Origin of the sequence: Trinickia sp. EG282A, from assembly GCF_040965455.1 — a bacterium.
Classification (GTDB): domain Bacteria; phylum Pseudomonadota; class Gammaproteobacteria; order Burkholderiales; family Burkholderiaceae; genus Trinickia; species Trinickia symbiotica.
The window spans coordinates 1-57,671 of record NZ_JBFRCC010000002.1 but is presented as its reverse complement, the minus strand read 5'-3'; the positions used below and the strand labels follow the sequence as shown (position 1 = coordinate 57,671).

The following is a 57,671-nucleotide window of genomic DNA, read 5'->3' as shown; positions in this document are numbered from 1 at the left end:
CGAGCGCCAAGGGCAAGCGTGAGGCCGATATCGTCGTATTCGCGGGCGGGATCGCCAATCCGGAGTTGGCCGAACAGGTTGGACTGAAAGCGCCGCTCGTTCATAGCGTCGGCAGTGTCGTTCATCTGGCGCCGCTGCCCCCGCTCTTCGATAAAGTCGTGCTCGGCTCGCACGTGCACGCCATCCAGCGCTTCGACGGGCGTGTGGTCATCGCGCAGCATTTCTCGGGTTCACCCGTTGGCGACCCGAGTGCACCCAATCCGGAGCAACTCGTCGAAGTTGCCGCGGCGATTCTCCCGGGATTGAAAGGCGCGAAGGTCGAAAAAGTCACCGAAACGCGCCGCGTGATCCCAGCCGATGGTCTGCCCGTGTTCAGCGGCACCGGCGATGAGCCCGGAATCGCGGCCATCACGACGAATGCCGGCGTGAGTTTGGGAGCGATTCTTTCGCAGTTGATCGTGACTGAAATGATCGAAGGTGTGCGCGTGAAGCTGCTCGATCCGTACCGCGCGGAACGGTTCACCGCTTAAGGGCGGAACTCGTAAGATCCTGGCGCGCGGCTGACTGCGCGCCTTTCTCATTCATAATCCCACCGCAACGCTTGCTGGTATTCACTTTCCAGGTTTAACCAATAGTCAGCGGGCATGCCCAGCGTCCTCTCGAACTTGAGGGCGGTTTCAGGTGTAATCGACGACTTCGCTTGGACGACCGAGACAATGTAGTTCGGACTCAGACCCGTCCGCTTTGCGAGCTCTTGCTGAGTCATCCCGCGTACTTCCAGTTCCTCGCCAAGCACTTCGCCTGGCGCGACGGCGTAGTCAGGCCGAAATTCGTTCCCATGCGTCTTGACCATCGGCTTCTCTTCGTTGAGTTGCTCGCACAACAGCGCCTTGTTGGCGAAAGTGATGCCCATTCACGTTGAAGACTGAGACTTCATTGACCTGTGAGGTTAGCATTTCTTGCGGTGGTTTCCGAGCACGATGTCAGTTCCTGCATCGCGTCCCGAAAGCGCGCTGCCGTGCCCCGATTTTCCCGAGCGACCTTGAGTCCAATGCTGCCTTAATATGTATGCCGGCTTGCCGCGGTCCGGAGCCGATCTCTTCGAAACTACCCTCGGTCTCTGCGACGGGCCGTCGCTGACCGGATTCACAAGCACGTTAATGGAGTCCCGTTTGACCTCACAAACGCTTCCCGCCGGGCTGATGCTGGTGCATGGCAACCGGCCCGAGCGGCTGCGCGAGCTGATGATCGAATGGATCAAGCAGTACCCGCTGGCGCCGTTGGAGAATGAAGTGATCCTCGTGCAGAGCAACGGGATCGCTCAGTGGCTGAAGCTCGCGTTCGCGGCCGATGCCGAGGAGGGCGGCTGCGGGATCTCCGCCGCGCTCGATTTGTCGCTACCCGCGCGGTTTCTCTGGCAGGTCTACCGCGCGGTGCTCGGCGCCGACGCCGTGCCGGCTGTCTCGCCATTCGACAAGTCGCGGCTCGTATGGCGGCTGACGCGTATCCTGCCGGCGCTGCTCGAGCTGCCGGAATACGGCCCGCTCAAGCGCTTCATGGCGCACGACGACGATCAGCGCAAGCGGTTCCAACTCGCCCAACGTGTGGCTGAACTGTTCGACCAATACCAGCTGTATCGTGCGGACTGGCTCGCGAGCTGGGCCGCGCACGACGACGTGCTGATCGATGCCCGCGACGCGCGCACGCCGCTGCCCGACGAGCATCGCTGGCAGGCGGCGTTGTGGCGCGCGTTGCTCGACGATGTCCGCGCGCACGGCCCGGACGGCATCGACGCGGCGAAGGCCGGCCGCGCGGCGGTACACGACGCATTTCTGCGGCGCGTCGCCGCCATGGGCGACGGTGAGCGGCCGCGCGGGCTCCCGCCGCGCGTCATCGTATTCGGAATCTCGAGCCTGCCTCGGCAATCGCTCGAAGTGCTCGCCGCGCTGGCAAGCTTCACGCAGGTGCTGATGTGCGTGCACAACCCGTGCGCGCACTATTGGGCCGACATCGTCGCCGACCAGGATCTGTTGCGGGCGCAGCGCTCGCGCCAGCGCCGTCGTCAAGGCGCGCCCGCGATGATCGACGAGGCGGAGCTTCACCTCTACGCCCATCCGCTGCTCGCGGCCTGGGGCAAGCAGGGGCGCGATTTCATCGGCTTGCTCGACGAATTCGACAGCGACGCCGCCCGCAACACGTATGCGTCGCGCTTCGCGAGCATCGGCCAGCGTATCGATCTGTTCGAGAGCGACGGCACCGCCACGATGCTGCAACAGTTGCAGGACGACATTCGCGATCTGCGGCCGCTCGCGGAAACGCGCGAGCGCTGGCCGGCGGTGGACCCTCGCGCGGATCAATCGATTCGCTTTCATATCGCGCACAGCCCGCAGCGCGAGGTCGAGATCCTGCACGACCAACTGCTCGCCGCATTTGCAGCCGATGCGACGCTGCGCCCGCGCGACGTGATCGTCATGGTGCCCGACATCGAGGCCTATGCGCCGCATGTCCAGGCCGTGTTCGGTTCGCTCGATGCGGGCGATTCGCGCCACATCCCGTTCAGCGTCGCCGATCGGGGCCAACGCGACTTCGACCCGCTGCTCGGCGCGCTCGAGACGCTGCTTGCGCTGCCGCAATCGAGAACGACCGTCAGCGATGTGCTCGACCTGCTCGAAGTGCCTGCGCTGCGAGAGCGCTTCGGCATCGCGGCCGACGATGTGCCGACGCTGCACCATTGGATCGGCGGCGCGAACATTCGCTGGGGCCTGCACGGCGAGCAACGCGCGAGCCTCGGTTTGCCGAAGGCGGGCGACGACGATGCGCCCAATACGTGGGCCTTTGGCCTGCGCCGAATGCTGCTCGGCTACGCGGTGGGCGACAAATCGGACGCGTGGTCCGACATCGAGCCGTATGCCGAAATCGGCGGGCTCGACGCGGCGCTCCTCGGACCGTTGACGCGCCTCATCGACGCGCTCGACGAGACGTGGCGCACGTTGCGCGAGCCGGCCACCGTCGACGAGTGGTGCAGGCGCCTGCGCAAGATCAAGGGTGCATTCTTCGCGCCCTCCGATAGCGACGATGCCTACACCCTCGATCGTCTCGATGCCGCGCTCGAAGCATGGCGAGACGAGTGTGACGACGCCGCGCTGACCGAGGAGCTTCCGCTATCGATCGTGGCGGATTACTGGCTGTCGCAATTCGAAGGAGGCAGCCTGTCGCAGCGATTCTTCGCGGGCGCGGTCACGTTCGCGACGCTGATGCCGATGCGCGCGATTCCGTTTCGCCGCGTATGTCTGCTCGGCATGAACGACGGCGACTTCCCGCGCACGCGCACGCCGCTCGACTTCGATCTGATGCGGCAGAGCTACCGGCCTGGCGATCGGTCGCGCCGTGAGGACGATCGTTACCTGTTCCTCGAAGCGCTGCTCTCGGCACGTGAGCATCTGCATGTGTCATGGGTCGGGCGCAGCGTGACCGACAATACGCCGCGTCCGCCATCGGTGCTCGTGGGACAGCTGCGCGAGCATCTGTCGGCCGGCTGGCGCCTGGCGGGCGACGAGAGCGGCAAGCCCGACGCGCTCATCGACGAACTGACGATCGTTCACCGGCTGCAGCCCTTCAGCGCCGACTATTTTCCCGCCGATCCGCACGCCTCGAAGCTATTCACTTTCGCGAGCGAATGGGATCAAGTAGAGCGGGGGAGCGACGCAATTCGCCGCGCCGTGACGAAGTTGCCGCCCATCGAACGCGAGGAGCCGTTGTCGGTTCGCGAGCTGGCCGCCTTTTTGAAGGATCCGGTCAAGTGTTTCTTCCGCCAACGTCTGCGCGTGGCGTTTGAGGCCGATGCGACGGCCAGCGAGAACGACGAACCGTTCGCCCTCGATGGGCTCGAAACGTGGCAACTTCAAAACGAGTTGATCCGCGCGCAGACCGCGGCGCTCGAGCGCGGCGACGAAGATCTGATGCCGACCGCGCTTGGGCGCCTCGAGCGCATGTACCGCAGCGGCGATCTGGCAAAAGGGGGTTTCGGCGAGCTCGTCGGCGAGGAACTGCTCGCGCCGATGCCGGACCTCTTCGAGCGTTATCAGGCCGCGCTCGCACGTTGGCCCGAGGCGCTCGAAGAGCAATTCGAACTGCGTGTCGAGGCGATGCTCGATGACCGCGCGCGCTCGATCGAAGACTGGATCGGCGGTCTACGCGGCCGCCCGGACGGCGGACTGGGCCGCGTCATCCTCGATGCGAGCACGCTCGTCAAGGACAATAAGTATCGCCGCGATAGAGGCATCGCATTCTGGGTCCCGCACTTGGCCGCACAGCTCGCGGCGGGCCCGGTTACGACGGTGGTGATCAGTAAGGTAGGCGGCATCGAGCTCGCACCCGTGGCACCGGATGAAGCGCGCGCGCATCTGCTCGCATTGCTGCGCGCGTGGGACGAGGGTATGCGCAGGCCGTTGCCGCTCGCGGTCAACACGGCGTTCGCATGGCTCGGGAAGCGGCGCAACGGCGACGGCAACGGAGCGCGCGAGGGTTCGCCGGACGCCGAGGAAACGCAAGCGCGCGACGCTGCGCGCGCGGCCTATGAAGGCACGTCGTGGCAACCGGGCGAGCGCGACATGAATGCTTACTTATGCCGCGTCTACCCCGATTTCGACGCACTCGCCGCGAGCGGCGAGTTCGAGGCGCTGGCCGTTGAGTTACTGCAGCCGCTCCATGTTGCGATTCCCGCGACGGCAAGGGGGAAGAACGATGCCAAAAACGGTGGGGAGTCCTAATTGACGAATGATGCACCCGTAAGTGATCCGATTGCTTCGGCTGCCGTGGTGTTGGACCCGCTACGTTTTCCGTTGCGCGGCAGCAGTCTTATCGAAGCGAGCGCGGGCACCGGCAAGACGTTCACGATTGCGATGCTCTATGTGCGACTCGTCTTGGGTCATGGCGGTCCAGAGCAGCGCACGCAGGCATTGACGCCTCCCGAAATCCTCGTTGTGACGTTCACGGATGCGGCGACGAAGGAATTGCGCGAACGGATCCGCGCGCGTCTCGTCGAGGCCGCCGCGTACTTCCGCGCGGATCCTGCTGACGTTGCCGGTCCGGCGGGCGACGACCTGCTGCACGCGTTGCGCGCCGAGTATTCACCGGATGAGTGGCCCGCCTGTTCGCACCGCCTCGAACTAGCCGCCGAATGGATGGATGAAGCAGCCGTCTCGACGATCCACGGATGGTGCAATCGGATGTTGAGCGAGCATGCGTTCGATAGCGACAGCCTGTTCTCGCAGACGCTCGAAACGGATCAAAGCGCGTTGCGCGCGGAGGTCGTGCGCGATTATTGGCGCATCTTCCTCGCGCCGCTCGATGCGCAGTCGGCGGGCGAGGTGCGTCGATGGTTTGCGAGTCCGCACGCATTGCAGTCGATGATTGGCGGTCTCATTGCGCACGCGGAGCTTCTGCCCGAAGCGCCCGCGCCGGAACAAGCGCTGCGCGACGCGCGTGAAAGGCTTCGCGCGCATCTGGCACGCCTCAAGGAAAACTGGACGATATGGGCCGATGAACTGCAGGCGATCCTCGACGATGCACGCGAGAAAAAGCTATTCAACGCGCAGCGCCTGAATCGGACGAATTGCCAGAACTGGCTCGACAAGATGCGTGCATGGGCCGCCGATCCGGAGATGATCAAGCCGGCGTTCGCCGACGATGCGGCCGTCTGGATGCGCTTGACACGAGACGGGCTCGCCGAGATCTGGAAGACCGGCGATCCGCCGTGTCACCCGGCGCTCGACGCGATGCAGGGCCTCCCCGCCGCACTCGCGGCGCAGCCGACGGCCTATCGTGAACTGCTTTGCCACGCGGCTCGCTGGGTTGCCGAGCGCTTCGCCGCCGAGGAGAAGAAACGGTCGCAGATGGGCTTCGACGATCTGCTGACACGCCTTCGCGACGCGCTGCGCGCACCGAACGGCGCGCGCCTCGCCGAGATCATTCGCCGGCAATACCCGGTGGCGCTCATCGACGAGTTCCAGGACACGGACCCGGTCCAGTACGACATATTCGACTCGGTCTATCGAATTGCGGAGAACGACGCAGACACGGCGATCATCCTTATCGGCGATCCGAAGCAGGCGATCTACGCGTTTCGCGGCGCGGACATCTACACGTACCTGACGGCGCGCCGTGCCTGCGCGGGGCGTCTCTTCACGCTGAAGAAGAACTTCCGCTCGACGGCCGCGATGGTGGCGGCCGTCAACCGCTGCTTCGCGGCGGCGGAGGCGCGGGCGGAAGGGCAGGGTGCGTTTCTGTTCCGCAACGCCGCGGATGGAGACAACCCGTTGCCGTTCGTCCCCGCCGACGCTCAAGGCCGTCCCGACAAGCTTCGCGAGAACGGAGATGACTTGCCGGCGCTGACCGCATGGTGGCTGCCGCCCGCCGAGGATGGCAAGCCGCTCGGCAAAGAGGCTTATTTGCGCGCGATGGCGGCCAGTTGCGCGACCGAGATGGTTCGTCTGCTGAACCTGGGCCAGCGAGGCGAAGCGGGGTTCGTCGGCCCCGAGCGGATGGCGCCGCTCGAGCCCGCTCACATGGCTGTACTCGTCAACAACGGCGAGGAGGCGCGCACGATTCGCGCCGCGCTCGCCGAGCGCGGCGTGCGCAGCGTCTACCTGTCCGACAGGGACTCCGTCTTTCAGACCGAGCAGGCAGCCGAACTGCGTCATTGGCTCGCGGCCTGCGCCGAGCCCGATGACGGACGGCTCCTTCGCGCCGCGCTCGCGACGGCGACACTCGGGCTCGATTGGGCCGCGCTCGATGCCCTCACGCACGATGAAATCGAGTGGGAATCGCGCGTGCTGCAGTTTCGCGGTTACCGCGATTGCTGGCGCAGCAAGGGCGTGCTGCCGATGCTGCGCCGGCTGCTCAACGATTTTCAGGTGCCGCGAAGACTGATCGGGCAAGCGAGCGGCGCGTCGACGAACGGCGAGCGCGTGCTCACCAATCTGCTTCATCTGGCCGAGCTGCTGCAACAGGCAAGCACGCAACTCGACGGCGAGCACGCGCTGATTCGCTACCTCGACGAGGAGATTGCGGACGACGCGGGCGGCGCAGTCGGCGACGCGCGGCAGCTGAGGCTCGAAAGCGACGCGGGCCTCGTGCAGGTCGTGACGGTTCACAAGTCGAAGGGGCTCGAGTACCCGCTGGTGTTCCTACCATTCGCGTGCAATTTCCGGCGAACATTGCCGACCGATATGCCGCTGAAGTGGCACGACGAGACCGGTGGGCTGCAGGTGACGCTCGGTGACGCAACCGTCTTGCCGCAAGTCGATCGCGAGCGTCTCGGCGAAGATCTGCGCAAGCTCTACGTGGCGCTCACGCGCGCTCGCTACGCGACATGGATCGGCATGGCGCCGATCCAATGCGTCGAGTCGAGCGCGCTCGGCTATTTGCTCGACGGCGGCAAGCCGATTGCGCCGCATGCGTTCGGCGAGCTGCTCGAGCGGCTTGCCGAAGGATGCGAGCAGATCAGCGTCGGACAAGCCGTGACTCCGAGCGACGAGTCTTTCATGTTGCGCGAATCGCAAGTCAGGCGAGGCGCCGCGCGGACGTTGCGGCAGGCCGTGAGCGAACGCTGGTGGATCGCCAGCTATTCGAGCCTGCGCAAGGTCGACGGAGTGATCGGCGGCACGGGCGCTCATTCGCATGGGGGTGACGCGCATGCCGCGCCCGACACGCGTGGACAGGACGTTTTCCACGAGCTCTCCGAAGCCGAGGTGCCCGACGAGCCGGACGTGAACTGGCCGCCGACGGGCGCCGCGACCCGCACGTCGGAGCAGCCAGACGGGGCGCTCCACGATTTTCCGCGCGGAGCCGACGCCGGCAGCTTCCTTCACGAGTTGATGGAATGGGCGGCGACGGAAGGGTTCGAGGAAGTGGCCAAGCGCCCCGACGTGCTGCGCGATACGGTCGCGCGCCGCTGCAGTCTGCGCGGTTGGGCGCGCTGGATCGAGCCGCTGACCGCTTGGCTGCTGCGCCTTTTGCACGAGCCGTTGCACTTGCCGGCCCACGGCGGCGAGCCGATGCGGCCCGTTATGCTGCGCGCAATGAAGTCGTATCTGCCCGAGATGGAGTTTTGGGTAGGCGCGCATGCGGTCGATGCGCAAGTGCTCGACCGCATCGTCTGCGAGATGACGCTCGACGGCGCGGCGCGCCCCGCGCTCGAGCCGGCGCGGCTCAACGGCATGCTCAAAGGCTTCATCGACCTCGTGTTCGAGCATGAAGGCCGCTACTACGTCGCGGACTACAAATCGAACTGGCTTGGGCCCGACGATGCGGCGTACACGCCGGCGAGAATGCGCGCCCAGATCCTGCATTCGCGCTACGAGCTGCAGTACGTGCTGTACCTCTTCGCCCTTCATCGGCTGCTGAAGGCGCGTCTGCCGGATTATGACTACGATCGCCATGTCGGCGGCGCGGTGTATTTGTTCCTGCGCGGCAGCCACGCGCCGAGCCAGGGCCTTCACATCGATCATCCGCCGCGCGCGCTGATAGAGCGACTCGATGCGCTCTTCGCGCATCGCGTGAGCGAAGAAGAATGGGCGGGGGACATCGCATGACGACTCCAGTCACTCGTCCTATTGAAGCGGCCGCGGACACTACGACGCACCGAGCCGGCGACGACGCGCGCGCGGATGCGCGGCGGATGCTCGCCGTGCTCGACGATTGGGTCGAGCGAGGCTGGCTGCGTGCGCTCGATGCGGCATTCGCGCGCTTTCTGTCGCGCGAAGTGCGGGAGGCGCCGCCGCTGCTGATCCTTGCGGCGGCGCTTGCCAGCCACCAACTGGGCCGCGGCCATGCCTGCCTGGATCTGCGCGCGACGCTCGACGACCCGGCGTTCGCGTTGTCGCTGCCGCCGGACGGACCTCCCGAGTGGTTGGCCGACGCGCCAGCCTGCGCGCCCGCCGATCTGCTGGCCGGCGTCACGCTCGCCAGGTGGCTGGCGGCGCTCGACGAGCGGATACTCGTGAGCCCGGGTGCAGGCAATACGCCGCTCGTGCTGGTTGGCACGCGCCTGTACCTGCGTCGCTATTGGCAATACGAACAAGACGTGCGGGCCGGCATCGAACGACGATTGCATGCGTCGAGAGAGCAGGCGGTGCTGTTGAATACCGATGCGGTGCGGGCTGCACTCGACATGCTGTTTCCTGCGCGGAAAGCCACGACGCCCGGCGCGGACTGGCAGAAGCTCGCCTGTGCGCTGGCGGCGCGCAGCGCGTTCAGCATCGTCACGGGCGGCCCGGGCACGGGCAAGACGACGACGGTCGTTCGCCTGCTAGCGTTGTTGCAAGCGATCGCATTGACGAATGATGCAGCTGGCGCAAACACGGCTCGGCGTGCCCGACCGCTCAGAATCAAGCTCGCGGCGCCGACCGGCAAGGCGGCTGCGCGACTCAACGAATCGATCGCGGGTACGGTGGCGCGCCTGCCGCTAGACGGCTTCGCGGACGGCGTGGCGGTGCGGGAGTCGATCCCGACGGCTGTCAGCACGCTGCACCGCGTGCTCGGCACGCGTCCTGACAGCCGGCGTTTCCGTCATGACGTGGCCAATCGGCTGCCGGTCGACGTGCTCGTGATCGACGAAGCATCGATGGTCGATCTCGAAATGATGGCGGCCGTTCTCGACGCGTTGCCCGAATCGGCAAGACTGATTCTGCTCGGCGACAAGGATCAGCTCGCCTCGGTGGAAGCGGGCGCCGTGCTCGGCGAGCTTTGCGGCCGTGCGGCCAAAGGACATTACACGTCCGAGACGCTCGACTGGCTACAGGCGGCGACCGGTGAGCGAATCGACGACTCGATGCGCGACGAGCATGGCACGACGCTCGATCAGGCGATCGCCATGCTGCGCGAGAGCCATCGATTCTCGTCCGATAGCGGCATCGGCGAGTTGGCGCTGTGCATCAATGAAGGAGATGCCGCGGGTGTCATGCGCGTGTTGAGTGAGCGGCGCGCCGACGTGGCGTTGCTGAGCTGTTCGGCGACTGAAGATGCGTCGTTCAGATCGCTCGTGGTCGATGGGCGGGGTGCCGCCGATCCTGCTTCCTGCGATGCGGCGGGAGCGGCGGTAGCGGCGCGGCAAGGCTACCGCCACTATCTGGAGACGATGGCGCGCTGCAAGCCCGAAGCAGATGCCACGCCGGAAGCGTTTGCCGCATGGGCCGCGCAAGTGCTGAAAGCGCACGGCGCGTTTCAGTTGCTCTGCGCGGTGCGCCGCGGCCCGTGGGGCGTCGAGGGGCTGAACAAGCGAATCGCGCGCCTTCTGCACGAAGACGGTCTGATCGACGCGCGCAGCGAATGGTATCCGGGGCGGCCGGTGCTCGTGACGCGCAACGACTACGAGCTCGGGCTGATGAACGGTGACATCGGGATCGCACTCGCGGTGCCCGGCGGCAAGGACGGAGCGCGGGCATTGCGTGTCGCATTTCCGTCCGCCGATGGCGCGGGCAGCATCAAATGGGTCTTGCCAAGCCGGCTCCAGGCGGTGGAAACGGTGTTTGCGCTGACCGTGCATAAGTCTCAGGGCTCCGAATTCGAACATGCGGCACTGGTCTTGCCGGACACGTATAGCCCGATTCTGACGCGCGAGCTCGTCTATACGGGTGTGACGAGGGCGCGGGCGTTTCTCACTTTGGCCATGCCCGAAGGGAAGACCGTCCTCGAGCAGGCCGTGACCGCGAAAGTGCAGCGGGCGAGTGGGCTTCTGGCGGGGTTCGGCGAAGGCGGCCGGTCGCAAGACGAGTCGTCGGAAGCGCTTGGCTGGCCCAAATAGGATAGGCCGCTCGTGTGAGCGGCCATTCAACTACTGCCGAATCTCGGCCTCCACCAACAAGGCGAGCAACGCAAGCGACTCCTGCCACCCGAGATAGCACGCTTCGGCGGGAAGGACTTCCGGAATGCCTTCCTGCACGACATGGAGCTCCGTTCCGAAGATCACAGCCCTTAGCGACACGGTCGTCTGCATGGTCCCCGGCAAGTTCGGATCGTCGAACTGCGCTGTATACCGAAGTCGCTCATGCGGCACGAGCTCGAGATACTCGCCGCCGAAAGAATGGCTATCGCCCGTCGTGAAGTTCGTGAACGACATCCTGTAGCGCCCCCCCACCTTCGCATCGAGCTCATGAACCTTGCCGGTGAACCCATTCGGCGGAAGCCACTTGGACATTGCATTGGCGTCGAGGAATGCGCGATAGATGCGTTCGGGCGTGGCGCGAATGACTCGATGCAGACGGACGGTCTGTGTAGACATGATCGACTCCCGGAGTGAACGGAGGATGAGTCTCCGATCCTACGCGACGATCGAGGCTGGGAGAAATCGACAGCGCGCATGCGTGCTAGCATGCCCTCTCGTCGCGCCTACAGAACCTGCAGAATAGGACAACTCGAGTGAACGCATCATTGACCACCGACGCGCCGCTGATCGTACGGCCCATCGAGGAACGCGATTTCGACCGTTGGCTCCCCCTATGGGACGGCTATAACCGTTTCTATGGCCGTTTCGGTGATACGGCCTTGCCGCGGGAGATCACGGACCTGACGTGGTCGCGGTTCTTCGAGGGCTATGAGCCCATGCACGCGTTCGTCGCGCAGCGCGGCGAGGCCCTCGTCGGCCTCGTGCATTTTCTTTATCACCGCAGTACGACGCTCGCCGGCCCCATCTGCTATCTGCAGGATCTCTTCACGCTCGAGAGCGAGCGCGGCAAGGGCGTCGGCCGCGCGTTGATCGAAGCGGTCTACGCCGAAGCGCGTGCCGCGCGCGCCGAACGCGTCTACTGGCACACGCACGAAAGCAACCACACCGCAATGCGCCTCTACGATTCCGTAGCGGACAAACCGGGTTTCGTGATGTATCGACGATCGCTCTGAAAACCAGCGAGCGGCCCGGCCGACTTCGAAGTTCTTCTGAACCCGTTCACGCTTCAGTGCTTGAGGCCAAAGCACGCCTGCACCGCCTCTTCCGGCGTCAGACCGAACCGGAAGTACTGATGCATACGGGTCAGCACCTCAGCCTCGGGCTGATAGGGTTCCTCGACGTAGTTGGCCGAAAGCGCTTCTTCGTACCAAGCCTGCGTCCATTCGACGAGCTTGTTCATTTCGTCGAGCGCGAGATATTCCGATGTCGCGAACATGGCAACCTCCAATCGTTTCAAATGCCGCCGCCGGCCTCCGGGGCCGCTGCTGCCGTATCCGGAACGGCGCCGACTGTTGCTACATGAAACCAGTCTAAAAGGCGACATCTCACGAATAAATACGCGGCATCTGAAATCACTGCTATGCGCGCGTGAACAATCCGCGTCGCTCAGGCCGCGCCCAACCCCGGTACCGCCACACCGAGCGTCTGCAACACGAGCACGACGTTGAGCACGACGATCAACGCGGTCGCCCCCACGGCGGCAAGCCGCACCGTGCCTGTATTGGCGAAAGGCCCCATGATGTCGCGCCGATTCGTCAATACGAGGAGGGCGATCATCGGAACCGGCAGCGCGAGGCTGAGCACGATCTGGCTGTAGACGAGTGCTTCGGTAGCATTGGCGCCGAGCGCGACGACGATGATGGCCGGCACCATCGTGACGAGGCGGCGCAGGCCGACAGGAATCCGGAAGCCGACAAAGCCCTGCATGATCATCTGCCCGGCCATCGTCCCGACGACGGAGCTGGACACGCCCGACGCGATCAACGCAATAAGGAACACGGCAGCCGCGCCGGCGCCGAAGAGGGGCACGAGGCTGTGATAGGCGGTCTCGATCTGCGCCACGTCGGCGTGCCCGTCGTGAAACGCGCCCGACGCCATGACGATCATCGCCATATTGACGAGCCCGGCGACCGAAAGCGCGATGACCACTTCCCAATTCGAAAAGCGCAAAAGCTTGAGGCGACTGGTATTGTTGCGCGCCGGCGCGCGGTTCTGCGTGAGTCCGGAATGCAGGTAGATGGCATGCGGCATGACGGTCGCGCCGAGCATCGCCACGGCGACCGACAACGCCCCGGCGCCCTGCAATTGCGGCACGGTGGCGCCGTGCACGGCTTGTTGCCAGTCCACATCGACGATCGAAAGCTCGATCACGTACGAGAGCGCAACGGCGGCAATCAACCCGCCGATGATGAGTTCCATCGGCCGAAATCCGCGCTTTTCGGCCGCGAGGATGCCATACGTGACGATCCCCGTCACGATCATGCCGGCCCACAACGGCAAATGGAACAGCAGCGAGAGGCCGATCGCGCCGCCGAGAAATTCGGCGAGGTCGGTGGCCATTGCGGCAATTTCGCTGACGCCCCACATTGCGTAGACGACGGGCCGAGAAAAGTGCTCGCGGCTCATTTCGGCGAGATTGCGGCCCGTGACGATACCGAGCTTGGCCGAGAGCGCCTGAAACAGCATCGCGATGACGTTGGCCACGGCGACGACCCAGAGCAGCGAATAGCCGTACTGCGATCCGGCCTGGATGTTGGCGGCGAAGTTGCCCGGATCCATGTAGGCGATGGAGGCGACGACGGCGGGGCCGGCGAAGAGCAGCGCCGAGCGCAGGCTCGTGCCGCGCGGGGCGAGCGCGGCGCCGATTGCCTGCGTCGTTCTTTCCGTCATTCCCAGCTGTAATTGTGCTGTCGTCATCGCACACCTCGTCGTCGCGCTTTCGTTGCTTCAACCCTGTTACGACGAATGGTGCCGTGCGCCGCGCAAAAAGAACAATTGAACGTTCGCATCGCGGCGATAACGATGGGTGCCTATCGATGCGATAGCGCACCTAGATGCGGGGCAAGAACGAGGGAACGGTATTCAAGCGGCGTTCATCGCGCGCCGAAAGCCGAGCGGGGAGGCGCCCACGGCCGCGCGAAACCGGTGGCCGAGATGGCTGGTATTCGCATAGCCACATTCGGCCGCAACCCGATCGAGCGCAAGCGTCGTCGAGCGCAGCAGCGCCCGGGCGCGTTCGATGCGTTGCTCGGCGATCCACGCATGCGGCGGCATGCCGAACGATGAGCGAAACATGCGCGAGAAGTGAAATTCCGACAGGCAGGCCACGTCGGCGAGTTCCCCGAGCGTGACCGAGCGCGACAGGTGAGCGTCGATGTATTCGCGTACGCGGCGGCGCGTCGCCGGGGCGAGCCCGCCCGTGACGGGTGCGTCTTCGCGGCGCACGGCCTGGCCGCGCAGCAAGAGGCTCAGGATCTCGTGCGCGGCTTCGTTGGCGCGCAGCCGATCGTCGGGGTCGTCCCACGGCGCGACGGCGAGCGATTGACAGAGCGCCGCCAGCCGCGCGTCCTCGAAGTAAGTCCGATCGGCGAGCGTGAGCTCGCGCGGTTCGCGGTCCAGCTCGCGGATGGCCCGGCGCGTGAAATGCTCGGGCAGGAAGTAGAGATGCACGAAATGCATGTGCCCGCGTACCCACCAGCGCGATTCGTGATCGCTCGGCAGCGCGCAAAGCCGCTGCGGCGCGCCATACCGTCCCGGCAGCTTTTGTCGCTCGGTCCGATGACCGCCGTCGAGGTAACACGAGAGCGTATGGTGGCCTGGATTGTCGTAAGCCGTTTCCGCTTCGACGATGTCGCGCCGCCAGACAGCTGCCGCGAGCCGATCGCCGAGCCAGGCGAAACGCTCGAGCGTCGCGTTGGCCTCGGCGAGCGTGCGGCCGATCGAGTGCATCCCGAACGGCGGCTCGTCCACGCGCGCACCGGCCGCGACGGCGGCGTCGGGCGCGGCGCACGCCGAAGGTGCGCCGGCGCGATCGGCGGTAGTCAGGAACAGGCTCGCATCCACGGCAAAAATGCAATTAGTGACGATCAATCGAGGAGTTCCGAGTATAGCGAGCCACCGCGTTCGGCGCCTTTCTGTCCCGAAAAAACCGCAAGGCTGGACAACGCCGGGACCAGCCGGCGATGCATAGTCGGACTCGATTTCGCCGTCGGTCCGCCCGAACGCGCGTTTGCGTGCGGCTGGCGAGCTTCCGGCCAAAAGACAAATCGGACTCGAACATGAATCTCTTGCTTTATTTCGCCACCGTATTGATCTGGGGCACGACCTGGATCGCGATCAAATGGCAGACCGGCGTCGTCGCGCCCCCGGTCTCGATCGCCTTTCGCTTCTGGCTCGCGGCGCTCGTCATGCTGGCGCTCGTGCGTCTCATGCGCCGCCCGCTGTTGCCGCCGCGCAAGGCCTGGCCGCTGCTTTTCTCGCAGGGTCTCGCGCTCTTTTGCGTGAATTTTCTCTGCTTCTACTACGCCGAGCAGATCGTCCCGAGCGGGCTCGTGGCCGTCGTTTTCTCGACGGCCCCGCTCTTCAATGCGATCAACGGGCGCATCTTTATGGGCCGTACGCTGCAGCCAAGCGCGATCGTCGGCGCCGTGCTCGGTCTGATCGGCATCCTGTGTCTTTTTGCGCCCCAGGTGGTCGGGCATGCGAACGATCATGCGATGTGGGTGGGGCTCGTGATTACGCTCGTCGGCACGATGTCGTTTTCGGCCGGCAATCTCCTTTCGAGCCGCATGCAGGCGATGGGGCTGCACCCGACCGTGACGAACGGCTGGGCGATGCTGATCGGCGCCGCGATCCTGACGGCCGGCAGCTTCGCGGCGGGTCTCTCTTTCGAGCCCGAATCGACGGCCCGCTACCTCGGCGCGCTCGTCTATCTGGCCATACCGGGCTCGGTCATCGGCTTTACGACCTACCTGACGCTCGTCGGACGCATCGGTCCGGAGCGGGCCGCCTACTGCACGGTGCTGTTTCCGTTCGTCGCGCTCGCCGTCTCGACGGTGTTCGAAGGCTACCGCTGGTCTCCTTCAGCCGTCGTCGGTCTCCTGCTCGTCGTGACGGGTAACCTCATTGCCTTCAACGTGCTGCGGCGCTTGCCGTTCGTGCGCAAGCGCGAGCGCACCGCCCGTGTGTGAGCGCGCCGGGAAGCGCTGACGCGACAAAGACCGGCGCGGCGCCGATCAACGCTCGTTCGTCGCTCCTTCGTCGCTCGCCGCCCGCGCCGCACACTGAGCGATCGTCCTACCTTTGGGCATTCTCTGTTACATCGCTGCTCGACTTGGCTAGCGTAGCGGCCTCTCACTCGCTACGCTAGCGGCGCCCAGTTCGAGGCGCCATAAGGACTTCGCGCCGATGAACCGAAAACGCTCGTGGTCGCGCAGGCTGGCCGCATGGCGCAAGCGCCTGCGCCGGTCCGCCGAAAACGCATCGCTCCCCGGCCTCTACGATCGCACGCTGCTGTTCGGCGGCGGTGCCGTACTGACGCTTTCGATCCTCGCGGCCGCCATCGCCGGCATCGCGCATCGTTATACGCGCTGCATCGACGACTGGCGTGCCGGCTTCCTCGCGCAGCGCGACTTCGTCAACGCGTCGGTCGAGCGCAATCAGGCGCGCTTGCGGCATACGGTCGAAACCTACGAGGCGCTCAGCGCCGTGCACGAGCGCGATGTCGTGCCTGTCGACCGCTATTCGCGGCTGCTCGCGCAAAACGGCGGCATCGTCGTCACGGGGCAGGACCTCGGTGCGGCGCCGTTCACGATCGTTTCGACGCTGACGGCGCCCGATGATCGCGAGCGTCTCGCCGGCCTGCTGCGGCTCGTGCGCGAAATTTCGCCGCGCTCGCTGTTGAGGCGGCACGAAGCGGCCGACGACATCGGCGGCTTTCTCTATACCGAGGATCGGCGCTTTCTGGCGGCCTGGCCGCCGCTGCGCAACGAGAGGCTCATGGGCGGCGCGCACGCGGAGGGAACCGAGGCGCCCACGCCCGCGCCAGGGCGCAACGAAAACGCGAGCGTGGCCGCGCGGCCCGCCTCGGACGGCATCCAGGCCCTCATCGACCGCTATGTCGCCCACGTCGACGCGGAGCTCGGCAATCACGCGGACGCCTTGCTGCGCCGCGATCGGGTGTTCTGGGTCACGCTCCACGACTCGGACATGTACGGTGCCCTCGTCAAGCACTACGCGGCGCCGATCTATCGCGGCGACGAGCGCCTGGCCGTGCTCGCCGTGACGCTGCCGGCCAGACAGATCCCCCGGCTCTTCCAGCCGGCGGTGCACGATCCCGATTTCTTCATGGTGTCGCGCGATCGCCGCCATCTGATCGGCATCGACGAGTCGAGTCCGCGCGGCGAGCGCTGGATGCGCGCATTGGCTGCGAAACCGTCTGTCTTCGAGGTCGCCGACGAGCGCGTACGGCTCGTACGTCGCGGCGGCGATTTCTTCATCATCCAGCGTATTGCCGGGCCCGAATGGATCGCGGTGTCGGCCTTCGATTGGCGCATGATCGCGGCCAATCTCAAGGGGCCGATCGGTTGGACCGTCGCGCTGACTTCGGTCGTGCTCGCGGTGCAGTGGGCGTTCGTTCTGCTGATCGACCGGTTTGTGCTCGCGCCGCTCCGCCTGCGCGCGCAAAGCGTCTTCGAAAGCGAGGCGTTCAGCCGCACGGTGCTCGCCACCGCACCTGTCGGCCTTACCGTATTCGATCCCGCGACAAGCCGCATCGTCTTGCAGAACGACATTGCGCGCGCATTGCTGTCAGCATCGACCGACGAGGCTGGCTTCTACGCGCGGCTACTCGAGCCCCGTCCGCGCAGGCGCCGCCGCGCACGCCGAGGGCGCCGACGCGCCACGCGAGCGGCATCCGGCAGCGGGTCCCGCGGTGCGCGTCACAACGGGCTCGTCGATGCGTCCAGGGGGGCGCGCTCGACGCCCACCGGCGCTATTCGGAGCGCTGAGGTGTCCGTAACAGGGGCCGATGGCACGCGCCGCGAACTCGCCGTGGCATTTGCCCGGGCGCGCTATCGCCTGCAGGAGGTCGTGCTTTGCAGCCTCACGGACATCAGCCGCCAGAAGGAAACCGTCCGGCTGCTGCGCCGTGCGCGGCAGGCCGCCGACGAGGCGAGTCGCGCCAAGTCGATGCTCGTCGCCACGATCAGCCATGAGCTGCGCACGCCGCTTTATGGCGCGCTCGGCAATCTCGAGCTGCTGTCGATGGAGGCGCTGACGCCTTCGCAGGCCGCGCGCGTCGGCTCAGTCAGGCGCGCGTTCGATTCCTTGCTTTCGCTCGTCGACGATGTGCTCGATCTGTCGAAGGCCGAGGCGCGCGAGCTGCGCTTGCACCTCGAGCCGTTTCGGCTCGACGAAGTCGTCGAGCGTTGCGCGCAGACGCTCGCGCCGGCGATCACCGGCAAGGGGCTGCGCTTTCTCTGCCTCATCGATCCGTCGATCGGCGGCAGTTGGAACGGCGATGGGTTGCGCATCGCGCAGATCGTGACGAATCTGCTCGGCAACGCCTGCAAGTTCACGCAAAGCGGCTCTATTACGCTGCGCGCGACGGTGGCGCAAGCGGCGGGCGGCGACGAGATGGTCGTGCTGTCCGTCGCCGATTCGGGCATCGGCATTCCGGCAAGTCAGCTCGCGCGCATCTTCGAGCCGTTCGTGCAGGCCGACGGTTCGATCGGGCGCCGCTTCGGCGGCACCGGTCTTGGGTTGTCGCTGAGCCGGCGTCTCGTCGATCTGATGGGTGGCCGCATCGACGTGAAAAGCGTGGAGGGGCGCGGCGCCGTCTTCGCGGTTCGTCTGCCGCTGTCACGCGATCCGACTGCGAAGACCTGCGCGGCCGCACCGATCGATGAGACGCTGGAGTTCGATGCGATCGCCGTCGCTTGCGACGACGCCGCCTGGCGGGCCACGCTCGTCGCCCGGTTGCGTCACCGGTTCGGTGGCGTAGCCCGGATCGAAGAAGCACGCCCCGATGCGCCTCTCGCGGCGACGGACGTGCGTACCCTCATCGTGCTCGGCTCTCATGACGACGACATTCCGCCGGCCTGGCGCGCGGCGCTTACAGCGTATGTCGACGTCGTCGTCGTTTCCGAGCGCGGCCCGCTTTATCCGCAACGTCGCGCGGGCGCGCTGCACATCACTTCGCTTTGCTGGGCGAAGCTCGAGCTGGCCGTCGTCGCTTGCGGGAGCGACGGGGCGGTGCCCGGCCCAGACAGGAGCCGCGATACCCATTCGCCGCCAAGCTGTGAACATCCCGGCGCGCGGATCCTCGTCGTCGACGACGATCCCGTCAGCCGCGCGCTGCTCGCCGACCAGCTCGACGCGCTCGGCTATCGCCAGGTCGCCGTCGCAGCCGACGGGCAGCAGGCGCTTGCCGCCTGCCAGCGGCACGCTTGCGACGTCGTCGTGGCCGATCTCTGCATGCCTCTCATGGGTGGCCGCGAACTGCTCGCGGCTTTGCGCAAAGAAGGGATGACGATGCCCGTGATCGCGCATACCGCCGCGCCGAACGCGGCCGCCGACGCGAGGCGCAGCGGTTTCGCCGCGCTTCTCATGAAGCCGCTCTCGCTCGAGCGGCTGCAGGAGGCGCTCGACATCGTGCTCGCGTCGTCGCAGCCGCCGTTGCGCGTGCCGCCCTCATCGGTGCCGCCCTCGACGCCCGGCTTTCCATCGATGAATTTGCTCGTCGCGCCGCAGGCGGGTGCCCCCAGATCGCGCGCCGCAATGCTGCACGCGGTGTTTGCCGCATCCTGGCCCGAGGACGATGAGCGCTTGTGCGCCGCCGCAAAACGTGGCGACACCGAGTCGTTCTTACAAGCATTGCACCGAGTGAACGGCGCGCTGCTCGCGCTCGGCGAGCGCGAGGCGAGCCGGCGCTGCAGCGCGTTGCGGGACCGGGTTTGCGCGAAGGGAATCGCTGGTAGCGCGCAGGCGCTCGCAGCGTTTCGGCGCGGTGTCGCACGGATTGCGGAATCAGGCACTGCGATGATGGCTGACGATGGAGAGGCGACTCACGAGTGACGGGCGAGCGGCCGGCGATGCGTGCCATGCCGCGCCATGCCCCGGCGCTTCCTGGGCACCGAACTTGCAGCGCTGGGCGGACCGGCACCAGGCGGTTCGTCCGCGCGCCGGAGTCTTCTTGCGGCTCGAAGTCGCCGGCATTCAATGGTCCCTGGTGCAACGGCTTTCGGAGGATCGACGATGAGTACGCCCAGAGAGGAATTACACGCCACCATCGATGCCCTCGTGCAGGAGGGCAAAGGGCTGCTCGCAGCCGACGAGAGCGGCCCCACGATCGCGAAGCGGTTCAAGACGGTCGGCATCGAGTCGACGGAAGAGAACCGCCGTCAGTGGCGCAGCCTGCTGCTCGGTGCGCCGGGGCTCGGCGAGTTCGTGAGTGGCGTGATCCTATACGAGGAAACGCTCGGGCAAAAGGCCGACGACGGCGAACTGCTGCCGCGTCTGGCTGAGCGCCAGGGCATCGTGCCGGGCATCAAGGTCGACAAAGGCAAGATCCCGCTCGTCAATGCGGCCGGCGACGAAATCACGCAAGGGCTAGACGGGCTCGCCGAGCGACTCGCGCGTTACAAGGAGCAGGGCGCGCGCTTTGCGAAGTGGCGCGCGGTCTACAACGTGTCGGACACGTTGCCGAGCCGGTTGGCGATCGAGACGAATGCGCAATCGCTGGCCTGCTACGCGGCGATTTGCCAGGAGGCGGGCGTCGTGCCGATCGTCGAGCCGGAGGTGCTGATCGATGGCGATCACTCGATCGAGCGCTGCGCCGAAGTTACCGAAGCGGTCTTGCACGAGGTGTTTCATGCGCTGCACCGCCATGGCGTCGCGCTCGAGTTGATGTTGCTGAAGCCGAGCATGGTGCTGCCGGGCAAGGAACACGCGAAGCAGGCGAGTATCGACGAAGTCGCATCGAGCACGGTGACGGTGCTCGGCCGTACGGTGCCGCCCGTCGTGGCCGGCGTTTTCTTCCTGTCCGGCGGCCAGACGCCTGAGCAGGCGACCGCGCATCTCGATGCGATCAATCGCACGGGGCGGCGCCCGTGGCCGCTCAGCTTCTCTTATGCGAGGGCGCTGCAGGAGCCGCCGTTGAAAGCGTGGCGCGGCCAGTCCGCGAACGTCGGGGAAGCGCGTCAGGCGCTGCTCAAGCGCGCACGGCTCAACGGAGCCGCGGCACGCGGATCTTACGACGCCGCGGACGAGAAGAAGGGCTGAACCGGACCTGGCGTTGGGAGCTGGACCGCTGCCGCACGATGGCGATCATCGAGCGGCAGCGGCCGGCGTGTGCAGTTGCTCTGGTCAATGCACCGCGAGTTGCACGACCTTGAAGACGACGAGCCCGACGGCGATCACCAGATATCCGCGCAACGCGGCCATCCATACGCGCGTCGAAAGCGTCAGCTTCGGCGGCGGCAATTCGTCGATCGGCGGCATACGCCATGAATCGCGCTCTGCGTGGGCGTCGTCAGTCCCGCGTGCCGGCTTATGTTCCCCGCCGAGGACTGGCCTCGCGACCCGGCGCTGCGCGATGAGCGTCCCCAGGTACCCGACGACGAAGAGGACGATCCCGCCGGTGAGGATCTCAACGATCGTGGCGCCGGTGATGTCGGGGAAGACCGTCGCGGCCGTCAGGATGATCGAGAGCACGACGAGGACCGCGATCACACTGCCCGTGAACGCGTTGAGCCGCTTCGAGTTGACCCATGGGCCGAGCACCGCCTTGTCGTTGCAAAGCAGCAAAAGGAACACCGTCGCGCTCGGCAGCAGCACGCCGGCGAGCGTTTGCACGGCTTCGGTCAAGAGGCCGAGCGGGGTGCCCGGCAGCAGGACGAGCGTGGCGGCAAGCGCGATGATCGCGAAGTAGACGAGATAGAACCCCTTCGCGTCGGACACGCCTCGATGCAGCGAATGACGGATCGCGAACACGTCGCCGATCGCGTAGGCCGTCGCAAGCGAAACCGCGGCGGCACCGATGATCGATGCGTCGAGCAGCGCCACGGCGAAGATCGTTGCCGACGTCTTGCCGACATATTGGTGCAGCCCCGCGATCACGCCGCCGGCGTCGGTGAAGTTGCCGGACTCGGGGCGGCCGGAAAAGAGCGCGGCCGTGAACGCCATCATCGCGACAGCGCCGACGATCACGAAGACGATCCCGATCCAGAGGTCCGCCTTTTCGTACTTCATGAAGCGCGGGGTGATGCGCTTGTCGATCACGTAGCTCTGCTGGAAGAACAATTGCCACGGGGCAATCGTCGTGCCGACGATGCCGATCACGAGCAGCATGACGTCCGAGAGCTTCGCACGATGCGGCCAGCCCGGCACGGCGAAGTCGTGCGCGATGACGCCGACGGGCGGATGGATCGATACGAGCACGGGCACGAGCAGCAGGCTCAGCACACAGAGCACGATGGCAAAGCGCTCGAATCGACGGAAGTCGCCGGTGCTGACAGCGGCCATCGTCAGCACGGCGGCCGCGCAGACGCCGAGGATCTTCGGCACGCCGAGAAATTGCAGCGCGAACGTGATGCCGATGAATTCGGTGACGATCGTGAGCGCATTGAGCAGGAACAGGTCGATGACGCTGAAGGCGCCCCAAAACCTGCCGAAGCGCTGGAAGATGAGACGCGCGTGGCCCACGCCCGTGACGGCGCCGAGCCGCAGCACCATCTCCTGGTTCACGTAAAGCACCGGAATCAGGAGGGCGAGCGTCCAGAGCAACGTCGTGCCGTAGTTCTGGCCCGCTTGCGTGTAAGTGCCGAACGCGCCGGCGTCGTTGTCGCCGACCATGACGATGAGGCCCGGGCCGAGGATGGCGAGCAGCGTGCGCAGGCGCGCCATCCACGTGCGGCGCGGCGCCACGTCGTGATGGGCGATGGTGCCGAACGCACCCCTGATGTCGCCGATGTGCGCGTCGTCGAGCACGGCGCTACGTGCTCGGGCCAGGTTCGTGATGTTTGCAGGTGTGGACATTTCGCTTCTTCCGCTGATGATGCCGGTTATTGGAGCGACGACTCGGTCCGCCGGGCGTTTGCGCATCCGCGCAGCGACGGATCGTGTTCGACGATTCGCTTTTCGCCCGCGCTACGCGCGGACATGTTCAACCACGCGCGGCCAGTACGGCCGGCCGCGCGAACGAATGGCGCACGAACCCGCCAGGCCCGTGCGCACCGAACCATCGAAAACGGACGTGCGAGCGGAAACGGCCATACCGGCCATACGCACGCGTTCCGTCCCGATGGCGGAACGGCCATTCGAAGCGATGCGCGAGTGATGTCAGAGAAAGAAGACTACGAAGCGCACCGTCTGCCTGCTGGCTAGACGGCGGCGAAGAGGGGAATCAGCGCGGACGTCCTGCCGGTCAGGCAGAAAAACTGTTCGAAGGTCGACTACTGCAACCGTCCAAGGGATACACCCCACTTGTTGAGATATTGAAATTGTAGTTTCCCGGTGAAACGACGGTCAACCGTTAATTTCGGAGTCCTGTGCGTTTTCAGCCACTACGGTCGCGAGCGAGCGTTGGATAGGAGTGCGAACCATTTCGAAAGCGGGCCGGGTCGCATTGAACTGCTTTCGGACTACTGGGCGTTCCGGTCGCGGGCGAGCGAATCGACGAGCGCGCGCATACGGCTCCAGTGCGAGCCTTCCCAGAAGATGCGCTTGCAGACGTCGCAGGTGACGAACCGCGTTTGCCGTTCGAAGACGCCATCCGGTACGCGCCCGAGCGCCTCGGACCGCTCGAGCGAGCGCAGCGGCACGTTGCAGGTCAGACAAAGGCGGAACGGCCTGAGGCTTCGGATCAAGTCGAGTCTGCCGACGATTTCGCGCAATTGTTCCTGCGGCTTCAACGCGCGCACATAACAGCCGTGCGTGATCGTACGGCGCTTGAGCAGCTCGCGATCGCGCGAGAGCACGATGCGTCCCTCGGCGGCGGCGAGCGCCTCGATTTCTTCATCGGCGTAATGATTGTCGTAGAGCGTATCGAAGCCGGCGAGGCGCAGCAGATGGGCGAGGCCGCCGAGATGGGCGTCGGCCACGAAGCGAATGACGCGCAGCGGCGCCGGCCGCACGCGCAGCATGGGCGTGATGTCGAGCGCCTCGAACTTCGGATAGACGGCGACGCGATCGCCTTCTTCGAGCACGCGATCGAACCCGACCGATTCGCCGTTGACGAGAATGAGCTCGACTTCGGTATGCGGCACGCCGAGTGCTTCGATCATGTGTTTGGTGGTGGCCGCCCGCGCGCAGACGCAGCTGATCTCACGCCGACGCAGCGGCGGGGCCAGAAAGTCGTTCAGCTCTTCGTAAAAGCGAAAAGTCGCGGTCACGGGCGGCATGAATACCAGTATCGCATAGCGGGCATGACCCCGAGGTTTGCCGAGTCGGCTGCAAGCGCCGGACGTTCGTGCTGTACTAGGCGCCTTTCGGCAAGAGCCGTTCGTCAGAAGGAGCGATAGATGGACATCGGATTTATCGGCCTCGGCAGCATGGGCCGGAGCATCGCGGAAAACATCCTGAAAGCCGGCCACGGCGTGCGCGTCTGGAACCGCTCGCGCGAACGGGCGCAACCGCTTGAGGCGCTCGGCGCGAAGCTCGTCGATACTCCGGCCGATGCGTTTTGCGGGGACGCCGCGTTCTCGATGCTGGCCGACGATGCGGCCGTGCGCGAGGTCTTCGCAACGGGCCTGCTAGATAAGGCGCCGCGCGATTTCGTGCATGTGAACATGGCGACGGTCTCGGTCGCGTTCGCCGAAGCGTTCGCGCGCGAGCACGAGGCGCGCGGGATTCACTATGTGGCCGCGCCGGTAATGGGGCGCCCGGACGTCGCCGCGGCCGGCAAGCTCACGATCATCGCCGCCGGCGCGAACGCCGCGATCGATCGCGTGCAGCCCGTCCTCGATGCGATTGGTCAGAAAACCTGGCGGATCGGCGCGACGCCGCAGCATGCGAACGTCGTGAAGCTCGCCGCCAACTTCGCGCTGGCATCGGCCGTCGAAACACTCGGCGAGGCTTCGGCGCTGCTCGCCGGGCACGGTGTCGCGATGACGGATTTCCTCGACGTCATCACGAATAGCGTATTCCCTGGCCCCGTCTATTCAGGCTATGGCAAGCTCATTGCCGAGGATCGCTACGAGCCCGCGCAGTTCAAGGCGCGGCTCGGTTTGAAGGATGTGCGGCTGGCGCTCGCCGCCGCCGAGGCTTGCTCGACGCCGCTGCCCATCGGCAGTGTCGTGCGCGACAGCCTGCTCGACGCGATCGCGCATGGCGACGGCGAGAAGGATTTCGCCGTGCTCGGCAAAGTGGCGGCCCGGCGCGCGGGGCGATAGGCGGTCATTACGAACCGTCGAACCGTCGAGCCTTCGAGCTTGTCCCGCCGCGGCCATCATCGCTGGCGGTTGCCGGCAGCGACGGTTCGCCAACCATCCTAATCGCTGGCCCCCCGAGCCAATCCGAGCGCGAGCGCGGTGCCGGCGAATGCCAACGCGACGACGGTGACGCCTGTCCAGTCTGCCCACGCCCAACCCAAGCCGCCGAGCGACGCGCCGAGTGCGCCGCCGACGAAAAAGATGCCGACGAAAAGACCGTTGAGCCGGCCGCGAGCGGCGGGATTCATCAAGTTGATCGCGCGCCGCCCCAGCGTCTGATCGGTGACGACGCCCGCATCGAGCGTCGCCGCGCTCGCGACGAGCAACGCGAGCGCCCATCCGCGATGCGCGGTTACAGAAAAGCCGAACCATCCGGCGCCCGCGATGCCGCTCGCGATCACGGCCACGACCATGCTCAGGTGGCCAATCGTGAGTGCCGCCCTGCCGTGACCGAGATCGCCGGCGCGGCCGGCGAGCGGCGTGGCGACGACGCCAGCGGCGCCGGCGAGCGCGAAGATGCCGATCTGGTAGAAGTCGAGTCCGAACGGCGCTTGCGCGAGCTTCAGGCCGATCGCCGTCCAAAAGGCGCTGAACGAACCCATCGCCAACGCGGCGGACAACGCGCGGCGCTGCAAGGTCCGCTCGTGCCGCAGCAGCGTCCATAGCGACCCAAGCAACTGGGGATATTGTGTGGCGACCTCCGGTGTCCGTTTCGGCAGCTGTGTCGCGAGGACGAACGCGATTACGACGTCCGCCGCGGCCGCGATGCCGTAGAACGCGCGCCATCCCACCGACCCCGCCACGACGCTCGCGAGCGGCCGCGAGAGCAGTATCCCGAGCATCAGGCCGCTCATCACGTTGCCGACGGCGCGGCCGCGATGGCTCTCGGATGCCATCGACGCCGCCATCGGCACGAGCATCTGAATGACGCTCGAGGTGGCGCCGGCGAAGAAGATCGCCGCGAGAAAGAGCGCCCCGGAGCGCGTCAGCAAGGCGACCCCGAGCCACGCGGCCGCGGCCGCGAGCGTGCGCACGATGAGCCTGCGGTTTTCGACGAGATCGGCGAGCGGCACGAGCAGCACGAGCCCGAACGCATAGCCCAGCTGCGGCAGCATGGCGACAGCGCCGGTGAGGCTCGCGGGCAGCGCGAGCGAGCGGGCGATCGGGCCCGTGAGCGGCTGTGCGGCGAACAGATTGATGACAATGATTCCGGTTGCCGCGGCAAAGAGCAGCGTGAGCGCGGTCGTGAGCGTCTGGGGTGCTTCGACCTCGATGCTGTCCGTCACCGTGGCGGGGCAAGTGTCGGCGGGCCGGTTCATAGCGACTGGGTCCACGAACGAGTGAAGGAGCGTTCATCGTAAGTGCCCGGCTTATATGCGACAATTGAAAGATATCGATACTGATTATGCGTAACTGTTGTGAACACTCGTGACCTTCAGGCGTTCGTGGCGGTCGTCGATAGCGGCTCGATGGTGCGCGCGGCGACGCGGCTGCATCTGACGCAGCCTGGCCTTACGCGTCGCGTGCAGAACCTCGAAGCGATGCTCGGCGTGCCTTTGCTCGACCGTCAGAGCAAGCCGCTGAAGCCCACGAGCGCGGGCAGGGAGGTATACGCGCTCGCGCGCGCGGTGCTGCGCTCCGTCGACGATCTGCTCGCCGTTGCGGCGCCAGGCAGCGAGCCGACCGGCGAACTGAGAATCGGCGTGCCGCCGTTCTTGTCCGAGCTCGCGCTCGAGGCGCCTGTCGACCGGCTGCGCGCGGCGTTTCCGCGCTTGACGCTGCGCGTGATGGCCGCGTGGTCGCCGGCGTTGCTCGAGCGCCTGACGCGCGCGGAGGTCGACGCGGCGGTCGTCCTGATGCCGGCGTCCTTCGAGATGCCGGACTCGATCACGTCGACGTTGCTGGCTGTGCACCCGACGCTCGTCGTAGCTTCGCGTGCGTTCGAGTTGCCGCGCCCGCCACGCGGCAAGGAGGCGGCTTCGCTGACGCTCGAGCAACTCGCACGCTACCCCTGGGTGCTCAACCAGGACGGTTGCGGAATGCGTTCCGTGTTGAACCGCGCGTTGCAAGCGGCCGGACTTCGATTCGAAGTCGCCGTCGAAGCGTTCGGGTCGGACTTGCAGCTCTCGCTCGTCGCGCGCGGCCTCGGCCTCGGCGTCGTCACGCCGCACGTGCTCGCGCGCAGCCCGTATCGAGACGCGTTACGGCCGATCGATGTCCCGGGCTTCGACGGGCGCCTCAATGTCTGGCTCGTGCACGGAGCCTTGCCTGGCCGGCTCGTGCGGCCGATCGAGCTGTTGCGCGACGCGCTGACCGAGCTGCTGGACGACGAGCGCTCGTAGTGCGCCGCCGCCGCGCCGTGCACGCAGCTTGCTCGCCTTACAACGTAGACAGGTGGGCGGTCCACGATCGCCGTTCGGGCCGCGCCGTCGAGTGAATGCCGTTTATGCCAACGGGAAGCGCGATGCAGAAAAATTTTGCCAATCTGTGAGAAAAGGCTCTATTTTTAGCAGGGCGCTCACGATCGAATGCGCTTTTGGACTGTCAAAGACGTTTAGGACTCCGGAGCGATCGATTGGGCAAGGGCGGTAGTCGACAGGAATGCGAGGTGAGCTTGACTTCCTCTGACGCAAGTCAAGGACGGGCCATGACGAACACGATGAAATCGAACTCACCGGATACCGGTCGCGTCGCGGTGGCGACGCCGGGCCTCCATGCGAGCCAACAACCTGATCTCGGCACCGCGAAGACCGAAGCGATGCAGCACAAGTGCGTCCTGATCGTGGACCGCGACGCCGAGACGCTCGCGGGCCTGACGTTCCTGCTCGAATCGATGGGCTACGGCGTCGTCGCGACCTGCGACAATCGCGAGGCCCTCGAAATCGCGCAACGGCGGCTGCCCGACGCGGCGTTGATCGACGTCGGCGCACCGCAGCTCGAAGGGCTAAGCGTGGCGCACGCCTTGCGCGAAATCGCCGGCAAGCGTCCTCTCTTGCTGATCGCGCTGACGGGATGGGGCCAGCCGCAATATCGCGAAATGGCGCTCGAGGCAGGGTACGACGTCCATTGGGTCAAGCCGATCGGCGCGGATCAGGTGAATTTTCTGCTGTCGATGACGCTCGTGTGACTGTTGTCGAAAAGCAACGAATCGCGTCCGAATTGGACAGGTTGTTGCAACGCACCAAGGTCTTTGGTAAAGTAGGAACTGTCTCCTCCATGTCTCCTCTGATATGGATTCAGCCCGCCAACAGGCGGGCTTTTTTTTGCCTGTCGCGCGCATCCAGTGCAGAAACCGCCGATTGACAGACTGACCGCGCTGATGGTCCGCGACGGCCGTTTGCCCGATCGAGCTGGGCCGGAAGGCCTCTTCGCCGTTCCTCAGGCGGCCGAAGGAGGTTCCCTCGACGCGGCGAAACCTTGTTACATCTGCTTGAAAAGGCCTGCGCAAGCACGGCTGACCGGCAGAATGTCTCCGCTTCCGCGCAAATGGATGCGCTGGCGACCAAGTAGATCGCGTTCGATGTGGTCGATCGCCGCATAGGCGACGATCACACCGCGATGCACTTGTGCGAAGCGCTCTGTGTCCAGTCGCTGCAGCATCTCCTTAAGCGGAGTGCGGATCACGTGCCGCTCGCTCGCCGTCACGACTTCCGTATATTTGTCCGCAGCCTGAAAATACAGCACCTCGTCCACCGAGATGAGCCGGGTCTTGTCCCGGAGGCCCACAGTTATCCAGCGAATTGGCGCTGCATCTCGCTGCTCGCCCGCATTTACCAATAGCGCGGTGTCAGTCGGCGCGTGGCCACCGCGCTGCAGCTTTACGATACAGCGGAGCAGGCGATCATCGGTCACCGGTTTCAGCAAATAGTCGATCGCCGACTGGTCGAATGCCTGAACTGCATACTCGTCATAGGACGTCACGAACACGACGTGCACGTGCGGTACGAGGCCGGCGATTTTCAGACCGTCGATACCGGGCATCCTGATGTCCAGGAACGCGAAATCGGGGCGCTTCGCATTCAGCTCGGCGAGCGCGTCGACGCCGTTGCGCGGCATTCCGACGATCTCGAGCTCGGGCCAGAGTGTGCTGAGACGTGCGGCAAGCTCCGCGGATAGGTTGGGTTCGTCGTCTGCGATCAAGGCGGTCGGCATATCAGGCGATCGGAATATGCAAGGTTGCGGTCACGCCCCGCATGGCGTCGGCATTCGCGGCGACCGACACGCGGCCGCGCTCGCCATAAAGCCTTATCATTCGGGCACGAACATTCGCGAGTCCGACGCCACCGTGCAACTTCGTGCCGCGGTTGCCGAGCCCCACACCGGTATCGGTCACGCTCAGGACGAGCAGGTCGCCGTCGCGGCTGCCGCGAATGAGCACTTCACCGCCGTCGACCGACGGCTCGATGCCGTGCAGCAGTGCATTCTCGACGAGGGGCTGTAGCAGGAGTGGCGATAGCGGCAATGCCCTCAGCGCAGCCGGCACGTCGACCGCATAGCGCAGGCGTTCCTCGCCGAGCCGGATCGTCGCGATGCTCAGCAGCGCCTCAACGAGTTCCAGTTCTTCGTCCAACGTGGCCGTAGCCTTGCGCGTGCGGCCCAGGCTCGCGCGGAGATAGCGGTTCAGGCTGTCGAGCATTGTCGTGGCGCGGGTCGGATCGCGTTCTATGAGGCTTTGCACGTTCGCGAGCGTGTTGAACAGGAAATGCGGCTCGATCTGAGCCTGCAGCAGCGCGAGGCGCGCAGCCGTTTCGGCCTGGCGCGCCTCGGCGGCCTCTCGTCGCTGCGTCTCGAGCGAGGTACGCATGCGCGCGGCCTGAACGAACACCGACACGAACGCGGACGCCGCACCCGCGACAATGAACGACGAACCGTAGGCCAGCCAAACCTTCACGCCTGCGTGTCCGATGAGATGCGGAACGGGCCCGATCGTGGATGCCGCGACCTCGAAACCGATGAATACGCTGGCTGGTGCGACGATCAGGATCTTGGGTACCAGCGCCAGCTTGCCGCGTACGAGTCTGTCTGCGGCGACGCTCAGCAGTGACGCGCTGAAACCGATGCCGTTCGCGACGACGAGATATGGCAGCAACGCCTCGTTGCGGCGCGTGGTCCAGAAGATGAGCCCGACCACGGAGTTGAAGCAGAACAGATACAGGAGGGATCGGCCTCGATGCTCGCGGCTGGCATGGGGCGCGGAGGACAGGACAGAGAAGTGCGGCGCGCGGCGGGCCCGATCGCTATAGTCGCTGACATAACCGCTGCTTGCGGCGCTCAGGAACAGGTACGTCATGCCCCATCTCCCGACCTACGTCTACGTGTTGTTCGGCTTGCTCGTTTATATCGGCGTAAAGCGCTGCTTCGCGCGCGAAGTCCGGCCGGTGCGTCCGATCCTGTTTCCGGTCTTGTTCGTCGGTCTCGGCATGTCCAGCCTCGACCACCTGTTGCCACGGGCGGGTGCCGAAGCCTTCGCTGCGGCTCTCGCGATGCTCGCGGTCGGCACGGCGGGCGGCTGGTTCCACGCGCGCCGCTGGCGCCTGCAGTTCAGGACCGGGCGGGAAGGCATGTTCGTGCGCCTGCCGGGCGACGCGAGCCTGCTCATTACGTTACTCCTAACGTTCGTCGCCGAAACGTTCATTCACTACGCGATCGCCACATCGCGGCCGTGGGCGGCCACCAGCGCCTTCGCGGTCCTGTCGTTCGCGGTCTGGGGCGGCCTCGTCGGCATGCCGCTGGGACGCGCGATCAACGTGGTGACGCGCTGCGTCCGTCATGCGAACGGTGCATCGGTGGCAGGCGGCGCGTCCACGTTCGAACGCGCTGAATAAGGCACGATTGCCCGCGAGGGCGGACGTTGCCCTCCGTCGCGATCCTGGCGAGCCGAATGGCGCGCCGTCCGCTTCCGCGTGATCGCGGCCCGCCCACCATAACGCCGTGTTCCGCAACTGACGCCGTACATCCGCCCCCTGCTTCAAAACTTATAAGACAAGGCGAGGAAGGTAATCAGCGGGTCCGCCGTGAGCTTCCCTTTAGTCACGCCGAGCACCGTCCCATCCGCGGCCTTGACGATGACCGACGACGTCGTCTTGAGCGGGATATAGGTCAAGTTCGCCGTCAGCCCCCAGTGCTTCGTGAGGCTGTATGCGGCTCCCACATTGAAGACCGGGGCCCACGAAGGCGACGCCTTGGCCTCGACGCTCGTCGGTCCCGGCTTGTTCGCGCCGGCTGCGAGCACGGCGCCGAGATTGTTTTGAGTCGAGGTGACGAAGTTCGGGTTGAGCTGAATGTCGGAGTACCAGTTGTACGACACACCGATACCCAGATATGGCCTGAAGCGCGCCGTCGCGGATCCGAAGTAGTAGTGCAGCAAGACGGCCGGGCTCCATTGCCGCACGCTCTTCACGATCGGCTCGTTCGACGGATCGTCGAGATTGACGGTGCCGAGCGCCGCCGCGGGTCCCGGCGGCACGATCTTGCCGCGTCCATACATCTTGAACGTCGGCGGCACGCCCGCCACCGTCGTGAGGGCGATATGGTCCGTGAAGAAGTGGCTGATCACGAGCCCGGCCGTGTCGGCGTTCGTCGTCGATAAACCCGTACCCGGCGAATTGAACGAACTCGGCAGCCGCAGCGGCGTATCGATCGGCTGCGGTGCGACGCCGGTCGTGAGCGTCGTGCTCGAATCCTGGGGCATGACATGGAACCAGCCGAGCGAGATCACGTTCGCGCCGGCCGCCTGCCCGTGTGCGACGCCGGATAGGGACAAAGCGAGTGAGGCGGTTGCCGCGATTTGAATGCGTTTCATTTTTTCTATCTCCCTTAGCTGCGTTTTCCCGCAGCGTTCTTATCGGTCTTGCGTCCCGCGCCGTCCGGCTCGCAGCGAGCCGCGCGACGGCGCGGTAGCGCACGCGGGGCAAGCTCGCTTCGCTACTGCACCGGCTGCTGCACGAACGCGTTGATCAGGAAGTACGGCGACGACGCATTCGATTGATCGAGATAGCCGAACACGCCGCCCGTAAAGATGAATTTCCCGGTCGGCGTACTCGAGGACGCACTCGCCGGCCACGACGTGACGACTCCGGGCACACTCTCGGCGAAGCTGAGATCCAGCGCCGTCGCGAGCGAGGCCTGCGAAGGCTGATACGGGTCGAGCATCGTCGCCTGCGTTCCTTCGAGCGCCGTCGCGCGGTAATTGAATTGGCTATCGACGCCGATGTATTGACCGTTTTGCGAGTTCACCGAGACGTTCGCTTGCGGCGCGAGGATCGAGATGCCCGACTCGTCATCGGCGACGAGCGTGTTCGGATTCGCATACCCGTTGCGGATCAGGATCGGCACGAGCTGATTGTTGAGCTTGCCGACGATGAGATAGCCCGTGCCCTGCGGCTGCGCGGCGAGCGTCGGCTTCGCCTGCCCCTGGAAGTGATCCGTCTCGAACGTGCCGCTGCCGTCCGTGGCGGGTTTCCAGTTATCGCCGGGTTGCAGGCATTTGCCGGCGTTGACGCCCGTGTTGTCGCATTCAGTCCATGTGCCGTCGGCATTGATCTTGATCGTGGCGTCGACGGCTACCGGCTTGAAGTTCTGCGACGGCACCTGGTGATAGCCGAGCTGATTGTAGGTGCCGGCCACATCGGCGAAGTTCGAGTCGAGCGTCGAAAATCCGATGAACGGGTAGAACGGAAACTTGGTGTCGGGCACCGCGCCCACGCCGGCCATGCCGTTGTATTGGATCTCCTTGCCCGGAATCGTGCCGCCGAGTACACCAAAGCCGACGAAGATGCGCGACGGCCGGCTCGCATCGAGGCTTACGTTGTTGCCGCTGCTATCGGCGAGGTAGTACGCGCATTGGTTCTGCTTGTCGGTCGGCAGCTTCGTTTCCTGCACGAGCTTGCCGCCTTGCGTGGTGCCGGCGCGCGTCGGCGTGACCGTGCCCGTCGTTTGAGGAACGGCTGACTCGACATAGGTGACCTGCCACGTCATATTGGTCGTGTCGATTTGCATCTTGACGAGCTCGCCGTCGCCGCCGCCACCCGTGAAGACGGTGCTGTAATCGAGCGAAGCGGGGCAAAGCCTTTGCACCACGGGCGGCGGTGGATCGCCGCCGCTGGCGGCACTACCGCCGCAGCCCGCAAGAATCACAAGCGACGCCGCTAGCGCCGGCGTCATAAGGCCGTTCAGGATTGCCCGAATCATCATGTTTCTCCCTTCGCTCGTTTATCGTTATCGGGCGGCCTCCTCCCTGTCGGTCCGCCCTTTTGATTTATTTCGTACTGCTAACTTCTCCTCCCTTCATTGCCTGACGAATTCCTGACGACTTCAACTCGCCGAAAGTCTTCTCTTCCTAACGTGGACCGGCAAACGCACCGATGCCGAAATAAGGCGCGGAGCTCGTCGTTTGCCCGACGATCGCCGAGGATGGCGTAATGCCTCCGTTCTCGGTGCCTTGCAGCAAGATCGCGTAGAGCCCCCCTATCGTCGAGGTCGGCGAAAAACCTGTCGCGATCGCGTAGCCGGAATTGCCTTGATCGTCCTGAACCGAGAGCAGACCGTGGTTCGACGACGGGTAGGTCAGCGTGAACCTGCTCTCGATCGTGTTCGTCGGTGGATCGACGAACTTGCCCGATGCGCCTTGGATGATCGTCGCGGTGTACTTGAAGTTCGAATCTGCGCCGGCGTAGCCGCCATCGATCGCGCCGGATGCGATCGGGCTTGCGGCGGCGAGCATCGCGATGCCCGATTCGTCGTCGACGGCGAGCGAGAGCAGGTTCGAGTTCGCGTAACCGGTTCGCACGACGATCGGCACGATCGAGCCGTTGAATTGCCCGAGCACCATGTTCGCGTGCGCGCCGCTGCCGAGCGTTGTGCCACCGACGATCGCGGGCGGGTTGCTGCTCGTGAAATAATTGCCCGAGCTGCTCGCGGTCCATGCGCTGCCCGTCGTCTTGCAGTTGCCCGATGTCGAGGTGCAATTGCCGCTCGCATCGAACGTTTCAGTATCGTTCGTACCGACCGCCGCGTAGTTATCCGACGGTTGCTGGTGATAAAGGAGTGCGTTATAGGTGCCTTGCAGATCCGCCAGACGAGTGTCGACTTGCGCAAAGCCGATGAACGGATAGAAATCGAACTTTCTGTCAGGGACGGCGAAGAGCCCGGCCACGCCTGAGAACTGAACCTCCGCGCCCGGAATGCCGCCGCCCGCCACACCGCCTTCGCCGATGAAGATCGTCGGCGGGTTGCTCGAATTGAAGGTTGCGGAAGTCGAGTAGGAGGATCCGCCTGATGTGGTGCCTGTGCCCGGCTCCAGAATGAACGCACAGCGGTTTTGCTCGGCCGTCGGCAAGTTCGTCGTGTGCTGGACGGCGCCCGTTATTGTGATGCCGGCACGCGTCGGCATGACCGTTCCCGCTTGCAGCGGAATCGGTGATTCGAGCCACTTGATCGTGTAAGTCATCGCCGTGGCGTCGATCCGCAGGCTCACGATCTCGCCGCTACCCGCGCCGCCGAGATAGGTGTTGCTGGAAATGGCAGCCGCCGTCGGGCACAGCGATGCAGTCGGCGCCGACGTCGGCGCGCCTTGCGTGCCGCACGCGGCCCCCGAGCATTGCGAGGCGCTTGCCGCGGGCGCGCCGTCGCCGCCTCCGCCTCCGCCTCCGCAGGCGGACCATAATGGGGCGCTCGCAACCGCCAATAGCAAGCCCCATGACATGACACGTGAGGACATGCCTTCGTCTCCCTGATCTGATCTCGTTATGCGGCGTAATTTCGCCGTGCATTTCTGCGCTGTCAATTGAAAGAGGTGTCTAAATTTCCGAATTCAAACAGGGATGCATGTTGAAAATGCACATTGCATCGAGCGATCGAGGGCAAATTGAAACGCAAACCGCGTTTCAATCGGAAGTGCGACAAGATGTAACAGAACGCATTGACGGGTTGCCGCGCGCGGCAAGGAGGAGGGTAGGCAGACGAGGGTCGCCAGACGATGCAGCGCAGATAGAACGATCGAAGATTCGGCGTCCTTAAGCGGAAAGTAATTCCGGCCGAGTGACGACATTCGCTAAAGGCGCTGGCTGATCTTTCCGATTGTGATCACTATCTCGCCGGTGCCAGTTGAAATCCCAATATCTGAGGTTTTGCCTCACGATCAGCGCCAATGAAAAAGCCGGCTGAAGCAGCCGGCTTGATCGATCGCGGATTGTCGATTGCCGAATGGCGTTCCGCGCGGAAAACGATTCGGCGAACTCGCCGATGGCTTCGTCAGCGCACGAGCCCGGTATCCTCGGCCGCGCCGATGCTGAGGTTCATGCATTGGATCGCCGCGCCCGATGCGCCCTTGCCGAGATTATCGAGCCGCGCGACGGTCACGAAGCGCTCGTCGTTACCGAACACGAAGAGGTCGACGCGGTTGGTGTCGTTGTTGGCCTGCGCATCGAAGAACCCGCCGTCGAGATTCTCGTCCGCATCGAACGGCGCGACGCGCACGAACGCTTCGCCGGCGTAATACTCGGCGAAGAGCGCCTGGATGTCGCGCGGCGTGGCGTGCTTCGCGAGCTGCTCGGGCGAGAAGTACGTCGTGACGGCAAGACCTTTATAGAAGTTGCCGACGATCGGCGTAAAGATCGGCACGGACTTGAGCCGCGCATGCGCGGCCATCTCGGGCAGATGCTTATGGCCAAGCGCGAGCGCATAAGCGCGCGGGCTCGCGAGCTTCGCGGCGGGCGGGCTCGCCTCGTAGTCGGCGATCATCTTTTTGCCGCCGCCGCTGTAGCCTGTCAGCGAGTACGAATGGGCCTGGAACTCGGGTGCGACGACGCCGGCCTCGATGAGCGGACGCATGGCGAGCACGAACGCCGAGGCATGGCAGCCCGGCACGGCGATGCGCTTCGACGTCCGGATCCGCTCACGCTGCGCGCGCGTGAGCTCGGGCAGACCGTAGGCCCAATCGGCGTGCGTCCGAAACGCCGTGCTCGCATCGATGACGACGGTCCGGTCGTTCTCGACCAGGCTTGCCGATTCGCGCGAAGCGACGTCGGGCAGGCAGAGGAACGTCACATCGGACGCATTGATGAGCCGGCGCCGCTCGTCGATGTCCTTGCGCTTTGCTTCGTCGATCCGCAGCACTTCGACGTCGGTGCGTCGCGACAGGTATTCGTAAATCTTGAGACCTGTCGTGCCTTCCTGTCCGTCGACAAATACTTTCGTGCTCATTTCGCTCTCGTTGAGTGGGCCGGATTGACGTGGTGGCGCGCAGGCGGCGCCCGAAACCGTGATTTTAAGGCTTTGTCGCGATTTGTGCGGATTTCGCCGCGAATGCCGACGTACCCGGCCTGATCTGTCGTGATAGTGCGACATCGGCCTCCGTCCGGCTGGCCGGCGGCCCGTTCAGCGCCCGTATTTCACCGTGATGCTCGCCTTGCCGAGGATCGACGTGCCGATTTCATGATCGAACATCGGCGCAGGCTGCCCGGGAGCGAGCCGCAGATCCGACGTGCCGAGCGCGTAAACGGTCACGACGTATCGATGCGTCTGACCCTGCGGCGGGCAGGGGCCGCCATAACCGGGCGTGCCGAAGTCGTTGCTTGCCTCCACCGCGTGGATGCGCTTGAGAAAGCCGGACGCGCTCGCATTCGACGGCAATTCGCGCACGTCGGCGGGTATTTCGGCGACAGCCCAATGCCACCAGCCGGCGGGGCCGGGCGCATCGGGATCGAACATCGTGACGGCGAAACTCTTGGTGCCGGCGGGCACGCCGCTCCAGCGAAGCTGCGGCGATATGTTCTTGCCGCTGCAACCGTCGCTGTTATAGACGTGTTGGAGACCGACCGCTTTATCCGGCGCGAGATCCTTGCTCGTCACCGAGAATGTGCCCTGCGCAAGGGCGGGCGCCGCAACGCCGAGCCATGCCGAGAACGAAAGTGCCACCGATGCAACGACCGACCATCGCGTGCTCATGAGCCGATACTCCTCGCGGGATGGCGAAATGGGAACTCGCGCCGATTGCCGGCCCGAATGACAGTTGGGGCCGGAATCGAGTCTAACATTGCATTTTTCGCCGGTGGCGGCAGCTGCACGATCGGTGCGCACGGCCGCCGGCGCGAACCCGTCAACGATCGCCTGCGGATGAACCTATTGTCGGAATATGAGACGCCGGAGAAGCCGGAAACCACGGCCAACGGCCCAAGGACTCGCGTGATCGTCGCGGACGATCACCCGGTCATTCTGCTCGGGGCGCGGCACGCGCTCGCGCGATTTCCGGACATCGAAGTGGTCGGCGAGGCCCGCCAATCCACGGAGCTCGTCAGGGCCCTGACGAATGCCCCGTGCGACGTGCTCGTGACCGATCTGGCGATGCCCGGCGGCCTGCATGGCGATGGCCTGCCGCTCATCGGCTACGTCAGGCGGCATTTCCCCGCGCTGCCGATCGTCGTGCTGACCATGCTCGAAAACCCCGCGCTGATCCGTCGGCTCGGCGAGATGGGCGTCACCGCCGTCGTCAGCAAGTCGGACGATCTCGCGCATATCGGCCTCGCCGTTCGCTACGTCATGTGCGGCGTGCCTTACGCGGGTCCGTCGGTGCGCGCCGCGCACGAGGCGCTCGGCAAGGGCGCCCCCGCAAAGCCCGCCGACAAGCTGCTTTCCCAACGCGAGGTCGAAGTCGTGCGGCTCTATGTCTCGGGAATGACGATGAAGGAGATCGCCGCGCGCCTCAATCGAAGCATCAAGACGATCAGCACGCACAAGATCGCGGCGCTGCGCAAGCTGGGGCTCGAGCGCGATTCGGAGCTCTTCCAGTATGCGCAAAGCGCCGGTCTAATGAACCTCTCGTCGCCCAGTTACTGAGGCGCGGCCGTCGCCCCGCCGTGCGCGGCCGACCATTCGGCGGGCGCATGCAGGAACTTCTCGACTTCATCGAGCGTTTTGGTATCGAAGTAGCCCGATGCCTTGGCGACGCGCAGCACGTCCCACCACGTCGCGAGCGCGTGCAGGTCGACGTCGATGTCTTTCAGGACCGACACGCTCTCCTTGAAGATGTTGTAGTGAAAGAGGACGAAGCAGTGGTTCACGCGCGCGCCCGCGGTGCGCAGCGCATTGATGAAGTTGATCTTGCTGCGGCTGTCCGTCGTCAAGTCCTCGACGAGCAGCACGCGCGAGCCTTCCTGCAGAAACCCTTCGATCTGCGCGTTGCGGCCGAAGCCCTTCGGCTTTTTGCGCACGTACTGCATCGGCACCATGAGCCGATCTGCGAGCCAGGCGGCAAACGGAATGCCGGCCGTCTCCCCGCCCGCGACGCCGTCGATCTGCTCGTAGCCGACATCGCGCAGAATCGTCGTTTCGGCCATGTCCATCAGCCCGCGGCGCACGCGCGGAAACGAGATCAACTTCCGGCAATCGATATAGACGGGGCTCGCCCATCCCGAAGTGAAGATGAACGGTTTCTCGGCATTGAAGTGCACGGCCTGCACTTCGAGCAGCATCTTGGCGGTCGTGTCGGAGATCGTTTGGCGATCGAAGCCTGTCATGGGCGAGTCCTTGCGGTAGGGGGCGAAGGGCGGCGAAGAAGGCGCCGACATCGTCGCCAAGCGCCGGGGGAGCCGCCCGAGAGCGAGAGCCTGCCTCTCGCGCGTAACCGCGTATTTTACCCGAGTCGCGGCGCCGGCAAGCGGGATCGGCAAGTCACGCGCGCTACGCGCCAGGCCGCGCCTCCCCTGGGGCTGCCGCTTGCCATCCCATGCGGCATCAGCAGGTGTACACTGGCACCCCCCGCTAAAACGCTTCCCGCCGCCCTTGCTATCCGCCGAGGCACGGCGCTGCGCCGAACCGGCGCCTCTCGAGCGTGCAGGATCATATTTATTACGTCGCGTAGGTCAAATATGGACGAACAACTGAAGCAAAGCGCTCTCGCCTATCACCAGAATCCAAAGCCCGGCAAGATCTCCGTTACTCCGACGAAACCGCTCTCGAATCAGCTCGATCTGTCGCTCGCGTATTCGCCCGGCGTCGCCGCCGCGTGTGAGGCAATCCACGCCGATCCGCTCGATGCGCAGAAGTACACGTCGCGCAGCAATCTGGTCGGCGTGGTGACGAACGGCACGGCCGTGCTCGGTCTCGGCAACATCGGCCCGCTCGCGGCCAAGCCGGTCATGGAGGGCAAGGGCTGTCTCTTCAAGAAGTTCGCAGGCATCGACGTGTTCGACATCGAACTGGCGGAATCGGACCCCGACAAGCTCGTCGACGCCATCGCGATGCTCGAGCCGACGCTCGGCGGCATCAACCTGGAGGACATCAAGGCGCCCGAGTGCTTCTACATCGAAAAGAAGCTGCGCGAGCGGATGAAGATCCCTGTCTTCCACGACGATCAGCACGGCACCGCGATCATCGCGTCCGCGGCGATTCTCAACGGCCTGAAGGTCGTGGGCAAGCAGCTCGAGAACGTGAAGCTCGTCTGCTCGGGCGCCGGCGCCGCCGCCATCGCCTGTCTGGACCTGCTCGTGAAGCTCGGCCTCCAGAAGGGCAACATTCTCGTCATCGACTCGAAGGGCGTCATCTACGAAGGGCGCGGCAATCTCGATCCGTCGAAGGCCGGCTATGCCGCGCATACGGACGCGCGCACGCTCGACGACGCGATCAGCTCGGCCGATGTCTTCCTCGGCTGCTCGAGCGCCGGCGTGCTCAAGCCCGAGATGGTCATGAAGATGGCCGACAAGCCGCTCATCCTCGCGCTCGCGAACCCCGAGCCCGAGATTCGCCCCGAGGACGCGAAGGCGGTACGGCCCGACGCCATCATCGCGACGGGCCGCTCGGACTATCCGAATCAGGTCAACAACGTTCTTTGCTTCCCGTTCATCTTCCGCGGCGCGCTCGACGTCGGCGCGACGACGATCACCGAGGAAATGAAGCTTGCCTGCGTGCGAGCGATCGCCGAGCTGGCCGAGGAGACGGACCAGGGCGACGAAGTCGCGAAGGCCTATGAAGGACACTCGCTCGAGTTCGGTCCCGAGTACCTCATTCCGAAGCCGTTCGACCCGCGTCTCATCATCAAGATCGCGCCCGCGGTGGCGCAGGCCGCGATGGATTCGGGCGTGGCGACGCGTCCGATCCAGGACATGGACGCCTACCGCGAGCAGCTTGGCGCGACCGTCTACCGCACGGGCATGGTGATGCGTCCGGTCTTTGCGGCGGCGAAGCAGACGGCCGCCCGCATCGTCTTTGCCGAGGGCGAGGACGAGCGCGTGCTGCGCGCCGCCCAGTTCGTGCTGACCGAAAAAATCGCGAAGCCGATCATCATCGGCCGGCCGGCCGTCGTCGACATGCGCCTGAAGAAGATCGGCTCGCGGCTGAAGGCCGGCGTCGATTTCGAGGTCGTCAATCCTGAAGACGATCCGCGCTATCAGCAATGCTGGCAGGCCTACCATGAGCTCGGCGCGCGCGAAGGCGTGACGCCGGAAATCGCGAAAGCCGCGCTGCGCAAGTTCAATACGTTGATCGGCGCGGTGCTCGTGCGTCTCGGCGATGCCGACGGCATGATCTGCGGCCTCATCGATACGTACCACAGCCACCTCAAGTACGTCGACCAGGTGCTGGGCCGCTCGTCGAGCGCCGAGCACTATGCGGCGATGAACCTGCTGATGCTGCCGGGCCGCAACCTCTTCATCTGCGATACCTACGTCAACGAAGTGCCGAGCGCGGAGCAGCTCGCCGACATGGCGATTCTCGCCGCGTCCGAGATCGAGCGGTTCGGCATCGTGCCGAAGATTGCGCTGCTTTCGAGCTCGAACTTCGGTAGCTCGCGCACGGCTTCGTCGCAGCGTATGGCGGCCGCGCGCAAGCTGATTGCCGAGCGCGCGCCGCAACTCGAAGTCGACGGTGAGATGCACGGCGACGCCGCGCTTTCGGAGATTGTCCGCAAGCAATCGTTCCCCGGCACGACGTTGACGGGCGAGGCCAACCTGCTGTTGATGCCGAACGTCGAGGCGGCGAACATCGCCTACAACCTGTTGAAGATGGTCGGCGGGGAAGGGGTGACGGTCGGACCGTTCCTGCTCGGCGCAGCGAAGCCCGTGCACATCCTCACGCCGGCGGCGACGGTGCGGCGGATCATCAACATGACCGCCGTTGCGGCGGCCAATGTCCGCGTCGAATAAGCTGGCTGTCCGCCGCAAGGCGGATACGCAAAGCCGATGAGGCGATAAGCCGATACGGAAGGCAAAGCAAGAGGCGAAACAAAAGGCAGCTGTCCTAAAGGGCAGCCGCCTTTTCTCTTATCGGCGCGCGGATGCTTACGCGGCGTGCCGCGATGCCCCGCCCGGCGTGCGCCAGCGACCGAGCAGCTCGTTCCACTTCGTGCGCACGGCGCGCAGGTTGTTTTCCTTCACGTGTCCATAGCCGCGGATCCCATCGGGCAGGCTCGCGAGCTCGACGGCGAGCGCAAGCTTCTCGGGCGTGAGTCCGCCGATCAGCTCGCGCACGAGCGCTTCATACTCGCCGATCAGCGCGCGTTCGGTGCGACGCTCCTCCGTCTTGCCGAACGGATCGAGCGCCGTGCCGCGCAGGAACTTGAGCTTCGCGATCAGCTTGAACGCGGACAGCATCCAAGGGCCGTACGGCTTCTTGATCAAATGACCGTTCGCATCCTTCTTGGCGAAGAGCGGCGGCGCGAGATGGAAGTTGAGCTTCCAGTCGCCCTCGAACTGGCTTTGCAGCCGGGCAAGGAAGGCCCGGTCCGTTTGCAAGCGGGCCACCTCGTATTCGTCCTTGAAGGCCATAAGCTTGTGCAGATTGCGCGCAACGGCTTCGGTCAGCGGCTCTTGCGCCGCGTCGCCGTCGAGCGCGCGCTCGGCCTTGCGCACGTCGTCGACGAGCGCGCGGTACCGCTTCGCATAGGCCTCGTTCTGATAGGCCGTGAGGTAAGCGACGCGCTTCTCGATCAGCGCATCGACGGCCTTTTTCGTATGCAGTGCGATGACCGTCGCCCCCGGGGCGTCCCCGCGTGCCTGCTCGGGCGTCGCGGCCCGCTGCACGCTCGCGAGATCGTAGGCGGCGCGGCGACCCCATTCGAACGCGGCGATATTCTTTTCGACTTGCACGCCGTTGAGCTCGATCGCCCGGACGAGCGAGCGATGCGTGAGCGGCAGCCATCCGCGCTGCCACGCGTAGCCGAGCACGAACGGGTTCGTATAGATCGCGTCGCCGAGCAGTGCGACGGCGAAACGATTGGCATCGACGAGGTCGACCTGATCGCCGGCTGCCGCGCGCACATCGTTTTCAGTGCTCGAGCCCGGGAACGACCAGTCGGGGTTCCGGATGAATTCGGCCGTCGGCGTCTTCGCGCTGTTGACGACCACGCGCGTATGGCCGTGCTTCATCCGCGACGTGCACTCGTCGCTTGCGGTGACGATCGCGTCGCAGCCGATCACGAGCTCCGCTTCGCCCATCGCGATGCGCGTCGCATGGATGTCGGCGGGCGCTTTCGCGATCTGCACATGGCTCATGACGGCGCCGCCCTTTTGCGCAAGGCCCGTCACATCGAGCACCGTCACGCCCTTGCCCTCGAGGTGGGCCGCCATGCCGAGCAGCGCGCCGATCGTGACGACGCCCGTGCCGCCCACGCCCGTCACGAGCACGCCGTAGGGCCGGCCGATCTCGGGCAGCGTCGGCTCCGCGACAGGCGGAAGATCGGCTGCCGCTGCCGCGCCCGCCGCCTTCGGCTTGCGGAGCTGGCCGCCTTCGACGGTGACGAAGCTCGGGCAAAAGCCTTTGAGGCAAGAGAAATCCTTGTTGCAGCTCGACTGGTTGATCTGCCGCTTCGTGCCGTACTCCGTCTCGAGCGGTTCGACGGACAGGCAATTCGATTGCACCGAGCAATCGCCGCACCCCTCGCAGACGGCTTCGTTGATGACGACGCGGCGGGCCGGGTCGGGAAACTCGCCCTTCTTGCGACGGCGGCGCTTCTCGGTTGCGCAAGTCTGGTCGTAGATGAGGATTGTCGTGCCCGGCACCTCGCGCAGTTCTCGCTGGACCGCATCGAGCTCGTCGCGGTGATGGACGGTCACGCCTGCCGCGAGCAGCGTCGTGCCGTGGTACTTCTGGGGCTCGTCCGTGACGACGACGATTTTGGCGGCGCCTTCGGCCGCGAGCTGATGCGTGATCTGCGGCACGGTCAGCACACCGTCGACGGGCTGCCCGCCCGTCATCGCGACCGCGTCGTTATAGAGAATCTTGTAGGTGATGTTGACCTTCGCCGCGATGGCGGCGCGAATCGCGAGCAACCCCGAATGGAAGTAGGTGCCGTCGCCGAGATTCGCGAAGATGTGCTTCTCGCTCGTGAACGGCGCCTGACCCGTCCAGGGCACGCCTTCGCCGCCCATCTGACTGAACGTGCTCGTCTCGCGGTCCATCCAGAGCGACATGTAGTGACAGCCGATGCCCGCCATCGCGCGCGACCCTTCGGGCACGTTCGTCGATGTGTTGTGCGGGCAGCCCGAGCAGAACCACGGCTTGCGTTCGGCCGTCACGCGCGGCTTCGCGAGCGCCTTTTCCTTCGCCTGGATGACGGCGATTCGCGCTTCGATGCGCGCACGCACGTCCGAGGGCAGCTCGAACTTCTCGAGCCGTGTCGCGATCGCCTTCGCGATCAGCGCCGGGGACAGCTCGTAATGCGCGGGCAGCAGCCAGTTGCCCATCGGCACCGACCATTCGCCGCCCGCGCCATCCTTCTCGTCGAACTTGCCGAAGACGCGCGGCCGTTGCCCGTCGGGCCAGTTGTAGAGCTCCTCCTTGATGGCATATTCGAGGATCTGGCGCTTTTCCTCGACGACGAGAATCTCCTGCAGGCCGCGCGCGAACGCCTGCGCGCCCTGGGCCTCGAGCGGCCAGACGCAGCCGACCTTATAGAGCCTAATGCCGATGCGCGAGCAGGTTTCATCGTCGAGGCCGAGGTCGACGAGGGCCTGCCGCACGTCGAGATAAGCCTTGCCGCCCGTGATGATGCCGAAGCGCGCGACGGGCGAATCGATCTCGATCCGGTCGAGCTTGTTCGCGCGCACATAGGCGAGCCCAGCGTACCACTTGTAGTCGAGCAGCCGCGCTTCCTGAACGAGCGGCGGGTCGGGCCAGCGAATGTTGAGCCCACCCTCGGGCATTTCGAAGTCGGCGGGAATGACGATTTGCGCGCGATGGGGGTCGATGTCGACCGACGCGGACGATTCCACGACGTCGGTCACGCATTTCATCGCGACCCAGAGACCCGAATAGCGGCTCATCGCCCAGCCGTGCAGGCCGAAGTCGAGGTATTCCTGCACGTTCGAGGGGAACAGCACGGGCAGCCCGCAGGCCTTGAAGATGTGCTCGGATTGATGGGCGAGCGTCGAGGATTTGCAGGCGTGGTCGTCGCCGGCGAGCACCAGCACGCCGCCGTGCCTGGCCGAGCCGGCCGAATTGCCGTGCTTGAACACGTCGCCCGAGCGGTCGACGCCGGGCCCCTTGCCGTACCACATCGAGAAGACGCCGTCGTACTTGGCACCGGGGTAGAGGTTCACCTGCTGGGTGCCCCATACGGCCGTCGCGGCGAGATCTTCGTTGATGCCGGGCTGAAATACGACTTGATGGCTCGCGAGGTGCTTTTTGGCCTTCCAGAGCGCGAGATCGAGTCCGCCCAACGGAGAGCCGCGATAACCGGAAACGAATCCGGCGGTATTGAGGCCGGCGGCTCGGTCGCGCGCCTGCTGCAGCATCGGCAGCCTGACGAGTGCCTGGATGCCGCTCATATAGGCGCGGCCGTGTTCGAGCGTGTATTTGTCGTCGAGCGTGACGGAAGCCAAAGCGGCTTCCAGCGAGGCTCTCTGGCCTGCGTCTAGCGGGGCATTCATTTTATGGAACTCCTCCAACCCGGTTTGGGATCACCAAAACATCGCGAGCGTCGGCATCTTGTGGATGCCTTCGCGGACCCGCCATAGTGACGGTTTTTTCCAGATCGTAGCACTGGTAAAAACCCGCCGCACTTTTACAAAATTCGCCGCTCGCAGCCGCTCGCAGCCGCTCGCAGCCGCTCGGCCGGGCCGGCGTGTTGCGCTCTTCGCCTTGCCGGCCGGGCTCGCCGCAGGCCGATCGCCGGCCGCGGGCACGCTCGTATCGATCTGTAACGGAGGGTAACGTGTTGTTGACCTGGTGGAACCGACGGGGGGGCGATGGTCTAATTCCGTTCTCGCGCGCCGGCTGCCGGCTTTCGCGCGAGTGCCGTGAATCACGCATCGCGGCGGTAAGCGATGCGACAGATATAGGAGTACAGATGGATACACGACATACCCGAACCTTCCTGATGATTTCCGCCGCATTTTTCGCGATGAACATGCCCGTTCGCGTGACGAGCGCCGCGACGCCGTCCAGGCTGGCCGCAGCGGTGTCGCACACGGCGCGCATGGCGTCGGCCGGTGTCGGCGGCGAGCTCGAGGCAGCCAAGCCGTGATCAGGTAATGGATCGTTCGCGCCGCGCTTCGAATGCGCGGCGCGTCAAAGCGATCGCGCGAACATCAAACGCAAATCAAGCCTTGTCTTGAACCACCCCGCGGCGAATCTGATCGAGCTCGATCGATTCGAACAGCGCCTTGAAGTTGCCTTCCCCGAAGCCTTGATTGCCCTTGCGCTGGATGATCTCGAAGAAGATCGGCCCGATCTGGTTCTCGGTGAAGATCTGCAGCAGCAAATCGTCCTTCGCGCCATCGATGAGAATCTTGCGCTTCTTCAGTTCGGCGAGCGGTTCCGCGTGTCCTGGTATGCGTCGATCGACGAGCTCGTAGTAGGTATCGACCGTATCGAGCAGTTTGATGTCCGTTGCGCGAAGACCGTCGACGGTTCGGTAAATGTCGTTCGTGCCGAGCGCGATATGCTGAATCCCTTCCCCGTGATAAGCGTCGAGGTATTCCTGGATCTGGCCCGCGTTGTCCGAGCCTTCTTCGTTGATCGGGATGCGGATCTTGCCGCACGGCGACGTCATGGCCTTTGACTTCACGCCCGTCACCTTGCCCTCGATGTCGAAGTAGCGGATCTCACGGAAGTTGAAGAGCCGCTCGTAGAACGAGGCCCATTCGCGCATCGAACCGCGGTGCACGTTGTGCGTCAGATGATCGATATAGGTGAGGCCGTGTCCGACGGGCGCGGTGTCCGCTCCTTCGATCGGCTCGAAGTCCACGTCGTAGATGTCGATGTCGCCGACGGTGCCGGGCGCCGCGCCGTTCTTGCCGCGCCAGCGATCGACGAAATAGATCAGCGAATCGCCGACGCCCTTGATGGCCGGGATGTTCAGCTCCATCGGCCCCGTCTTGTTGTCGAACCCCCAGGCGCCGAGCTCGAGCGCATGACGGTAGGCTTTGGCCGCGTCCTGCACACGAAAGGCGATGGCACAGATCGATGGACCATGCAGACGCGCGAAGCGTTGCGCGAACGAGTCCGGTTCGGCATTGACGATGAAATTGATGCCGCCTTGCCGATAGAGCGTCACGTCCTTATGACGATGTTTGGCGATAGCGGTGAAGCCCATTCTTTCGAAGAGCTTGCCGAGCGCCTTCGGATCGGGCGCCGTGTATTCGATGAATTCGAACCCGTCCGTGCCGACGGGGTTCTCCCAGGTTTCGACCTTCATGCCCTGTCTCCTTCAGATTCTGTTCTGCCACGGGGCGATTCGCGCCATTCGCCATGCTGCATCGATAGGAGCAAGTGTATGGCGCCAATACCGAAAAAATCTTGCGAGATCGGGTGCCGGCTCCTACGATGGCGCAATTTACTGCCAGCGCTCACGCGATCGGATGAGAAAAATGGCCGAGATCGAATTGGACGCCGTCGACCGGCGTATCCTCGCGATCCTTCAGGAAAACGGGCGCTTGTCGAACCAGGAGATCGCGGAGCGCGTGAACCTGTCGCCGAGCCCATGCCTGCGCCGGATAAGGCGGCTCGAGGAAAGCGGCGTGATCCGCGGCTACGTTGCGTTGCTCGACCCGCAAAAGCTCGGTCTCGGCCTGCTCGCTTTCGTCAACGTGCGACTCGAGAAGCGCGGCGGCGCGACGGGCCATGCGGGAACGACGCATGCCGATTTGTTTCGGGCCGCCGTCCAGGCATGGCCGGAGGTGGTCGCCTGCCATGCGATGACGGGCGAAATGGATTACCTGCTGCGGGTTTTCGTGACGGACATGGCGCACTTCTCGCGCTTCGTGCAGGATCAACTGCTGCACCATCCGTCGGTGGTCGACGTGAAATCGAGCTTCGCGCTCGAAAGCTTCAAGGAGACGACGGCGCTGCCGATTCGATGATTGGCACTAGGCCGTCGTCGCGTGGGGCGCTGTTACGCGGTTACGTCCGATTCCGATTCGGACGGCATCATCGCCTCGATGATGCGCGTCGTGCGTTGCACCTGACGCTTGATGGCGTAGTCGAACACTGCCGCTTGCTCCTGCAGCATTTCAGCGATGATGCTGGCCTGATCGGCCGGCGGCAGCGTCAGATAGGCATCCGCGCTGCCATAGGCGTGCTCGATCCGCATGCCGGCCTTCTTCGCGATATGCATCATCGTCGTGTTGCGCGACAGGCAGTACATGTAGAGCGTCGAAACGTGCGTGTTGCGGCAGCGGATCGTCGCCCGCTCGAAAAGCTGGGTGCCGATGCCCTTGCCGCGCGAATCCTCGAGCACGGAAATGCCGAGCTCGGCCGTACGCTTGTCCCCATCGGCCGGGAGGTAAGCGAGATGGCCAACACCGACGAGCGCGAGGTTCTCGTCGAACACGCCGAACACCGCGTCGCGCGAGAAATCGATGGTGCGTACGTAGTTCTCGATCACGTGATCGGGCACTGCCTGGCCGAAACGCAGCAGGCGGTCGTCCACGTGGAGCGAGAGGAAGTGGGCGAGCAGGCGCTCGCGGTCTTTTGCTGTCAGTTCACGGATCAGGGCCGGCTCGCGACCGTTCGCGTGCGGGCGCCGATCGCTCATCGCGTTCGAAGCGGTGGCCCGGGTTCGGTGCTGGCTCATGGCGGTTCTCCTTTTCGTGCCGCGTCCTGTGCTGCGACGCAGTACGAATTCTACTTGAAACGCCTGTTTGAGCCTAGGGAAAACCCGTACTGATGCGGTCGGGTCGCGCTCGATTGCTTGCTCGTTTTATGTAATTACTTGATTTTTATCGAAAAGTTCATGCTGTTGTTTTTGCGTCAACTATGTGCTTATCACTGCGTCGAATGCGCGCGGCATGCTGCATTGCAATGTCTTCGCCGATGGAAGTGATCAACCGCTCGCGAGCCCCCGCTCGAGCACATCGACGACCTGCTTCGCGAAATCCTCATAGCGCAGGCGGCCGCCGGGCTTGAGCCAAGTGAAGGTCCAGTTGATCATGCCGAAGACCATCATCGTGACGGGCGTCTGATTGTCTTTCGAGACGCGGTCCGGATAGGCGCGCGAGAGCTGGCGCGCGAAGGCCGCGACGATGTCGCGCTGGCGGTCGAGGATGATTTCCCGCTGTGCCTCGACGAGATACTTGACGTCGTTCAGCAGCGCGACATGCCGGCTATGCGACGTTTCATACTCGGCGAGGAAGGCGCGGACGAGCTCGGCGAAGGTCTCGCGTTCGGACAGCCCGCGCCGCTGGCTCGACCCTTCGACTTCGGCGATGATCAGCATGAGCCGCTTCGTGTGGCGGTCGAGCAGGTCGAAGAGAATCGCCTCCTTGCTGTCGTAATAGTGGTAAAGGCGGGCCTTCGAGGTGCCGCTCGCCGCGGCGAGATCGGCCATCGACGTGCTGGGGTAGCTGGTCTGAGCGAACTTCTCTGCGGCGAGTTCGAGGATCTGGTCGCGTTGCGATTCGTGATCGGGTGCTCGGGTGCGGGCCATGACGCTGTGGTTGTTGGTTGGCGGCGTAGCGTTGCCAGCGACGTGAGGCGACGCGATCGGATCGCGCCTGCGCGGCCGGATCGAACGCCTCGCCCCAATGCGTGGCGCGTGCGGCGCTAGTCTACGCGAAAGCCGCCGGGCGAACGGCGGCTCGCTGCGGCGGCGATTCGCGCTTCAGCGCTCGTCGTAGCTGACGACGACGCGCTCGCTGACCGGATGGCACTGGCAGGTCAGGACGAAGCCGTCACGGATTTCATGCTCTTCGAGCGTGTAGTTCTTCTCCATCCGCACCTCGCCTTCGAGCACCTTGGCGCGGCAGGTACAGCAGACGCCGCCCTTGCACGCATAGGGCAGCGCGAGCCCCGCATGCAGCCCGACGTCGAGCAGACTTGCGCCCTCATAAGGAAGGCGCAGCTTGCGCCGCTTGCCGTCGAGGACGATCTCGAGCTCGGCGGCAGGCGTCGTCTCCGTGATGTCGATGACGGGGGCTCCGGCCTGGGGCAGCGGCGTGCCGAAGCGCTCGACGTGAATCCTTGTCTCGTCGACGCCCGCCGCCTTCAGCGCGGCTTCCGCCGCGTCCATCATCGGCGCCGGGCCGCAAATAAACGCCTCATCGATCTCGCCCGCCGGCACGAGCGTTTCGAGAAAGGCGGCGCATTTCGCCTGATCGAGCATTCCGTTGAACAGTTCGGCCTCCTGAACATCGTCGGAGAGCACGTGGTAGAGCATGAAGCGGCTCATGTACCGGTTCTTCAGATCCTCCAGCTCTTCCGCGAACATGATCGAATCGACGTCGCGATTGCCGTAGACGAGCACGAACGTGCTGCGCGGCTCGAGCTCGAGCGTGGTCTTGACGATCGCGAGTACCGGCGTGATGCCCGAGCCGCCCGCGAACGCGACGTATTGCTTGCCGTGCTCGGCGTTCAGATGAGTGAAGAAGCGGCCGTCGGGCGTCATGACGTCGATCGTATGGCCCGGCTTCAATGTGTCGAACGCGAAGTTCGAGAAGCGTCCGCCGCGCACACGCTTGATGCCGATGCGCAATTCGCCGTCGCGATCGTAGTCGGTGACGCCGACGCAGATCGAATAGGAGCGGCGCGTTTCCACGCCGTCGACATGCGCTTTCAGCGTCACGAACTGGCCTTGCGTGAACCGATATTGCTCGCGCAGATCGGTTGGCACTTCGAACGAGACGGTGACGGAGTCGGCCGTCTCGGGGCGCACGTCGCGGATACGCAGTGCATGGAATTGCGGAGTCGCCATGGCCGGATGTCAGTAGGGTTTGAAATAGTCGAAAGGCTCGCGGCAGTCGAGACAGCGGTAGAGCGCTTTGCATGCCGTCGAGCCGAATTGCGCGAGACGCTGCGTGTGCACTGAGCCGCATCGTGGGCAGGCAGGTGTCGCGCCCGAGCCATTTGAAGCGCTCGAGTTGCTCGCGCGCGGCGCGAACCGGATGGTGTGCTCGACGGCGACGCTTGGCTGGGACGCCGCGTCGTTCACGCCGCATCGGCCCGAAGGCGGCGCGATGCCATACGCGCGCAGCTTTTCGCGTGCGGCCTCGCTGATCCAGTCGGTCGTCCAGGCCGGTGCCAGCACGGTCTCGATGCGATAAGGGCCGATGTCCGCGTCATCGAGCGCATGGGCGATGTCTTCCGCGATTTGCGCCATTGCCGGGCATCCTGAGTACGTCGGCGTGATGACGACCTCGAGAACGCCATCGACGGATTTCCGCACGTCGCGCAAGATACCGAGCTCGCGAATGGACACCACGGGAATCTCGGGGTCCGGTACGGACTCGAGTACCGACCACGCTCGCATGAGCGCTGGGTCGGCCACTCGCGCCGGTTTCGCGGCGGCGGTGGTGGAAGCTGTGTGCGTCATGGTCGATTGATTCGTTGTCCTGAACATATGGGCGAATGTCGTCGCGGGTTTTTGCCGGCTTGCGCACTCGGCGGGGCCGGCGTCCCTATCACCAGGTAGCGCCGGGATGCTGCCGCGCGACGCTTTGCATCTCGGCAAGCAGATAGCCCATGTGTTCTGAATGCTCGCCGAGCTTGCCCGTCGTCACGTGTTGCACCGGCTCGGGCAGCGCGAGCGTCGCTTCGCTGAGCGCGCCTTCGACTTCCGCCTTCCACGCTGCCTCGAAGTCGGCCGCGCGCACGCCGATGCCCGAGGCGGCAACCGCGTCTTCCAGCGCGTCGAGGGCAAAAAACTCGCGCGTATAGGGCATCAGATAGTCGAGCGCCGCCTGGGCGCGCCGGTGCGATTCATCGGTGCCGTCGCCGAAGCGCACGAGCCAGTCGCGCGCGTGATGCAGGTGATAGCGCGTCTCCTTGACCGACTTCGACGCGATCGCCGCCAGTTGCGCGTCATTCGAAGCTTCGAGCGCGGGCCAGAGCTGGACCATCAGCGCCGCGTAGAGAAAATTGCGTACGATCGTCACCGCGTAATCGCGATCGGCTCGCGCCGTGCCGCTGAGCGGCCCGACGTGCGGCAGTTCGACGAGCGTGTAATTGGCGAACTCGCGCTCGGACCGGAAGTATGCGTAGTCGTCTTCGGTCTTGTTCGCGCCGGTCGCCAAGGCTTCGAGTGTGGCCGCATGGGAGTAGAGCAGCCGCGCCTGGCCGATGAGATCGAGGCTCATATTGGCGAGCGCAATGTCTTCTTCCAGTACCGGGCCGTGCCCGCACCATTCGGCGTTGCGCTGGCCGAGAATCAGCGCGTTGTCGGCCAGGCGCAGCACGTAAGCGAGGTGTTCGGACGTCGTCATCTTGGCTCGCTCACATGTGATTGACTTCATCGGGCAGCGTAAAGAACGTCGGGTGCCGGTAGATCTTGTCGCCGGCCGGCTCAAAAAAGTCCGCCTTATCGTGCGGATCGGAGGCCGTGATCGCCGCTGCCGGCACGACCCAGATGCTCACGCCTTCCTGCCGCCGCGTGTAGACGTCGCGCGCCATGCGCAGCGCCATCGATGCATCGGCCGCGTGAAGGCTTCCGCAATGCTTGTGGTCGAGGCCTTGCTTGCTGCGCACGAACACTTCCCAGATCGGCCATTCTTTGTTCATCGACATCTCCTCGAATACATCAACTACCAGCGAACGAATAGGGAGCGCGAGTGCAACTGCCGCTCGCCGCCGGGCCGGCGTTAAGCCGCCTGTTGCTCCGCGCGCCGACGCTGCTTTTCGCTATAGGCGAGGGCGGCTTCGCGGACCCATGCGCCGTCTTCATGTGCTTTGACGCGCGTGGCGAGCCGCTCCTTGTTGCAGGGGCCGTCGCCATTGACGACGCGCCAGAATTCGTCCCAATCGATCACGCCGTAGTCGTAGTGGCCGCGTGCCTCGTTCCATTTGAGGTCGGCATCGGGCAACGTGACGCCGAGCACCTTCGCCTGCTCGACCGTCGCATCGACGAATTTTTGCCGCAGATCGTCGTTCGAGATGCGCTTGATGCCCCACTTCGCCGACTGGTTGCTGTGGACGGAATCCTTGTCGCTCGGGCCAAACATCATGAGGACCGGCCACCACCACCGGTTCACGGCTTGCTGCACCATCTCGCGTTGCGCCGGCGTGCCTTTCATCATCGCGAGCAGCGCGTCGAACCCCTGGCGCTGATGAAACGATTCCTCCTTGCAGATACGGATCATCGCGCGCGCGTACGGCCCGTAGGTGCAGCGGCAAAGCGGAATCTGGTTCATGATCGCGGCCCCGTCGACGAGCCATCCGATTACGCCGACGTCGGCCCAGGTCGGAGTCGGGTAGTTGAAGATGCTCGAATACTTGGCGCGGCCGCTGTGCAAGGCATCGACGAGCGCGTCGCGCGAGACGTTGAGCGTTTCCGCAGCGCTATAAAGGTATAGACCGTGGCCGCCTTCGTCCTGCACCTTCGCGAGCAGGATCGCCTTACGCTTCAGGCTCGGCGCCCGCGTGATCCAGTTCCCCTCCGGCAACATGCCGACGATTTCCGAATGTGCGTGCTGCGAGATCTGCCGCACGAGTGTCTTCCGATAGGCATCGGGCATCCAGTCCTGCGGTTCGATCTTGCCGTCCGCGCCGATCACCGCATCGAAGCGCGCCTCGTCGGCCGAATCGGTTCCGGCCTCGGCCGGCGCGACGTTGCCGGGAATGTCGAGCGATTGCGTGTACATAGGACAGTCTCGTCGTTAGTCGGGCGTGACGAGATTATAAATCAACCGACCGGTCGGTTGATGAATTTTGGCTATGATCCGGGCCAATCGCTGGGCGAACTCCTAACCCTGCGGCAAGCGCCGCATGAAGTCGCGGATAAGCGCGGCAACCTCGTCCGGCTGCTCGTCGAGCGCAAAGTGGCCGGCATCGATCACATGTATGTCGGCTTTGGGAAGATCGCGACGATAGGCGGCCGCCTCCGCCACCTGGAACGACGGGTCATAGCGTCCCCAAACGACGAGCGTCGCCGGTTGCGTCTTCCTGAGCCAGGCTTGCCAATCCGGGTAGGACGCCACGTTGGTCCGGTAGTCGTAGAAAAGATCCGTCTGGATCTCTTTCTGACCGGGCTGACTGAGGAACGCGTATTCGTCGGTCCACAGATCCGGGTCATACCGCTCGGGATTCGGCGTCGATCCCACATGACGTTGCTTCGTCGCTTCGAGAGAAAGGAAATTGCGCTGCAACGCCGCCTCGTTCGCCTCGCGATCGGCCCAGAAGGCGCGGCGCTTTTCCCAGAGCGGCCCGAGCCCATCCTCATGCGCGACGGCGTTTTGCACCACCAATCCGGCAACGCGTTCCGGATGCGCCATCGCAAGCCGGAAGCCGACGGGGCCGCCGTAGTCCTGCACATAGAGCACGTAGCGCCGCAGGCCGAGCGTTTCGACGAAGTCGTCGGTCACGGACGCGATGTGATCGAACGTATAGGCGAAGTCCTTCGGTGAGGGCGCGTCGCTATGACCGAAGCCCGGGTAGTCGAGCGCAACGAGATGGAATCGGTCGGACAGTCTCGCGAAGAGCGGCTCGAACATGCGTGACGAGGAGGGAAAGCCGTGCAGCAGCAAGATCGTCGGGGCGTCGCTCGGGCCCGCTTCGCGGTAGAAGATGTCCAGGCCGTCGACTTTGATCGTTCGATAGGAGGTCGGATAACGCGCAGCGTTGCCACGCGCGGGGATGCTTTCGTTTGCCGCAAACGCGACGGACGCAGTGAGTGCCGCGGCCAGCGCGAATAGACTCTTCCTGTTCATGACGGGCTCCGGTGAATTTGCGACCCGCACGACGGTGCGGTAATCGTGGAGCCGAGTCTAGGGCTGGGTCCGTTCACGCGGAAGCCGCCGATGGCTCGAAACAGTGTCCGCTTTAACAGGACAATCCGCCCGGCAGTGTTTGGTTGTCGGGCGCGCCAGGGCCGGCCCGCTTACTGCGAAACGCCCCAGGAGACGAGCACGGCGTGGATGCTGCGCGCATATTCGTCGCGCAGCTTGGGGGTCTCTGAATGGAAGGCGCCAATTGCGCGCCAGGTGTTGCCGTAGCGAACCATTTTCTGCTTGATCATCCAGGCGGCAACGTAGGTGTTGATGCAGCCGTCCTTGAGCGCGCCCGGCGGGATACCGTTGCGGCGCAGCTCATTGAAATGAACCGAGTTGATCTGGGCCTGGCCCACGTCGATGCTTCCGTCCGCGTTGCGGTGGACGGCGTTGGGATCGCCCTTCGATTCGAACCACGCGATCGCGCGCAGGATCATCGGGTTGACGCCCTGATAGGCCCCAGCTTGCGCAAAACAGTCGATGTTGTCCGCGTAAGCGGGTACGCAAACGATTGCGCAAGCGGCAGCGAAAATCGCCGCAACGAGAGCGCGAGGAGTCTGCGCGATGAGCGCAAGTCGCGAGCGTAACCGCGCGGGCTGGGTTCTTTTCATGGGGGCCACCGCTATCGATTGGATGGGAGAATGCGGCTCAGCGCGCCATTGCGACCGAAGCGGCGTCGAGCGTCACATGCACGCTCGACGCGCCGCCTTGCAACACGGCGTCGAGCTTGTCCGACACCGACGCGAGATAGGCATGTGAGTCGGGGCTGACGACGACGCGGACCGTGGTCTCGGCCGCTTTACCGGGCCGCGGGGTCACGCGGGCCATTTTTTTCGAATGACGCGTCGTGCGCGGCGGCGACGCGCTGGAGGAATCCGTCACCTCCTGTGCCGAAGACGGCGGCAGCGACGTGAGCGGTGGCAGTGGCGGCAGGACCTGGTCCGGCTGGGCGCTCACGGGCTTGCTCGCGAGCGCTGTCGTGGAGCCGGCCGCGGCAGCCTGCGCGTCGGCCGGCGGCGCGGCGAGGAGCCACTGCGAAGCGGCGAAGAGGGTAACGGCGGTGGCGAGTCGAAGCATGGCTTTCTCCGGTCATTCGGTCGGCTTGACCTGCACGCTGTACGGCTGGCAACTGCCCGTCGTCACGTTCTCGATATTGACGATGTTGCCGTGCCGTGCCGGGATCCCGCGCTGCACAGCCTGATTGAGATAGGGAAAGTCCTGCGCCAGCGCGGCAATGACGACCGTGGTCGATTGCGGCTGTTTCGCGGCGAGCGTTCCCACCTTGCCGAGCACGTCGGTCAACTGCGGGTCGCGCGCGCCGAGCGCGTCGGGCGGAATGACGAAGTCGACGATGCTCGTCGACGCCGGTTGTGCCGGTGGTTGGCCGTGGCGGTTGGCGTCCGTCTGCAACTGGGCGCATCCGGCCAGGACGGCGACTGCGAGGAGGCTGGCGAGCAGTTTCACGATTCTGATCCCATGACGAGACTTGCTTATCGGCAGCCTGGGGAAATGATTTACCCCTGGTTAACGACGACCCAGTAACGGCGGGCTTTTCGCGGCACTCGCGACACGAGCCGAATTCCGTAAACGCTGCATGTGCGCGGCGGCTACTGTAGCTCATAATTAGGGCTTGATCGCGATGCGCGAGGAGGGCGCCGGGGCCACTCACGGGGAAGGCGCCTGCCGTAGGGTAAATAAAAAGGGGTAGATCGTCTTGCGACCGTGCGACCCGGCGGATAGGGCAAAATCGGCGTTTTTCCATTGCGCCGACTTACATGGGCAATCGTCTTCGACTCTGGGCTGGGCTCATCGGAATCCTTCTGGGCGCCTTGGCGATGCCATGCGCTTCGGCTGCCGCCGGCGCGCCGACCACGGCTGCTGAACAGTGGGTGACGTCCTGGGCGACCGCCCTGCAGGCGATCCCTGAACTGCGCGATCCGCCTCCGCTTTACCGAGCGCCGGACGTCTCGGACCGCACCGTGCGCGAGATCGTGTACCCGACGCTCTCGGGCCGGCGCGTCCGCATCACGATCAGCAATGCATACGGGCGCGCGCCACTCGCCATCGACGACGTCGTGATGGCGCAATCGGCCGGCGGCGCGGCGGTTCGGCCGGCCACCGCCGTGCAATTGACGTTTGCTGGACGCACGTCGATCGTGCTCGAGCCCGGGGATGAAGTGGACAGCGATGCGGCCGAGATGGAGCTGCACGCGGGCGAGGCGTATGCGATCAGTGTGCACGCCCGTCATGGTCAGACGATGACGGCATGGCATCGCGTCGCCAACCAGATCAACTATGTTTCCTCCGCTGGCGACCATGCGGCGGATACCGAAGGATCGGCTTATACGACACGCTTCACCGAGCACGCCTGGGTAACGGCCATCAGTGTGCCGCGCGCGTCGTCGGCGGCGATTGCCGCGATCGGCGACTCGATCACGGACGGATTGCGCTCCAGCCTCAACCAGAATCGCCGGTGGCCTGACGCCTTGACGCGAAGGCTCGCCGGAGCGGGCGGCGCCTCGACGGCAGTCCTCGATCTCGGTATCAGCGGCAACCGCTTGCTCAGCGATTCCGCCTGTTACGGGGAAGCGCTCGAACGACGCTTCGCGCACGACGCGCTCGGACCGGCTGGCGTCAAGGCCGTCATCGTGCTGATCGGCATCAACGATATCAATTTCGCGACGATGCCCCGGCGCTCGGGGCTCGACTGCGACGCGCCGCATACCGTGGTGACGGCGCAAGACCTCATCGAAGGCTACCGTCGGCTGATCGATGTGGCGCATCGGCGGGGAGTGCGCGTCTTCGGGGCGACGTTGACGCCGGCGGGCGCGCCGCCCGCGCGCGAAGCGATCCGCCTAGCCGTGAACACATGGATTCGGACGAGCGGCGCCTTCGACGGCGTAATCGACTTCGATGCCGCGCTGCGCAACCCGGCCAACGCGGACCGCTTGCGCCGCGACTACGACAGTGGCGACGGCATTCATCCCAACGACGCGGGCTATGAAGCGATGGGGGCGGCGATCGACCTGGCCGCGTTGACGAGCGCCACTCACCGGCACTGAAGCGGCACTGAAGCGGATTTGCTACGGAGCTTTGCTGCCGTGAGGAGGCCGCCCTGAAAAAAAGCTCGTCACGACCTTGTCACAGTGCGTTCGGTGGTCTACTATTCCGCTCCTTCGAGAGGCGGGAAGCAGTTGTCGCGAGTCGAACAGGTTTTTGGTTTTTAAGCAGTAGCATCAAAAACCCGTTGACGATCTACGAAAGACGCTGCATAATCTCGCTTCTCTGCTGCTGATGCAGCAACGCAAGACGGCGGTGCCGAAGGGTAGTGGTGGTAGCGGCGCCGAGGCGGTTGAGCGAACGATCTTTAACAATTCACAGCCGATAAGT

Annotated in this window: 46 protein-coding genes (1 of these 46 running past the window's edge); 17 read left to right on the top strand and 29 right to left on the bottom strand. The window is 64.8% G+C overall.

Features of this window, described 5'->3' with window-relative positions:
• A protein-coding gene (locus AB4Y31_RS08140) for an NAD(P)/FAD-dependent oxidoreductase (protein WP_368673519.1) crosses the window boundary here: on the top strand, positions 1–530 show its 3' end. 595 nt of this gene lie to the left of the window's left edge; the window shows 530 of its 1,125 coding nt (coding positions 596–1,125); its start codon lies beyond the left edge, outside the window; it ends in the stop codon at positions 528–530.
• A gap of 47 nt (positions 531–577) precedes the next feature.
• On the opposite strand, the gene AB4Y31_RS08135 is transcribed toward AB4Y31_RS08140, so the two are convergent.
• Entirely contained in the window at positions 578–913 is a 336-nt protein-coding gene (locus AB4Y31_RS08135) for a HigA family addiction module antitoxin (RefSeq protein ID WP_368673518.1), read from the bottom strand.
• 259 nt (positions 914–1,172) lie between these two features.
• Here AB4Y31_RS08135 and recC point away from each other — a divergent pair, with 259 nt between their 5' ends.
• From recC to recD, 3 genes are read left to right on the top strand one after another with little or no spacing between them, the layout of a single operon-like run.
• Positions 1,173–4,769, top strand: coding sequence for an exodeoxyribonuclease V subunit gamma (recC, locus tag AB4Y31_RS08130; RefSeq protein ID WP_368673517.1), 3,597 nt, complete (start codon positions 1,173–1,175; stop codon positions 4,767–4,769).
• Positions 4,770–8,594, top strand: coding sequence for an exodeoxyribonuclease V subunit beta (gene recB, locus AB4Y31_RS08125; RefSeq protein WP_368673516.1), 3,825 nt, complete (start codon positions 4,770–4,772; stop codon positions 8,592–8,594).
• Complete coding sequence (gene recD, locus AB4Y31_RS08120; protein WP_368673515.1) at positions 8,591–10,804, top strand: exodeoxyribonuclease V subunit alpha; 2,214 nt, start codon at positions 8,591–8,593, stop codon at positions 10,802–10,804. Before recB ends, recD begins: the two co-directional genes overlap by 4 nt.
• A 30-nt stretch (positions 10,805–10,834) precedes the next feature.
• Here the strand turns inward: recD and AB4Y31_RS08115 are convergent, their stop codons facing one another.
• Positions 10,835–11,281, bottom strand: coding sequence for an SRPBCC family protein (locus AB4Y31_RS08115; protein ID WP_368673514.1), 447 nt, complete (start codon positions 11,279–11,281; stop codon positions 10,835–10,837).
• Positions 11,282–11,418: 137 nt separating this feature from the next.
• Between AB4Y31_RS08115 and AB4Y31_RS08110 the strand changes: the two genes are divergently transcribed.
• Positions 11,419–11,898: an N-acetyltransferase family protein gene (locus AB4Y31_RS08110; RefSeq protein WP_368673513.1), complete on the top strand. Its 480-nt coding sequence runs from the start codon at positions 11,419–11,421 to the stop codon at positions 11,896–11,898.
• Positions 11,899–11,951: 53 nt separating this feature from the next.
• Here AB4Y31_RS08110 and AB4Y31_RS08105 read toward each other — a convergent pair whose 3' ends face one another.
• From AB4Y31_RS08105 to AB4Y31_RS08095, 3 genes are all read right to left on the bottom strand, one after another.
• Positions 11,952–12,161, bottom strand: a complete 210-nt coding sequence (locus AB4Y31_RS08105) for a hypothetical protein (RefSeq protein WP_368673512.1) — start codon at positions 12,159–12,161, stop codon at positions 11,952–11,954.
• Positions 12,162–12,331: 170 nt separating this feature from the next.
• Positions 12,332–13,642: an Nramp family divalent metal transporter gene (locus tag AB4Y31_RS08100; RefSeq protein WP_368673511.1), complete on the bottom strand. Its 1,311-nt coding sequence runs from the start codon at positions 13,640–13,642 to the stop codon at positions 12,332–12,334.
• A 165-nt stretch (positions 13,643–13,807) separates the two neighbouring features.
• On the bottom strand, positions 13,808–14,674 hold the full coding sequence (locus AB4Y31_RS08095; RefSeq protein WP_368674451.1) for a helix-turn-helix domain-containing protein: 867 nt from the start codon (positions 14,672–14,674) through the stop codon (positions 13,808–13,810).
• A 329-nt stretch (positions 14,675–15,003) separates the two neighbouring features.
• On the opposite strand from AB4Y31_RS08095, the gene AB4Y31_RS08090 reads away from it, so the two are divergent.
• The 3 genes from AB4Y31_RS08090 (at position 15,004) to AB4Y31_RS08080 (ending at position 21,007) form a co-directional block, all read left to right on the top strand.
• Positions 15,004–15,915 carry a DMT family transporter gene (locus AB4Y31_RS08090; RefSeq protein WP_368673510.1) on the top strand — a complete coding sequence of 304 codons (912 nt, stop codon included), beginning with the start codon at positions 15,004–15,006 and terminating at the stop codon, positions 15,913–15,915.
• A 217-nt stretch (positions 15,916–16,132) separates the two neighbouring features.
• Positions 16,133–19,801 carry an ATP-binding protein gene (locus tag AB4Y31_RS08085; RefSeq protein ID WP_368673509.1) on the top strand — a complete coding sequence of 1,223 codons (3,669 nt, stop codon included), beginning with the start codon at positions 16,133–16,135 and terminating at the stop codon, positions 19,799–19,801.
• Positions 19,802–19,981: 180 nt separating this feature from the next.
• A complete protein-coding gene (locus AB4Y31_RS08080; RefSeq protein ID WP_368673508.1) occupies positions 19,982–21,007 on the top strand; it encodes a class I fructose-bisphosphate aldolase in 1,026 nt (341 codons plus the stop codon).
• 84 nt (positions 21,008–21,091) lie between these two features.
• Here the strand turns inward: AB4Y31_RS08080 and AB4Y31_RS08075 are convergent, their stop codons facing one another.
• Together AB4Y31_RS08075 and AB4Y31_RS08070 are read right to left on the bottom strand one after the other, a co-directional pair.
• Entirely contained in the window at positions 21,092–22,762 is a 1,671-nt protein-coding gene (locus AB4Y31_RS08075; RefSeq protein WP_368673507.1) for an NRAMP family divalent metal transporter, read from the bottom strand.
• Positions 22,763–23,367: 605 nt separating this feature from the next.
• A complete protein-coding gene (locus AB4Y31_RS08070) occupies positions 23,368–24,126 on the bottom strand; it encodes a Mut7-C RNAse domain-containing protein (RefSeq protein WP_018441728.1) in 759 nt (252 codons plus the stop codon).
• Between the two features lie 120 nt (positions 24,127–24,246).
• On the opposite strand from AB4Y31_RS08070, the gene AB4Y31_RS08065 reads away from it, so the two are divergent.
• Entirely contained in the window at positions 24,247–25,116 is an 870-nt protein-coding gene (locus AB4Y31_RS08065; protein ID WP_368673506.1) for an NAD(P)-dependent oxidoreductase, read from the top strand.
• A gap of 98 nt (positions 25,117–25,214) precedes the next feature.
• On the opposite strand, the gene AB4Y31_RS08060 is transcribed toward AB4Y31_RS08065, so the two are convergent.
• Positions 25,215–26,474, bottom strand: a complete 1,260-nt coding sequence (locus AB4Y31_RS08060) for an MFS transporter (RefSeq protein ID WP_368673505.1) — start codon at positions 26,472–26,474, stop codon at positions 25,215–25,217.
• A gap of 99 nt (positions 26,475–26,573) precedes the next feature.
• Between AB4Y31_RS08060 and AB4Y31_RS08055 the strand changes: the two genes are divergently transcribed.
• Together AB4Y31_RS08055 and AB4Y31_RS08050 are read left to right on the top strand one after the other, a co-directional pair.
• Positions 26,574–27,497 (top strand): LysR family transcriptional regulator, encoded by a 924-nt coding sequence (locus tag AB4Y31_RS08055; RefSeq protein WP_368673504.1) that lies wholly within the window; start codon positions 26,574–26,576, stop codon positions 27,495–27,497.
• A gap of 305 nt (positions 27,498–27,802) precedes the next feature.
• Positions 27,803–28,282, top strand: coding sequence for a response regulator (locus AB4Y31_RS08050; RefSeq protein ID WP_018441724.1), 480 nt, complete (start codon positions 27,803–27,805; stop codon positions 28,280–28,282).
• Positions 28,283–28,575: 293 nt separating this feature from the next.
• Here AB4Y31_RS08050 and AB4Y31_RS08045 read toward each other — a convergent pair whose 3' ends face one another.
• Together AB4Y31_RS08045 and AB4Y31_RS08040 are read right to left on the bottom strand one after the other, a co-directional pair.
• Positions 28,576–29,307 (bottom strand): LytR/AlgR family response regulator transcription factor, encoded by a 732-nt coding sequence (locus tag AB4Y31_RS08045; RefSeq protein WP_368673503.1) that lies wholly within the window; start codon positions 29,305–29,307, stop codon positions 28,576–28,578.
• Position 29,308: 1 nt separating this feature from the next.
• The gene (locus AB4Y31_RS08040; protein WP_368674450.1) at positions 29,309–30,310 is read right to left on the bottom strand and encodes a sensor histidine kinase; all 1,002 of its coding nucleotides are present in this window, start codon (positions 30,308–30,310) and stop codon (positions 29,309–29,311) included.
• Positions 30,311–30,443: 133 nt separating this feature from the next.
• Between AB4Y31_RS08040 and AB4Y31_RS08035 the strand changes: the two genes are divergently transcribed.
• The gene (locus AB4Y31_RS08035; RefSeq protein WP_368673502.1) at positions 30,444–30,980 is read left to right on the top strand and encodes a hypothetical protein; all 537 of its coding nucleotides are present in this window, start codon (positions 30,444–30,446) and stop codon (positions 30,978–30,980) included.
• Positions 30,981–31,123: 143 nt separating this feature from the next.
• Here the strand turns inward: AB4Y31_RS08035 and AB4Y31_RS08030 are convergent, their stop codons facing one another.
• The 5 genes from AB4Y31_RS08030 to AB4Y31_RS08010 form a co-directional block, all read right to left on the bottom strand.
• Positions 31,124–31,957: an OmpW family protein gene (locus tag AB4Y31_RS08030; RefSeq protein ID WP_368673501.1), complete on the bottom strand. Its 834-nt coding sequence runs from the start codon at positions 31,955–31,957 to the stop codon at positions 31,124–31,126.
• A gap of 122 nt (positions 31,958–32,079) precedes the next feature.
• Entirely contained in the window at positions 32,080–33,348 is a 1,269-nt protein-coding gene (locus AB4Y31_RS08025; protein WP_368673500.1) for a DUF2957 domain-containing protein, read from the bottom strand.
• 145 nt (positions 33,349–33,493) lie between these two features.
• Entirely contained in the window at positions 33,494–34,873 is a 1,380-nt protein-coding gene (locus tag AB4Y31_RS08020; RefSeq protein ID WP_368673499.1) for a DUF2957 domain-containing protein, read from the bottom strand.
• Between the two features lie 533 nt (positions 34,874–35,406).
• Entirely contained in the window at positions 35,407–36,357 is a 951-nt protein-coding gene (gene argC, locus AB4Y31_RS08015; protein ID WP_368673498.1) for an N-acetyl-gamma-glutamyl-phosphate reductase, read from the bottom strand.
• A gap of 174 nt (positions 36,358–36,531) precedes the next feature.
• A complete protein-coding gene (locus tag AB4Y31_RS08010) occupies positions 36,532–37,101 on the bottom strand; it encodes a YbhB/YbcL family Raf kinase inhibitor-like protein (RefSeq protein ID WP_368673497.1) in 570 nt (189 codons plus the stop codon).
• A gap of 168 nt (positions 37,102–37,269) precedes the next feature.
• Between AB4Y31_RS08010 and AB4Y31_RS08005 the strand changes: the two genes are divergently transcribed.
• The gene (locus AB4Y31_RS08005; RefSeq protein ID WP_368673496.1) at positions 37,270–37,989 is read left to right on the top strand and encodes a response regulator; all 720 of its coding nucleotides are present in this window, start codon (positions 37,270–37,272) and stop codon (positions 37,987–37,989) included.
• Here AB4Y31_RS08005 and AB4Y31_RS08000 read toward each other — a convergent pair.
• The gene (locus AB4Y31_RS08000) at positions 37,983–38,669 is read right to left on the bottom strand and encodes an orotate phosphoribosyltransferase (protein WP_107153961.1); all 687 of its coding nucleotides are present in this window, start codon (positions 38,667–38,669) and stop codon (positions 37,983–37,985) included. The genes AB4Y31_RS08005 and AB4Y31_RS08000 overlap by 7 nt on opposite strands.
• 351 nt (positions 38,670–39,020) lie before the next feature.
• On the opposite strand from AB4Y31_RS08000, the gene AB4Y31_RS07995 reads away from it, so the two are divergent.
• Positions 39,021–41,291 carry an NADP-dependent malic enzyme gene (locus AB4Y31_RS07995; RefSeq protein ID WP_368673495.1) on the top strand — a complete coding sequence of 757 codons (2,271 nt, stop codon included), beginning with the start codon at positions 39,021–39,023 and terminating at the stop codon, positions 41,289–41,291.
• A gap of 135 nt (positions 41,292–41,426) precedes the next feature.
• Here AB4Y31_RS07995 and AB4Y31_RS07990 read toward each other — a convergent pair whose 3' ends face one another.
• Positions 41,427–45,014, bottom strand: a complete 3,588-nt coding sequence (locus tag AB4Y31_RS07990; RefSeq protein WP_368673494.1) for an indolepyruvate ferredoxin oxidoreductase family protein — start codon at positions 45,012–45,014, stop codon at positions 41,427–41,429.
• 419 nt (positions 45,015–45,433) lie between these two features.
• Between AB4Y31_RS07990 and AB4Y31_RS07985 the strand changes: the two genes are divergently transcribed.
• Complete coding sequence (locus AB4Y31_RS07985) at positions 45,434–45,610, top strand: hypothetical protein (RefSeq protein ID WP_368673493.1); 177 nt, start codon at positions 45,434–45,436, stop codon at positions 45,608–45,610.
• A 75-nt stretch (positions 45,611–45,685) separates the two neighbouring features.
• Here AB4Y31_RS07985 and hppD read toward each other — a convergent pair whose 3' ends face one another.
• Positions 45,686–46,783 (bottom strand): 4-hydroxyphenylpyruvate dioxygenase, encoded by a 1,098-nt coding sequence (gene hppD / locus AB4Y31_RS07980; protein ID WP_368673492.1) that lies wholly within the window; start codon positions 46,781–46,783, stop codon positions 45,686–45,688.
• 172 nt (positions 46,784–46,955) lie between these two features.
• On the opposite strand from hppD, the gene AB4Y31_RS07975 reads away from it, so the two are divergent.
• On the top strand, positions 46,956–47,447 hold the full coding sequence (locus tag AB4Y31_RS07975; protein ID WP_018441712.1) for an Lrp/AsnC family transcriptional regulator: 492 nt from the start codon (positions 46,956–46,958) through the stop codon (positions 47,445–47,447).
• 32 nt (positions 47,448–47,479) lie between these two features.
• Here the strand turns inward: AB4Y31_RS07975 and AB4Y31_RS07970 are convergent, their stop codons facing one another.
• The 11 genes from AB4Y31_RS07970 to AB4Y31_RS07920 all read right to left on the bottom strand — a co-directional run bounded on the left by AB4Y31_RS07970 (position 47,480) and on the right by AB4Y31_RS07920 (position 55,745).
• On the bottom strand, positions 47,480–48,121 hold the full coding sequence (locus AB4Y31_RS07970; protein WP_368674449.1) for a GNAT family N-acetyltransferase: 642 nt from the start codon (positions 48,119–48,121) through the stop codon (positions 47,480–47,482).
• A gap of 288 nt (positions 48,122–48,409) precedes the next feature.
• Positions 48,410–49,012 carry a TetR/AcrR family transcriptional regulator gene (locus AB4Y31_RS07965; protein ID WP_368673491.1) on the bottom strand — a complete coding sequence of 201 codons (603 nt, stop codon included), beginning with the start codon at positions 49,010–49,012 and terminating at the stop codon, positions 48,410–48,412.
• A 174-nt stretch (positions 49,013–49,186) separates the two neighbouring features.
• Positions 49,187–50,275, bottom strand: a complete 1,089-nt coding sequence (paaE, locus tag AB4Y31_RS07960) for a 1,2-phenylacetyl-CoA epoxidase subunit PaaE (RefSeq protein ID WP_368673490.1) — start codon at positions 50,273–50,275, stop codon at positions 49,187–49,189.
• Between the two features lie 9 nt (positions 50,276–50,284).
• The gene (gene paaD / locus AB4Y31_RS07955) at positions 50,285–50,893 is read right to left on the bottom strand and encodes a 1,2-phenylacetyl-CoA epoxidase subunit PaaD (protein ID WP_368673489.1); all 609 of its coding nucleotides are present in this window, start codon (positions 50,891–50,893) and stop codon (positions 50,285–50,287) included.
• Positions 50,894–50,981: 88 nt separating this feature from the next.
• Positions 50,982–51,782 (bottom strand): 1,2-phenylacetyl-CoA epoxidase subunit PaaC, encoded by an 801-nt coding sequence (paaC, locus tag AB4Y31_RS07950; RefSeq protein ID WP_368673488.1) that lies wholly within the window; start codon positions 51,780–51,782, stop codon positions 50,982–50,984.
• A gap of 10 nt (positions 51,783–51,792) precedes the next feature.
• Positions 51,793–52,077: a 1,2-phenylacetyl-CoA epoxidase subunit PaaB gene (paaB, locus tag AB4Y31_RS07945; RefSeq protein WP_368673487.1), complete on the bottom strand. Its 285-nt coding sequence runs from the start codon at positions 52,075–52,077 to the stop codon at positions 51,793–51,795.
• Between the two features lie 80 nt (positions 52,078–52,157).
• Positions 52,158–53,156, bottom strand: a complete 999-nt coding sequence (gene paaA / locus AB4Y31_RS07940) for a 1,2-phenylacetyl-CoA epoxidase subunit PaaA (protein WP_368673486.1) — start codon at positions 53,154–53,156, stop codon at positions 52,158–52,160.
• Positions 53,157–53,258: 102 nt separating this feature from the next.
• On the bottom strand, positions 53,259–54,221 hold the full coding sequence (locus tag AB4Y31_RS07935) for an alpha/beta fold hydrolase (RefSeq protein ID WP_368673485.1): 963 nt from the start codon (positions 54,219–54,221) through the stop codon (positions 53,259–53,261).
• Positions 54,222–54,391: 170 nt separating this feature from the next.
• Complete coding sequence (locus tag AB4Y31_RS07930; protein WP_368673484.1) at positions 54,392–54,892, bottom strand: lytic transglycosylase domain-containing protein; 501 nt, start codon at positions 54,890–54,892, stop codon at positions 54,392–54,394.
• A 37-nt stretch (positions 54,893–54,929) separates the two neighbouring features.
• Positions 54,930–55,358, bottom strand: coding sequence for a hypothetical protein (locus AB4Y31_RS07925; RefSeq protein WP_368673483.1), 429 nt, complete (start codon positions 55,356–55,358; stop codon positions 54,930–54,932).
• Between the two features lie 12 nt (positions 55,359–55,370).
• The gene (locus AB4Y31_RS07920) at positions 55,371–55,745 is read right to left on the bottom strand and encodes a hypothetical protein (protein WP_368673482.1); all 375 of its coding nucleotides are present in this window, start codon (positions 55,743–55,745) and stop codon (positions 55,371–55,373) included.
• Between the two features lie 311 nt (positions 55,746–56,056).
• On the opposite strand from AB4Y31_RS07920, the gene AB4Y31_RS07915 reads away from it, so the two are divergent.
• Positions 56,057–57,343 carry an SGNH/GDSL hydrolase family protein gene (locus tag AB4Y31_RS07915; protein WP_368673481.1) on the top strand — a complete coding sequence of 429 codons (1,287 nt, stop codon included), beginning with the start codon at positions 56,057–56,059 and terminating at the stop codon, positions 57,341–57,343.
• Positions 57,344–57,671 lie beyond the last annotated feature (328 nt).

Excerpts from the sequence above, each read along its gene's own strand:
- paaD (WP_368673489.1), bottom strand. The coding sequence starts at position 50,893 with ATGACGCACACAGCTTCCACCACCGCCGCCGCGAAACCGGCGCGAGTG.
- AB4Y31_RS08085 (WP_368673509.1), top strand. The coding sequence starts at position 16,133 with ATGAACCGAAAACGCTCGTGGTCGCGCAGGCTGGCCGCATGGCGCAAG.
- AB4Y31_RS07965 (WP_368673491.1), bottom strand. The coding sequence starts at position 49,012 with ATGGCCCGCACCCGAGCACCCGATCACGAATCGCAACGCGACCAGATC.
- AB4Y31_RS07925 (WP_368673483.1), bottom strand. The coding sequence starts at position 55,358 with ATGCTTCGACTCGCCACCGCCGTTACCCTCTTCGCCGCTTCGCAGTGG.
- AB4Y31_RS07935 (WP_368673485.1), bottom strand. The coding sequence starts at position 54,221 with ATGAACAGGAAGAGTCTATTCGCGCTGGCCGCGGCACTCACTGCGTCC.
- AB4Y31_RS07930 (WP_368673484.1), bottom strand. The coding sequence starts at position 54,892 with ATGAAAAGAACCCAGCCCGCGCGGTTACGCTCGCGACTTGCGCTCATC.
- AB4Y31_RS08090 (WP_368673510.1), top strand. The coding sequence starts at position 15,004 with ATGAATCTCTTGCTTTATTTCGCCACCGTATTGATCTGGGGCACGACC.
- hppD (WP_368673492.1), bottom strand. The coding sequence starts at position 46,783 with ATGAAGGTCGAAACCTGGGAGAACCCCGTCGGCACGGACGGGTTCGAA.
- AB4Y31_RS08050 (WP_018441724.1), top strand. The coding sequence starts at position 27,803 with ATGACGAACACGATGAAATCGAACTCACCGGATACCGGTCGCGTCGCG.
- recD (WP_368673515.1), top strand. The coding sequence starts at position 8,591 with ATGACGACTCCAGTCACTCGTCCTATTGAAGCGGCCGCGGACACTACG.
- argC (WP_368673498.1), bottom strand. The coding sequence starts at position 36,357 with ATGAGCACGAAAGTATTTGTCGACGGACAGGAAGGCACGACAGGTCTC.
- AB4Y31_RS08010 (WP_368673497.1), bottom strand. The coding sequence starts at position 37,101 with ATGAGCACGCGATGGTCGGTCGTTGCATCGGTGGCACTTTCGTTCTCG.
- AB4Y31_RS08135 (WP_368673518.1), bottom strand. The coding sequence starts at position 913 with ATGGGCATCACTTTCGCCAACAAGGCGCTGTTGTGCGAGCAACTCAAC.
- AB4Y31_RS08030 (WP_368673501.1), bottom strand. The coding sequence starts at position 31,957 with ATGAAACGCATTCAAATCGCGGCAACCGCCTCACTCGCTTTGTCCCTA.
- AB4Y31_RS07985 (WP_368673493.1), top strand. The coding sequence starts at position 45,434 with ATGGATACACGACATACCCGAACCTTCCTGATGATTTCCGCCGCATTT.
- AB4Y31_RS08025 (WP_368673500.1), bottom strand. The coding sequence starts at position 33,348 with ATGATGATTCGGGCAATCCTGAACGGCCTTATGACGCCGGCGCTAGCG.
- AB4Y31_RS08065 (WP_368673506.1), top strand. The coding sequence starts at position 24,247 with ATGGACATCGGATTTATCGGCCTCGGCAGCATGGGCCGGAGCATCGCG.
- AB4Y31_RS08020 (WP_368673499.1), bottom strand. The coding sequence starts at position 34,873 with ATGTCCTCACGTGTCATGTCATGGGGCTTGCTATTGGCGGTTGCGAGC.
- AB4Y31_RS07915 (WP_368673481.1), top strand. The coding sequence starts at position 56,057 with ATGGGCAATCGTCTTCGACTCTGGGCTGGGCTCATCGGAATCCTTCTG.
- AB4Y31_RS08005 (WP_368673496.1), top strand. The coding sequence starts at position 37,270 with ATGAACCTATTGTCGGAATATGAGACGCCGGAGAAGCCGGAAACCACG.
- AB4Y31_RS08075 (WP_368673507.1), bottom strand. The coding sequence starts at position 22,762 with ATGTCCACACCTGCAAACATCACGAACCTGGCCCGAGCACGTAGCGCC.
- AB4Y31_RS07995 (WP_368673495.1), top strand. The coding sequence starts at position 39,021 with ATGGACGAACAACTGAAGCAAAGCGCTCTCGCCTATCACCAGAATCCA.
- paaC (WP_368673488.1), bottom strand. The coding sequence starts at position 51,782 with ATGACGACGTCCGAACACCTCGCTTACGTGCTGCGCCTGGCCGACAAC.
- AB4Y31_RS08000 (WP_107153961.1), bottom strand. The coding sequence starts at position 38,669 with ATGACAGGCTTCGATCGCCAAACGATCTCCGACACGACCGCCAAGATG.
- AB4Y31_RS08100 (WP_368673511.1), bottom strand. The coding sequence starts at position 13,642 with ATGACGACAGCACAATTACAGCTGGGAATGACGGAAAGAACGACGCAG.
- AB4Y31_RS08080 (WP_368673508.1), top strand. The coding sequence starts at position 19,982 with ATGAGTACGCCCAGAGAGGAATTACACGCCACCATCGATGCCCTCGTG.
- AB4Y31_RS08060 (WP_368673505.1), bottom strand. The coding sequence starts at position 26,474 with ATGAACCGGCCCGCCGACACTTGCCCCGCCACGGTGACGGACAGCATC.
- AB4Y31_RS08115 (WP_368673514.1), bottom strand. The coding sequence starts at position 11,281 with ATGTCTACACAGACCGTCCGTCTGCATCGAGTCATTCGCGCCACGCCC.
- paaB (WP_368673487.1), bottom strand. The coding sequence starts at position 52,077 with ATGAACAAAGAATGGCCGATCTGGGAAGTGTTCGTGCGCAGCAAGCAA.
- AB4Y31_RS07970 (WP_368674449.1), bottom strand. The coding sequence starts at position 48,121 with ATGAGCGATCGGCGCCCGCACGCGAACGGTCGCGAGCCGGCCCTGATC.
- AB4Y31_RS08070 (WP_018441728.1), bottom strand. The coding sequence starts at position 24,126 with ATGCCGCCCGTGACCGCGACTTTTCGCTTTTACGAAGAGCTGAACGAC.
- AB4Y31_RS08095 (WP_368674451.1), bottom strand. The coding sequence starts at position 14,674 with ATGCACTCGATCGGCCGCACGCTCGCCGAGGCCAACGCGACGCTCGAG.
- AB4Y31_RS08045 (WP_368673503.1), bottom strand. The coding sequence starts at position 29,307 with ATGCCGACCGCCTTGATCGCAGACGACGAACCCAACCTATCCGCGGAG.
- paaA (WP_368673486.1), bottom strand. The coding sequence starts at position 53,156 with ATGTACACGCAATCGCTCGACATTCCCGGCAACGTCGCGCCGGCCGAG.
- AB4Y31_RS08105 (WP_368673512.1), bottom strand. The coding sequence starts at position 12,161 with ATGTTCGCGACATCGGAATATCTCGCGCTCGACGAAATGAACAAGCTC.
- paaE (WP_368673490.1), bottom strand. The coding sequence starts at position 50,275 with ATGGCGACTCCGCAATTCCATGCACTGCGTATCCGCGACGTGCGCCCC.
- AB4Y31_RS08035 (WP_368673502.1), top strand. The coding sequence starts at position 30,444 with ATGCCCCATCTCCCGACCTACGTCTACGTGTTGTTCGGCTTGCTCGTT.
- AB4Y31_RS07990 (WP_368673494.1), bottom strand. The coding sequence starts at position 45,014 with ATGAATGCCCCGCTAGACGCAGGCCAGAGAGCCTCGCTGGAAGCCGCT.
- AB4Y31_RS07975 (WP_018441712.1), top strand. The coding sequence starts at position 46,956 with ATGGCCGAGATCGAATTGGACGCCGTCGACCGGCGTATCCTCGCGATC.